The sequence below is a fragment of the Micromonospora sp. NPDC048040 genome (assembly GCF_055587185.1).
Window position 1 is genome coordinate 1 of sequence record NZ_JBVJGT010000056.1, and the last position, 44413, is coordinate 44413.

Here is a 44413-nt window from a genome sequence, read left to right on the forward strand (position 1 = left end):
CGGGCCCTCAGCATGCCGCAGAACAGCGGCAATCACGCGGATCGCGCTTATCGAGAAGTGACTATGAAACCGTACTCAAATGAAAGACCGAGGCTAGCGGGACCGCGTCACCCTTGCCGCCCGGCGGCAGGTAGGAGTAGTTGGCGAGGATGCGGCTCAGCGTCAGCTCGTCAGCGTTCGCCCAGACGGCCTGGCTGTAGTAGCGACGGTTGTCGTTGAGGTGGTCCAGGACGGCCTGCGGCACCTTCCCGCCGCGCAGATGGAAGCCGAGCGCGGCGATGTAGGTCCGGCTGCCGCTGCGGACGGTGGACCCGAGCAGCCCGCAGATCGCGGCGCCGCCGGCGTCCTCGGTCAGGTCCGGCGTGGTCGGGCCGGCGGCCGGGCCGAAGCTGACCACCCCGGTCTGCAACGTCAGGCGCAGCCCGGCGAGGCTGCCCCGGGCGGCCGTGCCGGTCCAATAGTCGATGGACAGCAGCTTCTCACCGGCCTTGAAGTCGTAGGATCCGTGCTGCAGCACGCCCGAGCCTCCGGTGTCGCCGCAGCGGTACGTGTGGCCGGGGATGACGAGCCGAACGCTGCGGATGCCGGCGTTGTCCCACCACACGTCGATCTTGGTAGGCCACCCCGACTCCGGCGGCGGCGGGTCGTCGAACGCGGTGAGCGCCTCACGCGGCGCGGTCAGCAGCCGGTAGAGCACGCCCTTGTCGTTCATCAGCCAGAACTCACCACCACCGGCCGAAACGATCTTGGCTGGGAGCGCTGCGGTCATGGGCGCGGTCCCGATCTTGCCGGGTGTCCATGTCGACGAGCCGGGCTCGACCATCATGATCTTCTTGTCGCCGGTGACGCCCCAGATGACACCGTCCGGCGCCGCGGTCAAGCTCACGATGCCCGGAGCGGGCGCCGGACGCTCGGTCCACGTCGTGCCCGTCCGTTCGAAGGTCTTGCCGTCCTTGCAGTACCAGACTCGCTCGCTGTTGACCACGGCAAGATCATCGACAGTGATGACGGACCTCTGCCAGTCGATCCCGACCTGCTGGTAGATCTCCGAGGCATTCCAATGGATGGTGGTGCCGTCGCTGCCACTGGCGACGCCTAGGCCGGCCGCGCCGTGCGGATCGGTGTGCCACGTCGTTCCGTCGAAAACCATGAGCCGGTTGTCGGGCCGGATACCCCAGACCTTGTCCTTGCCCGGCGCAATCCGCTTGAGGCCACTGGCGGGCAGGCCGGTGGTGGGCAGCGGATTCCACTGCCGCGCGACGGGATCGAAGCGCACCGGAGCCCCGTCGAGCTTCCGAACACCGTAGACGCCCATGGCCGACGCCGCGAGGTCGAGCAGGTCGATCCCTTCGAACAACTGATTGGCCGGCGCCTCCGTCGCGGTGCAACCTTCCAGCTTGCGTACGATCGACTCGAGTGGATTGGCGTCGCGGATCCGGGTGGCCCACTCCTTCGGCGCCACGCTGGCCAGCACCTCCTTGTACCGCTGCAGGTTGTTGTGCGTGAAGGAGAGTTCCTGCAACGGGATGAACAGGCACCGCTCGGCGGTCACCGGCTTCGTCGTCACCTCGTAGACCTGCACGACCTCGTAGTACTGGACCGACAGGGCGTGCATGTGGTTGTAGTTGGTCACCACCCGGGTGGTGACCTGTTCCTTCTCCGATTGCGAGGTCTCCCGGACCACCGTCATGTGCCGGCTGCGAGCCGCCGTCGCCACCTGTTGGGTACGCGCGCTGATCTGCTGTGCGGCGTCCGAGGCGACCGAGCGGATGCCGGTGGACCGTACGACGTTCGTCGCGAAGCCGCTGTTGGACGAGTTGCTCCAGGTGCCGCCGAGATTCAGGCCGAACAGAGCCACCCCGCCGCCGCCGCCCTTGCTCGTCGACGTCGACGCCTGCTGCATCGAGGAGGTGCCGTGCTGCTGTTCCTGGGCGATCGTGTTGGCCACCTCGGAGATCGAGCGGTCCTGGGCGGTCCGGCTGGTGAGCAGGTCCTTCTCACTGGTCGCCTCGGTTCCGGTGCCGCGGGTGCGCCGCTCCCAGTCGACGACGGCGACCCTGGTGCTCTCCCCGGGCGCCAGGGCGAGACTGTGCAGCAGCCGGCCCAGCGTCACGCCCTTCACCGCCCAGCTCTGCTCGGTGGTGACGATCATGCCCTCGGCGGGGCGGTCGTAGAACGGCAGATTCTCCTCGCCGAGGTCGATGGCCCCGGTCAGTTTTCGGGGCGGTTTCGCGCCCGGTATGTCGGTCAGCACCACCGACTGGTAGCGGACGACCTCCACCGGATGATCGCCGCTGGCGGGTAGGAGGTCTGCCGGTGTTGCGCCGTCGAGGGGACCGGTCGCCGGCTGTGTGGGTTGCTGACCGTTCTGTGCTGCGGGCATGGATGAGCCTTTCCACGCGGGATCAACGAAGTCCGAAGCGGACTGTCAGGATCTTGCGAACCGGTATTTGTGCAAGTCGAGAATGCGAACAGCCGGTCCGCCGAAGATTGATATTGAAATCGGAAGTCATGCTGGGCGGCGATTGAGTGGCCGTAAACATCAAGTGGCGCTCAAGTGCTGCGGACTGCCGGGCCCGCACAGCGTGCGGACGTGGTGCGCGATGCCGCGGCGGCGGCGATCAGCCTGCGTCGCAAGGGTCGGACAGGACGCCAGATGGCGGTCAGAAGCACGGGACACCTCTCAGAAGCTGTGGACAGTAAGAGATGGCTGAGGACCACCCGTCGACCAACTGCAAGGAGCACCGACTCGAAGCGTCAGAAACGACGGATCAACGCCATGGTGCGGGAGGGGAGAGGATCGGGCCCGGTCGTTGGCTCGGCGGCGGATCGGCGGGGGTCGGACGCCACCCACAGGTATCGCATTCGAAGGGGTGATGGCGCATCACCCCACCCTGGATGCCCGAGGGGTGAAAAGGCGGATGATGCCCACGTGGTTGAGGGCCCCCTCGGATAGGTGTCGCCGGAGGCAGGAAGGTGCCCGATTGGGCTGTCAGCAAGGCGACAACGCCGGCATCGCAGCAGGCGGTGGTATCCGTTCCGTCCGTGGAGGCCCAACCCCTTGATTGACTGAGGCCACCCCCTTGTCGATACTGTGCGTGACGTATCGGGCACCGATGGTGCACGCCGGAGGCAGGGGGGTGTGTCACCCGGTGCCCGAGAGGCTTCCCACCAACATGGGGCCGGGCTGGCCTGACGCGCGGCCGGCACGTCGACCCGCCGGTGTGGTGGAGGCGCTGATCGCGCCCAAGATCCATGTTCGCGCCGTGCAGCCCGAATGGACAGGCCGCCCCAAGCTGCTTGCCGCACTTGACGATGCCGGTGCGGCGCGGCTGGTGACGTTGATCGCCCCCGCCGGGTACGGCAAGTCCACACTGCTGGCACTGTGGCACGCCCACCCGGGCCGCCGCCGGGCCCTGGCGGTGCTCGCCGTCGACGCGCGCGACAACGACCCCGTGCTGTTGTGGTCGGGCATCCTCGCCGCGCTGACCGCAGCGGCGCCGGGACCGCGGTGGACGACAGTGGCCCGGCTACTGCGCCAGACAAACCCGGACATCGACACCGCAGTGCTGCCCGCGGTGTGCGCGGCGCTCGCCCCGCAGGCCGCCACGACCGGGGTGACTGTGGCCCTCGACGACTGCCATCTGCTCACCGAACCGGCGTGTCACCGCCAGCTCGCCGCGTTCGTCGCGGCGCAACCGCCCAACTGCCAACTTCTGGTCGCCTCCCGCCGCAACCCACCACTGCGCCTGGCCCGGCTTCGAGCCAGCGGGCGCCTGCTGGAGATCGGTCCCACCGAGTTGCGCTTCGACGCTGATGATGCCGCCTGGCTGGCCACCACCGCCACCGCCGGGGTCGACCTGCGCGACGGCACCGCGCAGGCACTGATCGACGCCGGCGAGGGCTGGCCCGTCGCGGTGCACCTGGCCGCCCGCGCGATGCGGCACCACACCGACGCGGCAACGGTGCTCGCCCAGCTGACCGCCAGCCACGGCCACCTCGACGACTACATCACCGAGGAAATCCTCGACGGCCTCAGCCGGCGGCAGGCCATGGCCCTGGCCCGTACCGCAGTCCTGGAGCGACTCACCACCGCCCTGGCCCAAGCGGTGGCCGGCGACGACCTGCCCGCCCTCGACTCGCGCCACCCAAACGGGCTGCTGCTGGTTCCGCTGGACACCACCGGTGAATGGTTCCGCCACCACCACCTGATCCAGCACGCCCTACGGCAGCGGTTGCACCGCGACGAACCGCACATGCTCGCACGCCTGCACCGCCGTGCCGCCGCCTGGCTGCTCGCGCAGGGCCGCACCGAAGACGCGATCGAGCACAGCCTGACCGCCGGCGACACCGCCACCGCCATCACGTCAATCGCCTCCGCCTACATGGCGGCGATCAACACCGGGCGGCGGGTAACCGTACGCGCGTGGCTTGACCGCCTCGGCACCGACACGGTCGCCGCCAACGCCCCGGCGGCCATCGCGGCCGCCTGGGTCGCCGCCGTCAGCGGCGACCGCCCGGCCGTCAAACACTGGCTGCGCATCGCTGAACACCTCGGCCACCCAGGGTCGCTACCGGACGGCACGGCATCGGTCACCTCCGCCGCCGCCCTGGTCCGGGCCGTCTTCGGTTTCGACGGACTCAAACCGATGACCGGAGCCGCGCACACCGCCGTCGAGCAGGAAACCGACCCCACCAGCCCTTGGTACGCCATGGCCCGCACCGCCCTCGGCTGCGCTCACTACCTCGGCGGCAAATCGCACGCAGCCCTCGAACCCCTCAGCCTCGCGGCGGCCAGCCACGCCGCTACCCCCATGGTGCGTACCCTCGCCACCGCGGTGCTCGCGCTCGCGCAACACCACCTGGGCCAGCACGAAAAGGCCGCAGCCACCGCCGCCGCCGCAGAAGAGCTGGCCGAACGCTTCGGCCTGCAACAGGCGCCACAGGCCAACATGGCCTACATCGCCCAAGCCGCCGTCGCTATCCATCAGGGCGAGCACGACCGCGCGCGAACCCTGCTCGAGCCGACCCTCGCACTACGTCGGCGCACTCCCGGGATGAGCCCTTGGCCCACTCTCTGCGGTCTGACCCAATTGGCCGAGCTGTACCTGAACACCGGCGATCACGTCGGCGCCGCCGGCTGCATCACCGAGGCCCGCGCTCTGATCGACGAGTTCCCCGACCCGCACAGCCCGCTGCTCGAACTCCTCGACCGACTCGACCGGCACCCCCGCCCAGCACAGCGAGCCGCCCGCCAACCCACCACACTCACCGCCCAAGAACACGCCCTGCTGCGGCTGCTACCCGCACCGATGACCCTGCGGCAGATCGCGGCGCATCGGCACGTCAGCCTCAACACCATCAAAACCCAGACCCGCGCCATCTACCGCAAACTCGGCGCCGCCCACCGGACCGCCGCCGTCACCACCGCCCGCCGCCACGGACTCATTCCCTGAATCCGCTGCTGAGCGCGACGTCAAGGTTGAACCTCGTGGACTGGCGCGGGACCGCGTGGATTTCCGTGTTTGACCTGGGTGTGGTCAGTTGGACGGGACGTCGATCCCGTCCGGGAAGGACCACGTCATGGCAGACAAGACGACGACTGCTGCTCGGCTTTCCCGGCCGACGCCACACCTACCCGCCGTGGCTGACGATGATCACTGGTGGGCCGGTGATCTTCCTGGCCGGCCGAGCCCGCCTGGAATACCTCGTCTTCGCCCGGGTGTCCGGCCGCCGGATCATCGGGATCACCCTGCTGCTGGCTCTCACCCCACTGCTGTCCCACACCTCACCGCTGGCGGCCGCCAGCCTCTCCGCCCTCGTCCTTTTGCTCGTCGCCGTACTCGACAAACGTCACGCCCGACAGCGGCCCCCCGAACACCCCAATCCGGCCGGCTGAACGACGACGAGCGGCCGGGTTGCTGGCGAAGCGCGTCCGTGCTGCGCCGTGTCTGTCTCAGGCGAGGCGACGAGCCGTCCCGAGTCTTCCTGGCGAACGTCCTGAGCTCAAGGGCGTCGCTGGCGGCTGCGACCGGGCGTGTCACCGGAATCCCGCTTGTTGGTCCTCAGCCTCGGGAGCGACGGACTCTTCCCCAGATGAGCGCAGGCACGAGCGTGACGATTGTGGAGAGCGGGACCTCACCACGCTCATCGGGACCCGGGTCGAGCAGGCGTCTGCGCGGTGGGGTTCTTGCGTGCACCTCACCACTGCAGCCTGGGGAAGCGGCGGACCCGCTGGTGGGCCGCACCGGAGTCGTCACGGTGGCGGGCACACGGGGTCGAGTGGTTTGCCGTAGTTGCCGCTGAGGTGGGAGCGGAGCGTGTCGCCGAACCCGGTGATGTCGCCGGTGCGTAGGGATGCGAGCAGGTGTTGGTGTTCGGCGATGATGGCCTCACACCGTGCGAGTAGGCGTTCCCCGTGGCTGAACAGGAGGAAGCGTTGTCGATCGGCGAGGCGGTCGTTGAGTTCCAGCATGACCTCGTTGCGGCTGGATTCCACGAACGATCGGTGGAACGCGATCGTCAGTTCGATGAAGCGGTCCAGATCGCGTTCCCGGAACGCGCGTTCCTGTTCGACGACCGCTTGGTCAAGACGGTCTGCGAGCATCTCAAGCGCTTGGCTTGAGGCGCGTCGAACGGAGGTGACCTCGAGGATGAGACGGGCGTCGGCCAGGTCTTTGATCGCGCGGTCGCTGAGTCCTTGGACCAGGGCGCCGCGCTTGGGGTAGATCGTGATCCACCCTTCGTCCTGCAATCGGGCCAGGGCGGTGCGGACGGGGGTGCGACTTACGCCGATCTGTGCGGCCAGCGCCGCTTCCCCGAGCATGGTTCCGCTGGGGAACACGCCGCCGAGAATGTCGTCGCGGATCCTGCGGTACGCCTGGTCGGTGGCTGACTCGCCAGCAGCGGACGTCACTCGCGGCCCACCTCCCCCTCGGAACATCTTGTTCCCGATTCAGTACAACTGGCATTCAGCCGGCATAGCATACCGGCCCTGCCGCCCGGTTGGTGGGAACGAGCCTCGGCATCTAGGATACAAGTTGCGTCCTATCGGAATCCAACGCTGTCGGCAGGCGTTGTCCGGGAAGCACCCATCGGACGGGCGCGAGAGGAAGGGAGTGCCCGTGAGGCAGCTCATCATCATCGGCTCAGGGCCGGCCGGCTACACCGCTGCGGTCTACGCGGCCCGCGCGAACCTGCGCCCGCTGGTCGTCGCCTCCTCGGTCGAGGCGGGCGGTGAGTTGATGAACACGACCGAGGTCGAAAACTTCCCCGGGTTCCCCGAGGGGGTCATGGGCCCGGAGTTGATGACGCGGATGCAGGCCCAGGCGCAACGGTTCGGTGCGCAGGTGATCTTGGACGATGTCACGGCGGTGTCGCTGGCCGGCGAGGTCAAGACGGTCGAGCTGAGCTCTGGAGCGGCCCTCAAGGCGCTTGCAGTGATCATCGCCACCGGGTCGGCGTACCGCAGGCTCGGCCTCGCCGATGAGGACCGGCTTGCTGGTCGCGGCGTCTCGTGGTGCGCGACCTGTGACGGTGCGTTCTTCCGTGATCGGGAGATCGCCGTGATCGGCGGCGGCGATTCCGCGATTGAAGAAGCGCTGTTCCTGACCAGGTTCGCGTCGAAGGTTCACGTGGTGCACCGGCGCGACAGTCTTCGGGCGTCGAAGATCATGCAGGAACGAGCGTTCGCGAACGAGAAGATCTCGTTCGTCTGGAACAGCGAGGTCGTCGGCATTGCCGGCGACGCCACCGTGGAGAGGCTGCGACTGCGCGACACCGTATCCGGCCGGGAGGGATCCCTGGCTGTGGCCGGAGTGTTCGTGGCCATCGGCCATGATCCGCGCGTCCACCTCGTCCACGGGCAGCTTCCCTTGACCGAACAGGGCACGATCGCCGTCGAGGGGCGCAGCTCCCGGACCGGGCTGCCCGGGGTCTTCGCCGCCGGGGACGTCATCGACCCGCGCTATCGGCAGGCGATCACGGCCGCCGCTTCCGGCGCGACAGCAGCACTGGACGCCGAACACTTCCTGGCCTCTATGCCCGATGCCGTCCTCTCGCGTGCCGTGCAAGCGCGCGCGGATGCCTCCAGCCGAGCTGAACCGGACCCGACTCGCGAAACCGCGGTCGTCTAGAGGAAGAAGGAACACCCATGTCCGCTGCGCGTCCCGTCACCGACACATCCTTCCAGGCGGATGTCCTCGCCGCCGACAAGCCGGTCCTGGTCCAGTTCTGGGCTGCATGGTGTCCGCCCTGCCGTGCACTGAGCCCGATCGTGGAGCAGATCGCCGATGAGCACGTCGACAAGCTGAGTGTGTTCAAGCTGAATGTCGACGAGAACCCTGCGACCGCCGCGAGGTACGGCATCACCTCGATCCCCGTGTTGAAGGTGTTCTCCGCCGGGATGGTCACCAAGGAGATGGTGGGAGCGGCACCGAAGCGGGTCATCGAATCGCAACTGCTGGGTGACGTTCTCGCCTGATACGGGGCGGTGCGACCACGCGGGCCTGCCCTCCAACCCGTGGCACGCCCGCCACCACGTACGCGCCGCACGGTGTCGGCGTCGGTGCCGCGTTCTCCTCCGAGATCACCGGCGGCATCGACGCCGGCCGAGCATCAGTCGAAAGCTCACACTCTTCAGCCGCTTCCCCACATCGGAAGTGTGCGATCCCTCGTGATCCATCCGGCATCGATCGCCCACTCGCAGCTCACCCGGATCAGCTCCTCGACGCCGGTATCACCCTCGGCCTGATCCGGCTCGGTGTCGGACTCGGGCATGTCCACGACCTGATCGCCGACCTCAACGACGTCGTGCACCGGACCGGCGCCGCGTCTCACCTGCGGGCACCGCATCCAGCTGCTGCCCCGCCCGGAAATCCAGAACGTCACGCAGACAAGGAAGCACGTGCTAGAACCCCAATGCTCGGCCCGCGCCGACAGCGCCTCCCTCACCCGGACGGGTCCGACCATCGACGCCGTCCAACGACGCACGATGACAGTGCTCGTCATCGCGCAGATCATCGGCACCGTCGGCGTCGGCGTCGCACCCTCGATCGGTGTGCTGCTGGCAGGAGAGGTCACCGACAACGAAGCCTGGGCAGGGCTGGCCCGTACCGCCAGCACACTCGGTGCGGCGCTCCTGGGCCTGCCACTGGGGAACCTCGCCGCGCGCCGCGGACGTCGCGTCGCCCTCAGCGGCGGATGGTGGATGGCCGCCGCCGGCGGAGCACTGTTGGTCGCCGCGGCACAGTGGAGCATGGTCGTCCCGCTCTTCATCGGCCTCCTCCTGATCGGCGCAGGCTCCGCGGTGAGCCTCCAATCACGATTCGCTGCGACAGATCTCGCCGAACCCCGACACAAAGCCCGCTCACTCGCCCTGGTCGTCTGGGTGGGAACACTCGGCTCCGTCCTCGGCCCGAACCTCGGCGTGCCCGGCGAGCTCGTCGGTGCCGCCACCGGGCTCACCATCTTCGCCAGCGCGTTCCTCATCGCCGCGATCTGCCTCGCCCTCGCCGGCCTCGTCGTGTTCGTGTGGCTGCGCCCCGACCCTCTCCTCCTGCTCGATCAGCCTGCTCAGACGCCACTGAGCACTCCCGCGGGCAAGCGCCCCGGCCGCATCCGCCAGGTGCTCATCGAGCTCCGCACGAACCGGCGGGCCCGAGTGGCGATGATCGCGATTCTCACCGCCCAGGTGGTGATGGTCTCGGTCATGACCATGACCCCGGTTCACGTCGCCCACCAAGGCGGATCGATCAGCATCATCGGGATCACGATCAGCCTGCACATCGCCGGAATGTATGGCCTCTCCCCGCTCGTGGGCCTGATCGCCGACCGGCGCGGTCACCGGTTCACGATCAGCACCGGCATCGTCATCTTCCTCGCCTCGCTCGTGATCGGCGCCGTGAAACCCGACGACACCGCGTGGATCATCGTGTCGCTGATCCTGCTCGGGGTCGGCTGGTCGTTCGTCAACGTCGCCGGATCGGCACTGTTCAGCACCGCCGTCGCCACCCAGACACGTGCCGCATCCCAAGGAGGCGTCGACGCGCTCTCGAACCTCTGCGGCGCAACCGCAGCATTCGCCGCCGGCCCCCTGCTCGCTCTCACCAGCTTCTCGGCGCTGTCCATCCTCGCGATCATCACGCTCATCCCACTCACCGTCCTCATGGCCACCCGCGCACTCGCCCCGAACGCATTGTGAGCGCGGCGCTCGCGCCCTGCCGCCGGTCACGGGGTGCCAGCCGCCCTTTGGATCCATCTTGTATCCTAGCGGGGTGACCTCTTCGACAAAGGCCTCACTGCAGGTGATGGAGGCGAAGTATCGCCGTTCACGACGGCTCAACCTCGTGCTGGGCGTGATCGCCGCGTTCCTCGGGGTAGTGGTGGCAGCTCAGTCGCTGCCCGGGCAGAGCCCGACCAGCGCATCGGCACCTTCGAAATCGGCGTCATCGGAACGGTCCGAGGAAGCGACAGGCGACCCAGTTTTTGTACGCCGGGACGCCGACGATCCGATGGCGATCGGCGAGGTCGACGCACCGGTCGTGCTCACGCAGTGGACGGACCTGCGATGCCCGTACTGCGCGGTGTTCAGCAGGGACACTCTGCCCACGCTGATCAAGGAGTACGTCGACGCGGGCAAGGTGCGCGTCGAGTTCCACGACGTGGCGTTCTTCGGCGAGCAGTCCGAGGATGCCGCGGTCGCTGCGCGGGCGGCGGCGAAGCAAGGCAAGTTCATGGAGTTCGTGACCACCGTGTACGACGCCGCACCGGAGCGAGGGCACCCGAATCTGCCCAGGGAGACGCTCATCGCGTTCGCCAAGAAGGCGGGTGTGCCCGACATCGACCGGTACACGGCCGATCTCGACGACCCGAAGCTTCGCGCGGCCGCGCAGGAGAGCACCCGATCGGCACAGCAGCTCGGCGTCAACAGCGTGCCGTTCTTCGTCGCCGGGACCACTGCGCTGTCGGGCGCGCAGCCACTCGGCACGTTCCGCGATTTCCTCGACACGGCGCTGACGCAGGCGAAGTAGATCGCCGTGGATCTCGGTCTGCTGGGTGCCTTCCTCGGCGGCGTGCTCACGCTGCTGAGCCCGTGCTCGGCGATGTTGCTACCGGCGTTCTTCTCCTATGCGTTCAGCAGTCCCGCCGCGATTGTCGCCCGCACCGGTGTGTTCTATCTCGGGCTGGTCACCACCCTGGTCCCACTCGGGGTGCTCGCCGGGACCCTCGGCGCGTTCGTGAACCAGCACCGCTTCGTCCTGGTCACCGTCGCCGCGATCGTGGTGATCGTCCTCGGCGCGATCATGCTGCTGAACATCCCGATGCCGTTCCTGCCCGGTCGCAAGGCCACTGAGGGCACGTCGGTCGCCGCCGTGTACGCGCTCGGAACCGTCTACGGCCTGGCCGGGGTGTGCGCCGGGCCGCTGCTGGGCGCTGTGCTGACGTTCGCCGCCGTCGCCGGCAACGCGCTGTCCGGCGGAATCGTCCTGCTGATCTTCGCCGCGGGCATGGCGCTGCCCCTACTTGTGCTCGCCCTGCTGTGGGGGCGACTGCCGTACGTGAAACGCCTCGTCCGCCCGCGCGTGATCACCATCGGCCGGTGGTGGAACACCTGGACCGGCATCATCGGCGGCGCGCTCACGGTCGCCGTCGGAATTCTGTTGCTGGCCACCGGCGGCACCACCGTCCTCGGCGGCATCCTCGACGCAGCCGACCAGGCCCGCCTCGAGGGCGCCGTTCTGCAAGGCGCCAACAGGGTCCCCGACCTCCTCGTCGTCACCATCGTCATCGCCGCCGCACTGACCGCATGGAGCCTCATGCAGGTGCGCCACAAACGCACCAGTACCCGCAACGACGCCACCACCGCGTCCGCTGATCAGAAGCACGAGGCGCAAGAGGCATGACCTGCCCTCCGCACCCAGCACCGAGGTCATGCTGGGCGCTTGGGCTCGGGGGAGACGTCGTTCGTGCGGGTGCCAACGCCGAAGACACCCGAGCAACGGCCAAGGGGCGGCCCTCAGCGTCGTTCGCCGCTCATTTTCCGTGCGACCGTCTTGGCGACGCCCCGGGTCGCGTCGCCGCAGGTAGAGCCCGGCTCAGCCTGCGGCGTCGACCGGGTTCTGCCGTCGGCTGACCGGCTGAGTACTTATCGCGGTCACGAGATCCTCGCGGGCCCGGCCTACCCGGGAGCGGATCGTGCCGACCGGACAACCGCACACCTCCGCCGCCTTGACGTAGGACAGCCCGAGGACCTGTGTGGCGACGAACGCCTCCCGTCGGCCCGCAGGCAGCGCCGCGATCAGGCGCTCCAACACCACCCGCCGATCGAAATCACTCTGCGAGACATCGGGTGTGTCGTAGGAGTCCGACATCGGCACCGTACGGGGCCGGGCCGACGCCGCCCGGACATGGTCGACAGCGACCCGCCGAGCGATACTGAGCAGCCACGTCAACGCAGACGAGCGCGCGGCGAACGACGGCAGCGACCGCATCGCCCGCAGATACGTCTCCTGCGCCAGGTCATCGGCCTCGTCCGGAGAGGCCAGTGCGGCGAGGAAGCGACGTACACGGTGCTGCGTCGCGCCGACGAAGCGGGCAGCGGCGTTCCGATCGCCGCGGCCGGCCGCGAGTGCCCACGCGGTGACGTCCGCATCATCGATCACCCTGACGTCTCCGTGTCCGGAGCCGTCAGTGCCGCCGGTCTGTTGGAACGACGACCAGCACGAGCAGGCTGGAAAATGGTCTTGCCTGCCAACGCGCCGGTGGTGTCGGTCCGACCGCGGCGGGCGGAGGATGCTCGTCGACAAGACCACTCTCGCAAAGCCGATCGAGGTGCACGGCAGTCAGGTGAACGAGGCTGTAAGGTGCAAAATCTGGTGTCTCAACTCCGCGAGGGCCCAGCTCACAGCTTGCCGCAGATTGAACATCGGGCCTGGCATTGCAAGATCGTCGTCTGACTGGTGCCGGCGAGTCGCGAACCACGGCGCGTTGAGGTCCGGGGCTGCTCCGCCCGCTGTCGGATGGCATGCTCGTGTCCCATGATCGATGACGTCGCGAAGGACTACCTGCATGGCCAGCTCAGGTCTACACGTCAGGCGCTGGTCTGGAAGCTCGACGGCCTTTCCGAGTACGACGTCCGGCGTCCTCTGACAGCGACGGGGACAAACCTTCTTGGTCTGGTGAAGCACTTGGCGACCTGGGAGGCCAGGTATCTTGGCGAGATCTTCGACCGCCCGTTCCCGGAACCGCTGCCGCGGTGGCAGGACGCGGACGGCAGCGACCTGTGGGCGACCCCGGGCGAGACCCGCGAGCAGATCATCGACTTCTACCAGCGTGCCTGGGAACATGCAGACGCGACGATCAAAGAGCTTTCCATCGACGCGCCTGGCCACGTGCCGTGGTGGCCGCGCCCCAACGTCAAGCTGTTCAACATCATGATCCACGTCCTTCAGGACACCACCCGGCATGCCGGACACGCCGACATCCTGCGTGAGCAACTCGATGGCCGGACTGGGGTGATGGCTGAGTACGAGGAGCAGATCGACACGGCGGCCCGGGAGGCGTACTGGGCGAAGATCGAGCGGGCTGCGCAGGAAGCGGCCGACTGCTCGCATCATGCCGACCTGTCCGACACGCATTGCCCGGTGGGGACGTCGTGAGACATCCGGATCTCGTGGAGGTTCGCCCGTGAGGGCGGTCATCGTCGCGGCCGCGGTCGCGTTCATCATCTCCCTGTTCGGCACGCCGGTGGCGATTCGCGTCTTCACCGCGCTCAAGGCCGGCCAGCCGATCCGATCCATCGGGCTCGCCAGCAACCAGGGCAAGAAGGGCACGCCCACGATGGGCGGCGTCGTCTTCATCGTGGCGACTGTCTTCGCCTACGTCGCCGGGCATATCGCACTGACCACCCTGCCCGAGCGGCAGCTCGCGCAGGAGGGGCCGACCATGACGGCCCTGGTGCTGCTCGGGCTGTTCGTCTTCTGCGGCGCGGTCGGCTTCTTCGACGACATCCTCAAGGTGCGCCGGCGCAACTCCGACGGACTGTCCGCCAAAGGCAAGCTGCTCGGCCAGGCGATCGTTGGCGGCGGGTTCGCCATCGCCGCGCTCTACGTGCCGAGCACCAACGGCCAGACCGTGGCCAGCGAGCACATCTCGCTTATCCGCGACATCAGCTGGCTGGACGTCGGCAAGGTGGGCGCGGTCATGGTCTTCGTCTTCGTGATCATGGCGATGTCGAACGGCGTGAACCTCACCGACGGCCTCGACGGCTTGGCCACCGGCGCGTCGATCCTGGTGCTCGGCGCGTACGCGCTGATCGGCTTCTGGCAGTACCGGCACTGGTGCGCCGACGACGCGTACGCCCGCGTTAACGACTACTGCTACCAGGTCCGGGATCCCCTGGAGATCGCCATGATCGCGGCGGCGGCGGCCGCTGCCTGCGTGGGCTTCCTGTGGTGGAACACGTCCCCGGCGCGGATCTTCATGGGTGACGTGGGCTCGCTCGGGCTCGGCGGCCTGATCGGCGGGCTCGCGGTGGCAACCCGCACCACGCTGCTTTCGATCATGATCGGCGGGCTCTTCGTCATCATCACGACGACCTGGGTGATCCAGATCGTCTCGTTCCGGACCACCGGTAGACGTGTCTTCCGGATGGTGCCGTTGCACCACCATTTCGAGTTGGCCGGCTGGAGCGAAATCAATATTGTGGTCCGGTTCTGGATCGTGGCTGGCGTCTGCGTGGCGGTCGGCCTGGGCCTGTTCTACTCGGATTACTTGGCGGTCGTTGGATGAAGTCACGCGACAAGCCTGTGTCGTGCCACCGACGCTGACGGCGTCGTGCAGACCGGTGAGCGCGGGGGCGGTGAGCGGGGTTTGAGCACGGCGAGCGCTGATGACCTCGCGTCGATGACGTGTTTGGAATAGGTGAGGCAGCATCGGGCCGATGGTGCGCTCGTGGGCGTCGTAGCGGGCGACCAGGGGGATGCTGCCGGTGTGGTCGCGGAGGCGGGCGATGATTGCGGCGAGGACGCTGGCCAGTTCCGGTGTGACCAGCAGTCGCTCACGGTCAGACTTGGAGGGAACGATCTACAACAGCGCGACGACCTCAGCGGTGTCGGGCAGCTGATAGGAGATGAGCGCCAGGTGATTGATCTCCAGTAGTTCTTCCAGCCGGACGCCAGTGTGGCGCAGCGTCTCGATGACGGCCCAGTCCAGGCAGGGTGGCTTTCCGAGCTGGCTGTCGCCGGCCTTGTGGCGCTGGCCGCAGCGCAACTCGACACCGTGCGGGCAGGTGTGGCCGAACGGGTGACAAACCGAGGATCGGCAGGAGCAGCCGTCCTTCTTGCGGCAGTCCGCGGCGTGGACCTTCACGACTCGGTGGTGGACCTGCGTGACACGTTCCGCTAGCCCGTCAGCCCTCACGATCGCCTACTGAGCCGACAGCATCCGTATCGTCCCGTCAGACTGTTGACGCTAGGGGAGCCGGGCATGAGCAAGGCCTTGACAGGGAAGTCGGCTGCCCTTTCACACCGACGCGGATTGGGTGTGGCTGCGTCGGGACAGCCCCAGGGACATTGCGCAGTCGGATTACTCCTGGTCACCGTGTCGATGAGGTCGTGGGGTCGGCGGTTGGCGCGTCTGGTGGCTGTGGCGAGGTTGGGTTCACCGTTGCTGCGGTGGTATCCGATGGTCCGGTCCAGATCCCGTGCCCAGTCCGCGATCGCGACGGACGTGACTGCGCCAGCCAGCACCGCGCACACCGCCACTGCAAGGGGTAACCTGGGCGCGGGACCCGTCCGAAGGCGATCGGGTCGACCCCGTCAGGTTTCGCTGCCAGGTCTGGTCTTTCCTTCAGGGCCCGGCGCCGGTCGGGCTCGACATCGACTGAGGAGACAGACATGGCGGTAGGAGTGTTTGCGGGCATCCCGGTGCGTGACTATGGCAGCGCCCTGGAGTGGTACAAGCGGCTGCTCGGTGCTGAACCGGCCTTCTATCCGAACGAGATCGAGGCGGTCTGGCGGTTGGCCGAGGATCGGTACGTGTACATCATCCAGGATCCCGACCGGGCCGGTGGAGCTGTTAGCATGATTTGGGTCGACGACCCAGTCGCCGAGGTTGCGAGGATCTCCGGACAGGGCCTGGAGCCGGTCGACGTTGAGAAGCACGACTCGGTCTGGAAGTACGTCTTCCACGACAGCGACGGCAACGAGACCGGAATCGGCGGAGAGGTCTCGACGACCAGATGATCACGGGCCCCGCGCTGCAGGCGTGGTGACCTCAGACCGCCATTCCCCCGTCCCCCCGTCGTTCAATCGAGCGCCAGTGAATTGCCATGCCGTGTGCCGTTGACCCACCCGACGGGGAGCGGGGCGGGACCCGGGTGTCGAGGCGCTGCGCCGACGGTCGCCTCGGAATCCGACACAGCCGGGCCGTGGCAGGCGGTGGCGGACGCGATCGAACGGGCACACCACGACCAGATTCTGGGCTCGGGCTGGACTGGCTTCTTCGAGACCGCCCGGCGACTCGCCGTTGCAGGTGTGCCGTTACAGGCGTCGCCGAGCGCGGTCTGGTGCCTGGTTGCCGCGATGGTGGCGACCAGGTCGGCCGAGGCCGCGCCATGGGCGCGAACGCTCGCCCGGCTGGCCGGGCATGTGCGTTGCCTGGACTGCGGCGTGGTGTGGGCGATCGCCGACGTCATGAGCGATGCGAATGACGCCGAGCCGGTCGACGTCGCCGACGATGCGCAGAGCCAGTACGCGGGCGCGCAGGGTGTGCTGTTCACGGTGGACCGAAACGACGAGGTCGACGAGCCGCAGTCCTGCGGGGGTGTCTCGTCGGCGACGATCGCCGACGGGGTCGCAGGGTTCCCTGCGCCCCCCGATCGGGAACTGCTCAGGACGCAGGTCGCGGTGCGTACGATGTGGCGCTCCGATGCCGGCCCGGTCGATGCGCTGACGCTGGTGGCGGGCCGACCGTCAGTCATCGCGGCGGCTGGCAGCGATGCGGCCAGGTTGTGGGACGTCGTTTCCGGGTCGCCGATCGGGCCGCCGCTCGACGGCCCGGCCGTGGCGGTGGCGTCGGTCGCGTTGCCCGACGGCCGTGCCGTCATAGTCGTAGCTGGCGACGGCGGCACTCTGCGTTGGTGGGATGCCTCGACCGGTCGACCACTGGACGGCCCGGTGGCCGCCGGCACGGCACAGATCGGGTCGCTCGCCCCAATCCTCATGCCGACCGACCCACATCCGGGAACCGTCGACTGGCTGGCAAGACTCCGCGACGGCCGTACCGTGCTCGCCGTCGGCGACACCGACGGCGCGGTCCGGCTGTGGGACCCGGTGACCCGCAACCCGCTGACCGAGCTGTTCCATCGTGCCGGCCGGCCCGTGGCCGCAATGACGGCAGTCGACTTCGTCAATCAGCCGCCGTGGAGCGGCACCGACGTCGTCACCGTGTACGGCGACTGCACCGTCGACGTGTGGGGGTCGACAGCCGTTCACGGCGACCGTTCGACGATGGCACCCGACTCGCGCAAGCTCGTCGCGATCGGCCACCAACGCCTCATCGGCGTTGCCGTGTCACCTGAACGGCTCGGGTATCGCAAGCCGGTCCTGCTGGCCGACCGCAACGGCGCGGTATCGATCTGGGAGACCTTCGGCGTGCGGCTGGGCGACCCTTTGCCGCCCGACCTGGCCCACCGCGACGTGGTCGGCATCGTCGCTCTACCGGCGGCCGGCGACGGCATCGTCGTGGTGACAGCGAGCCGGGCGGACCGCAACCTACGGGTGTGGGAGCCGCTGCGTGGCAGCGTTGCCCTCGTGCCACTCGACATCCGACCGCGCTGCCTGCTCAGCGCTGGTGACGTGCTGATGATCGGGCACGACGACGGACTCCTCGCCCTGTCCCTCGCCAGCGGTCTCATCGAGGGACGGTGACTCTGTTGGCGTGTAGTGGGAGCTGACGGTGGGTTGGCCGGTGTAGTTCGGGCCGGCCGCCGCCGATGCAGGCCTGCTGTCCCGACGCGCGGCCGTAACGCACTGGCAGGCCGTCGACCTGCTCGCCGCCCGACACCCCGGTGTCGACACGGATGCCTCCGTGCTGTACATCGATCACGGTGACGTGTTGACCACGGCCGGGAGGGCGGCGGCGATCGATGCATGCCTGCACCTCGTCCGCAGCAGGCTCGGCGCAGCGGTGGCCAACCGGGTGGCTCGCAATCTCGTGGTGGCCCCGCACCGTGCGGGCGGGCAGGCGCAGTACATCGAGCGGCCCCTACCCCCGCACTCCTCCGACGACCCGATCACCGAAGTGCTGGGGTGGGCTCTGCCGGCACCTGGCGGAACCCCTTACGGTCGAGCGGCTGGCTGGCGTCGCTCACATGAGCCGGCGCGCCTTCATCCGGGCGTTCCAGGCATCTACCGGCGTCACCCCGGCCGTCTGGGTCAAGCGTCAGCGCCTCGACGAGGCCCGTCGACTGCTGGAGTCGACGGAACTGTCGATCGGTCAGGTCGCTGCCGAATGCGGTTTCGGCAGCAGTGTCACGTTGCGGCGGAGCTTCGCCGCGGCCTTCGACACCTCGCCGTCGGAGTACCGCCGACGGTTCGACACCCGTACCGCAGGCAGTCGTGCCGGAGATCCGCGCCGGTAGTGCTCGGACGGAGGCCCGATCGAATCAGTCCCCGGGTCTCTCGCCGGCGGTCCGCGAACTTGGTCAAGGCCCGAAGCGCCTGGGCACGCCCGTCTCTGCCTGGTAGACCGCCGGTCTCAAGGCTCCGCAGCCGGTGAGGATCCGCAACCGGATCGGCCTGTGGTTGAGCGCCGCCTATTGTGCGTGCCAGGTGGCGGCGAGCAGTTTGGTGGCGAGCCGGGGCGGTGTCGCGCGCAGCAGGGTGTCGCGCAGCCACGCGACGGCGCCGGTCTGCGAGGTCATCCGTGATTGTCGGGATGCTGCGGCCATCAGTCGACTGGTACGGGGCCGACGTTCGGCGTCGTAGCGGAGCAGTCGTTCGGGAACATCGGCCGGGTCGGCCTCGGTGAGGTGCCGGGTCAGTGCGGCCGCGTCTTCGAATGCTTGGCTGGCGCCCTGTCCGAGATCGGGGGTCATCGCGTGGGCGGCGTCGCCGAGCAACGCGATTCGGCCGACCGCGAACGACGGCAGGGGCGTGGCTAGGCGTGCGATCGCGTCGACGTAGATCGCGGTGAGCGGCGTAGCCTTGATCAGCGCCGGAACCGCCGGATGCCAGTCGGCCATCAGAGCCAGGACCTGTTGCCGCGCGTCGTGCGCGGAGGGCCGCGCTTCGGGCAGCACGGTGTCGGTGAACCAGTACAGATCGCGCTCACCGACCGGGAACAGTCCGAACATGGCACCGGTCCGGCGGTCGATCATGATGCTGGCCAGCAGTTCGGTGACGTCGAGCCCCGGGGGCGTGTGCAGCATGCCGCGCAGATCCAACCGGCCGATCTGCCGTGCTCCGGGATGGGCGGGAAACAGCTGACGGCGCAGACTGCTGCCGATGCCGTCGGCCACGACCACCGCATCCGCCGTGGTCAGCGGCTGGCCGTCGGCGACGACGACCACTCCGGCCGGATCAGGCTCCAGCCGTTGCACTGGCGCGGCGGTGCGCACCAGGTGGGCGGGCAGTGGTGCACGCAGTGCGCGGTGCAGTTCCGCTCGGCTCACCACGTGCGCGGTCCCGACCGTCCGTTTGGCGTGGACCGCGTCCGTCACCAACAGCGGCCGTCCGCGCCAGTCGCGTAATCCGCCGGTGGTGGCACGCATCGCCTGGCCGCGCACGTAGTCACCCAGACCGAGCGAATCCAGCGCCCGGACTCCGTTGGGCATGAGCACCACCCCGGTGCCCGCCTCGCGAAGCTCGGCGCCGCGCTCGTACAGCGTCACCTCGTGTCCCTGTCGATGCAGCCCGACCGCCACGGACACCCCGCCCAGGCCACCGCCTACCACCACGACTCGCACGAACTCACCTTCACTACGATCGGGCCGACGCCACCACACCGACACGGCAGCCCCGGCGACGCGCGCAAGCCTCGCGGACCGACTGGCGGCCCTGCTGACCGACGCGCTGCTCACCGCAGCCACCACGCATCGGACCCGGTACCGAGCGATCTACGAACTCCAGCTGGAGGCGGTACGCCGGCCGGCCCTCGCCTCGGCTCTCGCCGGTCTGCAGGACAGCTCGATCGGTCTGACGGCCGACCACCACGGCGCCCTCGGCCTGCCCATCCCCGCCGAGGCGATTCCGACGCTGGTCACGCTCTACGGCGGCACGCTGTTCGTCCTGGTCACCACGCCGGTCGACTGCATCAACAGGCAGCTCGTCGAGCCGCTCGCCCGCGCCATCGTGCGCGGTGCGCTGCCCGATGTGGGCGGCTCGACGACCCGGTGAGCTGAGGACAGCCTGCTGAGCCGGCCCAGAGTCGCTGCTCAGGGCAGCAAGCCGGTGGGGCGATCCCCTTCCACGCGGAGTGCTCAGTGGCGCCAACGGACGTCGAGCGCCGTCCAAGTGACCTGGTGGGAGGGTGTGAACATGTCGGGGCAGTAACGACCCCTCCTCGTGGGCGTTCCTTCGCATGGCGTTGGTGCGGCCCCATTGCTACGTCGTCGACGTCGAGCAGCACCTCGTCGGTGCGTTGCCTGTTCCAGACCTGTCGCTTGGTGAGCCGACCCCCGAAGGACGTCCCGGGCGCCTCGTGGCGGGCAGCAGGTCGAGTGCGGGTAATCCCGCCCGAGGGTTCCCCGCACTCGACCCGAGCAAGCGGTCAGACTCTGGCCTCTTCCCCGACCCTGGCCGGTGAAGCCGAGGCCGTCTTCGGTGTCCGGCGTCCGGGCATCCACCAGTTGGCCTTGCCGCATAGTTCCATCACCGCGGGGACGAGGATCAGCCGGACGATGGTGGCGTCGATGAGCACGGCGACGGCCATGCCGAGGCCTCCCTGCTTGACCGCGATGTCGGGTCCGAGCAGGGAGGTGGTGAAGACGGCGATCATGATGGCGGCCGCGGCCGTGATGACCTTGGCGGTCCGCGCCAGCCCTTGGGCGACGGCGGTACGGGTGTCGCCGGTTCGCTCGTACTCCTCACGGACCCGTGAGGAGAGGAAGACCTGGTAGTCCATGGACAGGCCGAACAGGACCGGGAACATCATCATCGGGACCCAGGTCGTGACCGGCATGGCGGCGGGGAACCCGAAGGCCGGGCCGAGCCATCCCCACTGTACGACCGCGACGATCACGCCGTAGGCGGCGCCGATCGACAGCAGGTTCATCACGGCGGCCTGCAGGGCGATCGTGACCGACCGGACCAGCGCGATCAGCAGCACCATGGAGATCGCGATGACGACCGCGATCATCAGGGGCAGGCGCGAGCCGGACTCCTCGGCGAGGTCGATGGTGCTGGCGTTCGGTCCGCCGACGTGGACCCGTTGGCCGCCGGGTGCGGTGGGCAGCACGTTGTCGCGGAGCTCGTGCACCAGGTCTGCGGTTGCCTCCTCCTGGTACCCGGTCGTGGGGAAGGCAGTGAAGGTGACGGCCTGCCCGTCGTTGCTGACTCGAGGTGGCGTGGCGTAGGCGATGCCCTCGGCCTTGCTGACCGCCGCGACCACGGGACGCAGGTCGGCGTCCTTGGAGTCGACCTGGGTGGCGAAGATCAGGGGTGCTCCGTAGCCGGGACCGAAGCCCTCGGAGAGGATCTCGTACGAGATGTAGCTGCTCCGGTCGCGGGGCTGGACGCTGGCATCGGGCTGGCTCAGCCGCATCGACAGCGTCGGGGCAGCCAGCACCAGCAGGCTCACGCCGGCGAGGAGTGCGGCGACCAGTGGCCTGCGCTGCACCACGCCGGCCCAACGCTCGGCGAGCGTACGGCGCTCCTGGGAATTGGCACTGACGGGCCGGGTCCGGCGGGACGCGCGACGAGGCAGGCGCAGCGAGTTGATCCTGTATCCGGTGAAGCCCAGGAACGCGGGTAGCAGCGTCACCGCGGCGATCATCGTCACCAGCACGATCACCGATGTGGCGACGGCCACTCCGGTCATCAGCCGCTGTCCCATGACGACCAGGCCGAGCAACGCGATCACGACGGTCGTGCCGGCGAACAGTACCGCGCGACCGGCGGTGGTGACGGCCTTGACCGTGGCGCGCTCGGGTTCATCGCCGTCCCGGAGGCTGTCCTTGTAGCGGGTCACGATGAACAGCGCGTAGTCGATGCCGACGCCAAGGCCGATCATCGCGCCGAAGGCCAGAGTGAAATCCGGTGCGGGGACCAAGTGCCCTACCACCTTTGTCAGCGCGAGGCCGCTCACAATTGCCAGGAGGGCGGTCACGATCGGCAAGCCCATTGCCACCAGTGAACCGAAGGCGATGAACAAGATCACTGCTGCCGCCAGGATGCCCACGCTCTCGGCCGGGCCCTGCGGAGGTGTCTCGGCCTTTTCCGCCATGTATCCGCCCAGCCCGAGCATGACGCTGTTGTCGGAGGCGTCCTTGACCATGTCCACCAAGGGCTTGACCTCGGTCTTGGTCACGTCCTTGTCGCTCAGCGGGATGGTCGTACGGGCGATACGGCGGTCCTCCGTCACCAGGTTCTCGCCCTGGTAGGGGGAGGTCACCGGTCCGGTGATGGGTGAGGCGTCCAGATCGGCGATGACCTTCTCGATCTTCTGTCGGGCGGCGGGGTCGTCGATTCCCTTCCCTGCCTTGATCGCGAGGGTCAGCCTGTCCCCTTGCTGCTCGGGGAAGTGCTTCTCGATCAGAGCCTGCGCCTTGGCGGATTCGGAGTCTCCGCCGGTGAAGTTGTTGTCGGGCGCGGCGCCGTACCCGAAGCCGACGATCGCCACGGCGATCACGCCGACGATCCAGGTCAAGAGGACCAGGCGACGGCGCCGGTAACAGAACCGGGCCAGTCCCGCCAGAGCTCCATCCGTACGGGGAGCCTCGGATGTCATCATCTTCTCCTCAAATGGTCGAGCGTTGCGCTCGATCGTGCGGCCGGTGTCTTCCCCACCGTTCGCCGCGAACCGTCAATTTCCGTTCCGAGCTCATCGGTGTTCATTTCGGCGCCACGACGACAATGCGCGTCAGCAGTGGCGCCTTGCCTCCTGGTGCGTTTCTTCGGGGACGAGAACCGCCGACTCGGCGAGGTCTTCCAGCACGCCGTTGATGAGGGCCAGGTCGGCGGGGGAGAGGGACGGGGCTCGACGGGGCCAGCCGATGCAGCTCGGCGTCGATGATGGCCCGGGTGTGCCGATGGACCAGGGCAAGGAGGTTCGACGTGAGATCGTCCGCGCGGACTGGCGGGCGGGCCGGGCCAGATCAGTGGCCATGGCCCGCGCTTCCGCCATGCGCACCGGCGAAGGGCGTGGTGACGCCGTCGTAGTGGAGTCGCAGCATCATGCCCTGATGCGCGTGGGGCAGGTTGTGGCAATGGTTCATCCAGATTCCGGGATTCGTGGCGCGGAAGGCGACCTCCCACGTCTCGCCTGGCCGGACGTCGAAGGTATCCACCCACAGCGGACTGCCCGTCGACCGCGTCCCGTCCCTGGACAGGACCAGCACGGGATGGCCGTGCAGGTGCCAGGGGTGCGTTTCCAGGCTTCGGTTGACGACGGTGAACCGGACGAGGTCGCCGTCGACGACCAACTGGTCGGGGATGGAGGGGTGGCCTCGGCCGTTCACGGTGTGCGCATACGTCGGTTGGCCGTCGACCAGGGCCACTCCTTGGTCGAGGACCATGGTGAAGTGCCGATCGGCGTCGCGGATGTCGAAGGGTACGGCGGCTGGAACTCCGTACCGCAGCAGGTCGAGCTCCGGCAAGTCGGACGTGTCCTCAATGTGCGCGTCACCGGGAACATCACCATGCGGGCGTAGGCGCAGTCCACCATTGCGGTCGTCGTCGACAACGAGTGCCACGGGCGTGTCCGGCATGAGGAACACCAGGTCGTATCGCCCGCCTGCGGGCAGGTGCAGCCCGACATTGCTGACCTCGCCGGGCTGGTTGAGGTCCCGGCCGTCGACGGCCGCCACCCGGAACGGGGTTCCGGCGAGGACGATCCGGTGTGGATCCGAGTCGGTGTTGATCAGTCGTAGCCGCGTGGGCGTGCCGGGTGGTGTGGGGTGTGCGGTTTGGCCGTCCCTGCCGGCGATCGTGACGGTGCCGTTGAAGGTGTGCACGGGCAGGGTCAGATCCAGATGCTCCGCCGCGGCGTGCTCGTCGGGTCGCCGTGCGTCGCGCGGTCTTACGACGAGGGTTCCGTAGAGTCCCTTGTGTACGCCGAGGTGGGACGCGTGATGGGTGTGGTACCAGTAGGTGCCCACCTGGTCGGCGCGGAATCGGTAGACGAAGTCCGCACCGGGCCGCACGGTCATCTGGGTGACACCCGGCGCACCGTCCTCCCCGCACGGCACGTCGTAGCCGTGCCAGTGCAGGGTCACGCCGTCGGAGATGTCGGCGTTGCGCAGCCGCACTTCGATCAGGTCACCCTGGTTCGCCGTGATTGCCGGGCCCGGGACCTCGCCGTTGTAGGTCCACGCGTCGATCTCTCGTCCGGACGGTAGCCGTACGGTGGCCTTCTTCGCGGTCAGCACGTGCCGCCGCACGGTGCCACCCGGTGCTGGTGAGCTGGCGCCCCGTAGGTCCGCCACCGACAGGGCCGCGCGGGAGGAGCGGCCGCGGCCCCCTCCCAAGGTCACCGATTCGGCGGCGGGGAGGAACGACAGCCCGGTGCCGGCACCGGTCGCGGTCACCACGAACGCGCCACCGGTCCAGGCGATGAGCCGGCGGCGCGAGATGGCGCGTCGGGCCTTCGGCGCCTGTACGAGGTCCGCATCAGCGGTTTTTCGAGCGGGAGCCGTGACCGCTCGCGCGGTCAGCAACGCGCCGGCGCACACGAGCGAGATCGTGATCAAGGCCGTGCTCGGGGTGAGCGGGTACCCGACCAGGAAGGTCACCACAAGACCGGCCAGTGCCGCATAGCCCGCGGTGAGCACCGAGACCACGGCGCCTGCCGACCTACCGTCGCCTCGCCCCCGCCTCGCCGCGAGCAGTCGTGGGCCGGCAAGCAGCACGGCGGCGGCCGCGGCGGCCCCCAGCATCGGCAGCCCGAGCAGCACCTTTTCCTGTACGAACCACCAGCCCCGGCCGGCCAGCATCGCCACCGAGACCACCCGGACCAACGTCACGAGCACCGCCGCGACGAGGGCGGCGAGTGCCAGCCGGGTGCGCCGGAGCGCCAGGGTGGCGCCGGCCGCGAACCACGTGGCGATGCTCAGCAGCGCGACGAGGTGGTCCAGGATGATCCACAGCCCGGTGGTCATGGCGCCTGTGGCGTCGGTGCGGCCGGCCGCGACAGCTGCCTCGCCTGGCGGCCGATCATCCCGGTCACCGCCAGGATGGCGAGACCGTTGATCGCGTGCAGACCGAAGACCAGCTCGCCGGCGGTCGTGTTGCCGCCGGTGCCGTCGAACGCCGCGGCGATCCCCTTGATCACGAACTGGACGACCGCGAGCCCGGCGACCAGGCCGCTCAACCCGATAAGCCGCCCGGGCATCCGGGCGATCGCGGCGACGACGGTCAACAGGACCGCGATCAGGACGATTCCGCCGCCCAGCGCGCGGTGCGGCTGGAAGGACTCATCGTTGGGTGCCGTGTCGAAGGCGCCGCTGGCAGCCAGGAAGAACTGTGCGACAACGGCCAGCATCAGCAGGGCCGCCAGGCCGGCGAAAGCTCTACGCACGGCGCGCTCCTCGAGGTCGGTGACGGTGATCGTTCATGGCCGAGATCGTCGCGCCGGTGCGGCGGTCCCGGCATCCGACAGCGGACGGCTCCGTCTACGCAATTGGGCGTAGCCGGCTACTGTCTCGCTACTCCGGTCGGCGTAGTAGGTCGCGCGTCTGCGCGGAACGCTTCTCGCCATGAGAACCGTAGGATCGCGGCATGGAACATCGCGCGATGCCGTTTCGCCTGCCTGTGCTGGCGCAGGACGTGGTGCTCGCGCTCTTCATCACCGTGATGCAGGTGCAGGGCACGGTCGTTCTCGCCGCCGCCAGGGGGACAGAACAGCGGTCGCTCGCCGACTCCGGATACCTCGGATTCGCACTGCTGGTGGTGGGTGGCCTGGTCGTGTCGGTCCGCCGCTTGTGGCCGGTTCCGGTGTTCGTCACCGCCGCGCTTGCCAGCTTGGTGTATTACGTTCTCGAGTTCCCGGACGGGTACGGCTGGCTCGGGCTCTTCGTCGCCCTGTACACCCTCACCGCCTACGGTGACGGGCGCCGGTCATTGGTGATCGCCGGTGCGGGTATCGCGGTGCTCGCCGTCGGGTGGCTGGTCGCCGCGGCCGACATCGAGCCCCGCGCCGCCATCGGCTGGGTGTTCTTCCGGATCGGTGCGTCGGTCATGAGCGCAGCCCTCGGCGAGTCCGTCCGATCTCGACGGGTCATCGCAGCCGAGGCTCAGGTGCGTGCTGAACTGGCCGAACGGACTCGCGAGGAGGAAGCGCGAGCGCGGGTCGACGCAGAACGACTCCGGATCGCGCGCGAGGTTCACGACACCGTTGCGCACGCCATAGCAATCATCAACGTTCAATCCGGGGTCACCGCGCACGTGCTGGACAAGAGGCCGGAAGTGGCACGGGAGGCGCTGCAAACCATCGAGCAGACCAGCTCCCGGGCGCTGCGAGAGATGCGAACCATCCTCGGGGTGCTCCGTGACGACAACAACGGACGCGTGCCGTATCCCGGGCTTGAGCAGATCGACGAACTCACCGCCAAGGCACGCGACGCCGGACTCGACATCAAACTCGAGCAGTCCATGCCTGCGGCACCGCTGCCGAGCGCAGTGGGGATTGCCGCCTACCGAATCCTGCAGGAGTCGCTCACCAACGTGATTCGCCACGTCGGCCCGACTCGGGTGACGGTAGCGCTAAACCAAGGGATCGACGTCTTGGAGATCCGCGTGACGGACGAGGGCCGCTGTGCCGCCCCAGGTGACGCCCCCATGGACCCTCACCCTCCGGCCCAGCATCATCGGCCCAGCACCGGCAGCTCGGCCAGGCCCGGCCACGGGATCCTCGGAATGCGCGAGCGCTGTCAGCTGCTGGGCGGAGACCTCGACGCCAGACCGACCCCGACCGGAGGGTTTGAAGTGACGGCACGGCTGCCCCTCGTACCGACAGGGTCGCGCCCATGAACGCCGCGGCTGAGTCACCGTTGACCAACGCTCCCGTCAAGGTGCTGCTCGCCGACGATGAGGGTCTCGTACGATCCGGGTTCAAGGTCCTGCTCGACATCGAGGACGACATCACGGTCGTGGGAGAAGCCACCAACGGCACCGAAGCCGTCGAGCGGGCCCGTGCCACCCGCCCCGACGTCGTCCTCATGGACATCCGAATGCCAAAGCTGGACGGGATCCAAGCCACCGCCCAGATCGCCGGGATGCAGGGGTTGGAGCAGGTCCGCGTCCTCATCCTCACCACCTACGACACCGACGAGTACGTCTTCGAGGCATTACAAGCCGGTGCCAGCGGCTTCCTGCTCAAAGACGCCGGACCGGCCGAACTCCTGCATGCCATCCGGGTGGTCGCCGCCGGAGACGCGCTGCTCGCGCCGCGGATCACCCGACGCCTTATCGGCCAGTTCACCGCGCAACGAGCCGCCACCCAGGCTGCGGAGGACCGGCTGGCGGTGCTGACCCAGCGCGAGCGCGACGTGCTATCCCTGGTGGGGCGGGGCCTGAGCAACAACGAGATCGGTACCGAGTTGTTTCTCAGCCCAGCCACGGCGCGCACCCATGTCAGCCACGCGATGGCGAAACTGGGTGCGCGCGACCGCGCGCAACTGGTTGTCATCGCGTACCAAACAGGGCTGGTCAGCCCAAATATGCGCTCCTGACTAAATCATGTTGGGCGTGTCCTCGGGACGTGGAGGACCGTTCTGTCCGAACGTGAGGAGGGGTGAACAGCCGCCGTGGGGCGTCTCGGACGAACCCTGGGTCGAGATCGCACCGCTGCTGCCACCCCGTCCGCCCCGGCGGCATCGGTTCCTGGGCCGCAAGCCTCTCGATGACCGCAGGGTGCTGTGCGGGATCCTGCTCGTGCTCGACACCGCGATCCCCCCTGGGGGCGACGGCGGCTGTCTGCTGGTCGACGTGCGTCCCGGCGGGCATGGCAGGGTGGGTGAGTTCTATCCCGAGGTGGGCACCGGCTTCGACGGTTGGCCCGCGTCGATCGCGGAGCTCTTGGAGGGTGTGGCGCGGTCGTTGGAGACTGGCGATCCCTACATGCAGCATTACCGCCCGGTCGTCAATGCCGGCGGCCGCCTGGACTGGACGATCGAGATGCCGTAATGGCCCGGCCGACTCGCAGGGTGTGGTGATGAGCGCGTCGCGGACCTGGGCGGCGCTGTGGCCGGCGGGCACGGCCACCCCAAGTCGTCGGACCCGGCCTGGACCTGCTCGGCATCACCTGCCCGACTTCGGTGGGATCCTGACCGGCGGATCGGCGCGGAGCACGTCGACGGCGAGGGCTCGTACCGCGGCTTCGTCCACGTCAACGCCCAGGCCGGGGCCGGTGGGTACTGCGGCCTCCCCGTCGCGTACCTCGACCGTGTGCCCGCCGACGTAGGCGGACTCGATGAACTGCCGGCCGTTGAGGTCGACGGGCGTGTCGATGCCGAACGCCGAGAACAGGTGTAGCGAGGCGGCGAAGCCGAGGTCGGAGTCGGTGAGGCCGGAGCCCATCAGGCGTACCCCGCTGTCCTCGGCGAGGGCGCACATCCGCCGGGACAGGGTGAGGCCGCCGCTGCGCTGCACCTTGGCGATCGCGACATCGACCGCGTTCAGGCGTACGAAGGTGGCGAGGTCGCTGGGGTGGCGCAGACTCTCGTCGAGCGCGACCGGCACGGGGGAGTGGTCCCGCAGCCGTTGTAGCCCGGCGATCTGGTTGGCCGGCAGCGGCTGCTCGAACGCGGCGACGTCGAGTTCGGCGAGCCGGCGGGCCACCTGTAGTGCCTGGTCGACCTGGTACGCCTGGTTGGCGTCCACCCAGATCGCCGCCTTCGGCGCCGCTCGCCGTACCGCCTCGACGAACGCGAGGTCCTGGTCGATATCGGCCAGCCCGATCTTGACTTTGAAGGCCGTGTACCCGAGGGCGTGGCCCTCCGTGACGCTGTCGGCGACCGCCTCGGGGGTCTTGGCGGAGATGATCCAGCCGAGTGGGATCCGTCCGACGCGACGTTGCCCCCAGAGCACTCCGAGCGGGACGCCGACCGCCCGTCCGACGAGGTCGTGCAGCGCGATGTCGATCGCGGACTTCGCGATCGGCGCACCGATCGTGAAGCCGCGGTTGATGACCCGGTCGAAGGTTGCCGTGACCGCGTCGAGGTTCCACGCCGGTGCGCCGAGGACCGCGGGCGTGAGGTAGCGGTCAATGGTGGTGACGATGCTCTCGGTGGTTTCGTAGGTCCAGGACGGCGTCGGGGTGGCTTCGCCCCAGCCGACGACTCCGCCCGCGGTCACCTTCACCAGCACCCGCCGGCTGGGCTGCCCGACGGTCGCGACGGTCCCTCCGGCGATCTCGAACGAACGGATCGTCGGGAGTTCGACCACGAAGGTCTCCACCCGCTCCACGACGAGACCGTTCAGTGCCCCGGTGCGCTCGGGCCCAAGAGTCGGCATGCCGTACCCACCTTCCGTGGCATCTATTTGGGAATGAATTCATTCCCTCTAGTCGATGGCAATCCGGAGCATACCTGTCCGGCGAGCTGCGTAAAGCAGGGAAAATTCTTGCCGGGAGGGATTGACGGAGGTGTGTCTGCTGCTCAAGAATCCTCAGCCATGACCGGCATTGATGGTTTGGATTCATTCCCTCATGGGACGAAATTCCGAGCCCTGGCGGCCTACCTCCGGCAACAGATCGCCGAAGGTCGGTGGTCGGTCGACGCACGCCTGCCCACCGAGCAGGAGTTCGCCCACACCCACGAGGTGGGGATCAACACGGTCCGCCGCGCGATCAACCTGCTGGTGGACGAGGGGCTGGTACGTCGTCGCCAGGGCTCCGGCACCTACGTGGTGGCGATACCGGCGCAGGTCGGGCGTAGCGCCCGCTTCGTCGGGGTGCTCGTACCGTCCACCTCGTACTTCTACCCACGGGTGATCGAGGGCATCGAGCGGGTGATGACCACCGCCGGCGTCCGGATCATCCTTTCCAGCTCCGAGTACGACCCGGATCTGGAGGCGCAGCAGATCAACCAACTGCTCGCCGCAGACGTCGACGGCCTGCTGCTCGTGCCCAACCTGCACCTGATCGAGAAGCCCCAGCAGTACGTCGACCAACTGCACCGGCTACCGGTCCCGTACGTGCTCGTGGAACGGCGGCCGCCGGCTCCCGCGCCGGACGACGCGACGCCGTACGTCTGCACCAACCATCTCGGCGGGGGCTACGCCGCGGTACGGCACTTCGTCGAGCTGGGGCACAAGCGGATCGGCCACCTCGGCCGGATCCGGACCGCAACCGCCGACATGGTGGCGGAGGGCTTCGACCGCGCGGTCGCAGACTTCGGCCTGCCTCGTCTCCCGGCAGCCGCGGTCCGACGTGAGGAATGGACGTCCGACCAGCTCGCGGCGTACGCACAGATCTGCAGGGACAACGAGATCACCGCGGTGTTCTGCCTCGGCGACCGGGACGCCGCGGGACTGCTGCCCCACGCGCGCCGGCTCGGGCTGACCGTGCCGGACCGGATGGCGGTGATCGCCTACGACGACGAGGTCGCCGACCTCGGCGAGGTGCCGCTCACCGCCATCTCCCCTCCGAAGACCGAGGTGGGCAAGCTCGCCGCCGAGGTCCTGCTGCGACGCATCGAGCAGGGCGCCTCGGCCCCCGTGCACCAGACCCAACTGCAACCACGCCTGGCGATCCGGGCCTCGTGCGGCGCCGCCCGCGACCGGTAGTCCGTGACCGGCCGAGGGCCAGGCGCACCGTCGAGGCGGTGACCCGAGACCGCTGCCCGCCGGGCGACCAACACAAGGAGATCCACGATGAGGATGCAACGCTTCTCGCCAGGCCGGCGTCTCGTCGCCCTGGCCGGCGTCGCGGCGCTCGCCGCGACAATGATCGGCTGCGGCGCGAGCGACGAGGAGAGCGGCGGCCGGGTGACGATCAGGCTGGGCTACTACGCGGAAGCGGGCGGCCCGGCCGACAAGACGATGCGCTCGCTCGCCGACGAGTTCATGAAGGCGAACTCCGGCGTCAAGCTGGAGCTGGAATCGGCGCCGTACACGGACTTCTTCAAGCGGCTGCGCACCCAACTCGCCGGCGGCAAGGGGCCTGACGTGTGGCTCTCCGACGGGGTGCTGGTGCAGGAGTACGCCGGCCGCAACAGCCTGCGTGACCTCAGCGACTTCGTGAAGACCGTCAACACCGACGACTACTACGGCGTGGACCTCAACCGCGACTCCGACGGCCACATCTACGGCTTCCCGCAGGGCGCGCAGACCCCGGTGCTCTTCTACAACAAGAAAATGTTCGCCGACGGGGGCGTCGCCGAGCCGACCGGAGACTGGACGTACGACGACCTCACCGCGGCCGCGAAGAAGCTGACCCGGGACACCAACGGTGACGGCAAGCCCGACGTGTGGGGGATGCGCGTCTACTCGCCCGGCTTCACCGAGAGCTGGTGGCCGATGGTCAAGGCGTTCGGTGGGGACGTCGTCGCCGACGGGGGGCGGAAGGTCGTCGTCGACAGCCCGCAGAGCCGCGCGGCGCTGGACTGGATGCTGAACGCGATGTACACCGAGAAGGCCGGCCCCGACGTGGTCACGACCAAGGCGCTGGGCAGCCCGCACACGATGTTCGCCAGCAACCGGGTGGCGATGCAGTTCGGCATCTACGCCCGCACCATCCCGGCGAACGCGGCGAAGATCGACCTCGGCGTGGCACCGATGCCGAAGGGCCCGGCGGGCCGCGGCCACGTGGCGATCGCGAACTCCTGGGTGATCAACAAGGCCGCGAACCAGCGGAAGGCCGAGGCCGCCTGGAAGTGGATCACGTACTTTGCCTCCGAGAAACCACAGACCACCTGGGCCGGGATCGGCGAGGCGATCCCGATCAACAAGAAGGTGGCCGCGTCCGACGTGTTCCTGAAGCCGGGTACCCCGCCGGCCGACCGGCAGGCATTCCTCGACGCCCTCGCCGACGCCGACGACCTCGGCCTCAACCCGGTGTGGACCGAGTACACCACGGCCGTGGCGAACCAGGTCGACCGGGCGCTCGCCAAGGAGAGGCCCGTCGGTGACGCGCTGACCGAGGCGCAACGGGAGGCGCAACAGATCATCGACCGCTTCTACGCGAAGAAATGAGTCAGCCCCGCCAGACGGAGGGAGGAGGTGGCGCTGTGACGACCATCGAGGACCGGGTGGAACAGGGGCGTCGCCCCTCCCCCCGGGACGGAAGGAGAACCGGGGATGAACGGCCGGGCTTCGGTCAGCGGGCATGGGCGACCGTGTTCGCCTTCCCGTACCTGGCACACCTGGTGGTACTGACCGCGTGGCCCGTACTCGCCCTGCTCTACTTCAGCCTCACCGACTACGACACGCTCTCCCCACCGAGGTGGGTCGGGCTGGACAACTTCCGCCGTCTGCTCGGTGACGAGGCGTTCTGGCGGAGCCTGCTCAACACCGCCTACTTCGCGGTGCTGTTCGTACCCACCCAGACGATCCTCGCGCTGCTGCTCGCGGTCGCGCTGAACCAACGCCTGCGATGGATCTCGCTACTGCGCAGTGCGTACTTCGTGCCGGTCATCTCGTCGTGGGTCGTCGTGGCGTACGTCGCCGACGCGGTCTTCAACCCGCAGTTCGGGATGGCCAACACCGTACTGGGGTGGCTCGGCCTGCCCCAGGCGACCTGGCTGCAGAGTCCGGTGCTCGTCATCCCGACGCTCGCCCTGGTCGCGGTCTGGAAGGGCGTCGGCTACATGATGGTGCTCTTCCTCGCCGGGCTGCAGAACATCCCGGAGGAGCTGTACGAGGCCGCCAAGATCGACGGCGCATCGGCCTGGCAACGGTTCCGCCGCGTCACCCTCCCCGGGATATCGGGAACGACGTTCCTCGTCCTGGTCCTCTCGACGATCACCACCCTGCAGGCCTTCGAGCAGGTCTACGTGATGACCGGACCGATGCGGGGCCAACCGGCCGGCCAGCCGAACGGGGCGAGCGAGATGACCGTGCTCTTCATGTACCAGCAGGGCTTCGAGTTCTTCAACATGGGCTACGCGTCGGCAGTCGCGTGGGTGCTGTTCGCGCTGATCTTCCTCCTGACGCTGGTCCAGCTCCGCCTGCAGAAGAAGTGGGTGCACTATGCCTGAGACCGGTCGGCGCGGCCGGGTCCGGCGCCGCCGAGACCGACGTGGACACCCGGCCGCGTACCTGTTCGTCGGCCTCGGTGCGGCGATCATGGTCGTTCCGTTCGTCGCCTCCGTGGCCAACTCGCTGAAGAGCTTCGCGCAGTACGTCGCGGTGCCGCCGATCTGGATCCCGGACCCGCCGGAGTGGTCCAACTACACGCAGGTGTGGGAACGCGCCCCCTTCGGCCTGTACGCCTGGAACAGCTTCCTCATCGCGAGCCTTTCCGTGGTCGGCAACGTGGTCACCAGCGCGATGGTGGGCCACGCGCTGGCCCGGATGAAGCTGCCGGGCAAGGATGTGCTGCTCGCCGCGGCTCTCGGCACCCTGATGCTGCCCACCGTCGTGACGATCATCCCCAACTTCATCCTGTACAAGCACCTCGGTTGGCTCGACACCATGCTGCCGCTGGTGGTGCCGTACTGGCTGGCGACGCCGTTCGGGATCTTCCTGATGCGCCAGACGTTCCTCGCGATCCCCCGCGACTTCGAGGAGGCGGCGGCGCTCGACGGAGCCAACCCGTGGCAGGTGTTCTGGCGGGTCCACATGCCGCTCGCCAAGCCGGCACTCGCGACACTCGGCGTCTTCACCTTCATGGCGTCCTGGGGCGCCGTGCTTGAGCCCACGATCTACCTCACCTCGCCGGAGAACTACACCCTGCCCATCGGGGTGATGAGCCTGCAGGGCCAGTTCATGGGCAACGACCAGCTCGTCACCGCCGCCGCGCTGATGTCGCTCCTGCCCATGCTGCTGTTGTTCCTGCTCGCCCAGCGCTACTTCGTTCGCGGCGCGATGGCCAGCGGTCTCAAGGGCTGATCAACGCTCGCCTGCCGCCCCGCCACCACGAGCGTGGGGCGGGGCCGCCCCCGAGCGCCCCTGACCACCCTCGCCCTACCGACACACCTGTCCTGATCGAAAGGAACGTGCAGTGACCGAAACATGGGGGAATCGACCATTCCGCGTCGGCGTGATCGGGGCGGGCAGCGTCGCCGCCCTGCACCTCGACGCGGCCGCCGGCCTGCCCGAGGTCGAGGTCGCCGCGGTCTGCGACGTACGGCTGCCGGCCGCCGAGCAGCTCGCGGCCCGGTTCGGCGCCCGCGCGTATGCCGACCACGCCGTGATGTTCGCCGCCGGCGAGCTGGACGGAGTGCTGATCACCGCGCCGCACACGCTGCACGCGCCGATCACCGTGGACGCCGCCGCGGCCGGACTGCACGTCCTGGTGGAGAAGCCGATGGCCACCAGCGTCGAGGACACCCAGCGGATGATCGACGCCTGCGCGACCCACGGGGTACGCCTTGCCGTGGGCCACGTGCTGCACTTCCTGCCGACGGTCCGCGAGGCGTGGCGGACCCTGCGGTCGGGAAGCCTCGGCCGGCCCGTGGTGATCACCGAGCGGCGTACCGCGCGGTACGAGCGGGGTTCCCGGCCGGACTGGTTCTTCGACCCGACGCTCGCCGGCGGCGGCATCGTGATGAACGTCGGCACACACAGTATCGACAAAGCCCACTGGCTCGGCGACGCGCCAGCCGTCAGCGTGCACGGGTACGTCTGGCACCAGCCGGGCGTCGAGGTCGAGACCGAGTCGGTCGGCCTGCTGGAACTGGCGAACGGGGTACGGGTCATGCTCTCGGTCACCGGGACCGGCCTGCCGTTCCACGACGAGACCGAGGTGGTGTGCGAGCACGGCGCGCTGCGGTTGTCCCGACGCGATGGGCTGTGGACGTACCAGGGGGACGACGCGGTGCAGGTGGTCACGCCCGAGCAGGACGACATCGTGGCGGCGTTCCGGGAGCAGTTGGCGGACTTCGTCGCGAGCTGCCGCGACGGGCGGGTGCCGGCGGTCGACGCGGCGTACGGGCAGTCGGTCGTGGCCACCGCGCTCGCGCTGTACGAGTCGGCCGAGCGTGCCGACACGGTGCGGATCCCCGGTCTGACCGTGGAGGTGGCGGCGTGAGCGAGCGGAGCGAGCGAACCATTCGGCTCAGCGTGGCGCCTCGCGCCGCCGCGGAGCGGAGCGAGGTGGCGGCGTGAGCGGCGTCGACACGGTACCGGCGTGGGCAGCGGGCCGACTCGCGTTCAGCACCCTCGGCTGCTCGACCGAGCCGGTCGAATCGGTGCTGGAGCTGGCCCGGCGTACCGGCTGCCACGGCGTGGAGCTTCGCTGCGCCGAGGGTGAGCCGGTCGCGCCCGACACCCCGGCCGGCACGCTGCGCGAGACCGGGAAGCGGTTCGCGGACGCGGGTGTCGAGCCGATCTGCGTCGCCTCGTACGTGCGTATCGCAGCACCGGACGGTGACCCGGTCACCGACCTGCTGCACCACGTCGAGATCGCCGAGCACCTGGGCGCCCGCTACGTGCGGGTCTTCGGCGGCCGGGACGGCCAGGCCGACCCGCATCCGGTGGCGGTGCAGCGGCTCGGCGAGGTGGCCCGGAGGATCGAGAGTGGGCCGGTGACGATCCTGCTGGAGACCCACGACGTGTTCTGCTCGGCACGCGCCGTCGCGGCGGTGCTCGCCGAGGTCGATTCGCCCGTGGTGGCCGCCCTGTGGGACGCGGTGAACCCGTGGCGGGTGGGGGAGAGCGCCCGCGAGGCGGCCGACGCGCTGGCGCCGTGGCTGCGACACGTACAGCTCAAGGACGTCCGGGCGACCGACGACCTGGCTCCGGTGCTGCCGGGGCACGGCGCGGTCCCGCTGGGCCAGATCCTCAGCGAGCTGGAACGCCTCGACTACCGGGCCTGGCTGTCCCTGGAGTGGGAACGGGCCTGGTTCCCCGAGGCGCCGCCGCTGGCCGACGCGCTCGGCGCGTTCCGGGCGGTACTCGCCGCGCACCGGGCGGCGTGATGACCTCGTTGATCCCGTATCCCGCGGCGATTCGCCGGCACTCCGGTGCGCTGTATGTCACCGGGCCGGTGCCGGTCGTGGCCGTGCCCGAGGCCGAGGGGGTCGCCGACTGGCTCGCGGAGGTGCCCGGGTTCACCCGCGCCGTGCTGTCCGACGCCCCGGTGCGCCTGGCCCTCGACGATCGCCTGGCACCGGAGGGCTACCGGCTCACCGTCGACGAGCGCGGTGTGGAGATCACCGGAGGCGCGCCTGCCGGGGTGTTCTACGGCGCCCAGACGCTGCGCCAGCTGCTGCCGGACGGCGCGTCCGGCCGCACCGTCAGCCTTCCTTACCTCGAGGTGGCCGACGCCCCCCGGTTCGGCTGGCGCGGCGTGATGCTCGACGTGGCGCGGCACTTCATGCCCAAGGAGTTCGTGCTGCGCTTCATCGACCTGCTCGCGCTGCACAAGCTCAACGTGCTGCACCTGCACCTCACCGACGACCAGGGCTGGCGGCTGGAGATCCCGCGCTACCCGCGGTTGACCGAGATCGGGGCGTGGCGCGCCGAGACCCTGGTCGGACACGCCCGCCACACCCCCCGCCGGTACGACGGGGTGCGGCACGGCGGCTACTACACGCGGCAGGACATCCGGGAGATCGTGACGTACGCCGCGACACGGTTCGTCACCGTCGTGCCCGAGATCGACAGCCCTGGCCACTCACAGGCGGCGATAGCGGCGTACCCGCAGCTCGGCAACACCGGCCGGCAGCTCGACGTCTGGACCGACTGGGGGATCAGCGAGCACGTGCTCGACGTCTCCGAGACGACGCTCGGGTTCTACCGCGACGTGCTCGATGAAGTGATGGCGCTCTTCCCCGGGAAGTACCTGCACCTCGGCGGCGACGAGTGCCCCACCGGGCAGTGGCGGGCCAACCCGGCCGTCACGGCACGCCTGGCCGAGCTGGGACTGCCCGACGAGCGAGCACTGCTCGGCTGGTACGTGGGAGAGCTCGCCAGCTTCGTCGCGGACCGCGGCCGCCGCCCCGTCTTCTGGTACGACACCGAAACCGCGCTGCGGGTGCCGAACGCGATCGCGATGCCGTGGCGGGGCGACGGCGCGGCCATGGCGGCCCACCAGGACGGCCACGACGTGGTGCTCGCCTCACACGAGCACCTCTACCTCGACTACTACCAGAGCCAGGACCGGGAGATCGAACCGCTCGCGATCGGCGGGCACACGCCGCTGGAGCGGGTGTACGAGTTCGACGCCGACCAGCCCGTCGGGGCGCTCGGCGCCCAGTGCCAACTGTGGACCGAGTACATGCCGCGGCCGGAGGACGTGGAGCGCATGGCGTTTCCCCGCCTCTGCGCGTTCAGCGAGACCGTCTGGTCGACCGCGCCCCGGCACTCCTTCGCCAGCTTCCGCGACCGGGTCACGGCGCACCTGCCCCGCCTCGCCGCGGCGGGCGCGACGTACCGGCCGCTCGATGCCATCCCGTCGCCCCGCACCGAGCCACAGCCATCCCTCAAGGAGGCGCCGACCGATGCCCATTCACGTGGCTGACGCCCCGCCGCGCAGCCTGGCCGCCCTCCGGGAGGTCCTATCGACACCCAGCCAGGAGGTGGTGGAGAGCCTGGCACGGATGGACGGCGACCTGATGCTCCTCGGCGTCGCCGGAAAGCTGGGACCCGAGCTGGCCCTGATGGCGCGACGCGCCCTGGACCGGGCCGGCCGGCAGGCCCGGATCATCGGGGTGGCCCGCAATCCCGGGCCTGAGCTGGTGGAGCGGTTGCGTGGCGGGGGCGTGGAGCTGCTCCGTGCCGACCTGCTCGACGACGCGGCGCTCGCCGGCCTGCCGGACGTGGCGAACATCGTGTACCTGGCCGGCCGGAAGTTCGGCACCGACGGCGCCGAGCACCAAACGGAGCGGGAGGGGCGTTTCTGATGTCGGCAGCACTACCGTTGGATGTCGGCGCCGCGCTGCGCGAGGGCGTCGTGATCCCGGCTCACCCGCTCGCGCTCGACGTCACCGGGCGGCTCGACGAGCGCCGACAGCGTGCACTGAGCCGGTACTACCTGGACGCCGGGGCGGGCGGCCTGGCGGTCGGGGTGCACACCACCCAGTTCGCGATCCGGGATGCCGGGCTGCTCGAACCGGTGCTACGGATCGCCGTCGACACCGTGCGGGAGGCGCCGCGCGACCGGCCGGTGGTGCTGGTCGCCGGAGTCTCCGGCACCACCGACCAGGCGGTCGCCGAGGCCAAGCTCGCCGCGGACCTCGGCTACCACCTCGCCATGGTGATCCTGCGCGGGTTGGCGGAGCTGACGGACGACGAGCTCATCGCGCACATCGCGGCGGTCGGCGAGGTGCTCCCGGTGTTCGGCTTCTACCTCCAGCCCGCGGTCGGCGGTCGGACGCTCGGGTTCGACTTCTGGGCCCGGCTCGCCGAACTGCCCTGCCTGGCGGCGATCAAGATCGCGCCGTTCGACCGGTACCGCACCCTCGACGTGGTCCGGGCGGTCTGCGAGTCCTCACGGGCGGCGGAGATCGCGCTCTACACCGGAAACGACGACAACATCATCGTCGACCTGCTCACCACGTACCGCTTCCCGGTGAGCGGCGGCCAGGTCAGCAAGCGGATCGTGGGTGGGCTGCTCGGCCAGTACGCCGTGTGGACCCGCCGCGCCGTGGAACTGTTCGAACGGGCCCGTGAGGCGGCACGGACCGGACAGCTCGACGAGGAGCTGCTCACGACGGCCGCGAGGTTGACCGACGCCAACGCGGCCGTCTTCGACGTCGCCAACGGCTTCGCCGGCTGCGTCGCCGGAATCCACGAGGTGCTGCGGCGCCAGGGCTTGCTGGACAACGTACGGCTGCTCGACGAGCAGGAGCGGCTCTCGCCCGGGCAGGCGGCGGAGCTCGACCGGGTGATCCGGGCGTACCCCGACCTGCAGGACGACGCGTTCGTCGCCGCGCACCTGGACCGCTGGCTCGACACATAGCAGGAGGAGCCATGAACGTTCCCCACGCCGTCCTGGCCGCCGCGCTGGCGGTGGCGTCGGTCCCGCTGGCGGTGACACCGTCCACGGTGCACGCGCCGGCGCGCACCGCCGCGGCGCCCCAGGAGTTCTTCGACGATTTCAGCTACGCCGGTCCCGCGGATCCGGCGTTCGCCGGGTTCGGTTGGACGGTGCGCACCGGCGGTGGCGGGCCCGGGGTGTCGGGTGCCACCTGGAGCGCCGACAACGTCTCCATGGCGGGATCCGGCGCCGACCGGGTGATGCGGCTCGCCGCCACCAGCCAGGGCACCGGCCAGACGACCACTCAGGCGTCGGTCTCCCAGGGGCAACGGTTCTTCGAGGGCACCTACGCGACCCGGATCCGGTTCACCGACGCACCGGAGAGCGGGCCGGACGGCGATCAGGTGGTCCAGACCTTCTACACCATCTCGCAGCTCAACCACCCCCTCGACCCGAACTACAGCGAACTGGACTACGAATACGTCCCCAACGGGGGCCTCGGGTCGGCCGGCACCGCGTTGCAGGTGGTGACCTGGGAGACGTATCAGGACAGCCCCTGGGATCCCCGCGCGCTGGAAACCGTCCTGTCCCGCAGCCACGACGGATGGCACCTGCTCAAACTCGACGTGACCGGCGGCGAGGTGCGGTACTACGTCGACGGCGTGCTGGTCGCCAGTCACGGCGGTGACCACGTCCCCGAGGCGTTCATGTTCCTGAAGTACGCCGTGTGGTTCGCCAACGGTGGCCTGGTCTCCTCGTCGACGTCCCGCAGGTACGTCCTCGACGTCGACTGGGTCTACCACGCCCGGGACGCCTCCCTCACCACCACCGAGGTGGAGTCCGCCATCGCCGGGTTCCGCGCGGGCGGCATCCCGCGCCGGGACACCCTGGTGCCGCGGACCGTGGTCGCCGCCGACGCACACGTGCGCAGCGGCACGTACAGCGACACGAATTTCGGGTCGACGACCCGGCTGGAGGTCAAGGACGCTCCCAACGCCGCAGACCCGAACGTGGATCGGCTGACCTACCTGAAGGCCAACCTTCCCGACACACAGGCCAGTTCCGCCCGGCTCTGGCTGCACGTCAGTTCGGTCCACCCGGGGACCGGTCCGGTCCCGATCGCCGTCCGCGTGCTCACCGCCGACAGCTGGTCGGAGTCGACGATCACGTGGAACAACCGGCCTACCGCGGGAGCGACCCTGCTGGGCACCCTGCAGGTGACGACACCCGGGTGGTACGCGATCGACGTCACCAGTGCCGTGAACAGCAATCTCAACGACGGCCAGATCACCTTCCGACTCGCCGACGAATCGGTCGCCGACCGGCTGGTGGTCATCGATTCCCGCGAGTACGGCGCGGGCACCGAGCCGTACCTCCTCATCTCCTGAACCCCCCGAGAGGAGCACCCCCGTGTCCCTGATCCGAAGCATGTCCTGGCGCTCGCGGCTGACGCTGTCTGCCGCCGTGCTGGCCGCTCTGCTGCTGCCGCCCGGGCAGCCCGCCTCCGCCGCCGCGCCCTCGGTCACCATCGATTCGCACACCAGCGGTGACGCGGTGCCGGCCGGGACCGTCCGCCTGTCGGGCGGCTACACCGACGCGTACGAACTGACCGTCGTGCTCGACGGCCGCAGCACTCCCCGCGTACACACCGTGGACCCGGACGGCGACGACACCGGCACCTGGTACTACGACCTGGACACGACCGGCGTGGACGGTGAGATCGAGGTCGCGGTGCGCGCCAAGCGAACCGACAACCGTTACGGTGTCTGGTCCCCGTTCGTCACCCTGCGGGTGGACAACCCGGCTGCCAACGTCCCGGTCGTGACGGTGACCAGTCCCGATGACGGCGGTACGGTGCGGCAGCCGACACCGGTCCGCGTCTCGGTCGCCGCGCACAACACCGTGCGTGAGGTGTCGGTACGCGTCAACGGCGGAGCCTGGCTGCGGGCGCTCGGGGAGAAGGGCACCTACACCCATCTGTGGGATCCCCGCGAACTCGGTGACGCCATGGTGAGCATCGAGGCCAGAGCGGTCGACGCGTACGGCAACACCGGGTACAGCCCGACCGTCTACGTCGCGGTCGGCGCGGGCGCTGCCGAGCCGGTACGGGTCGGCTCGCAGGACCGGGCGATGTGGATCTGGGAGCGGGCGTCGTACGGTCTGATCCTCAACCCCGGATCCCGCCGACTGCTCGCGACGACGGCACGCGACGCCGACACCTTCGGCTCGCGGCCGATCACCACGCTCTATGTCGGCGTGGACCGGTACGGCGACCTGGACATGCTCTACGACAAGCGCGCCGAGGTGCGGGACTTCGTGAGCTGGGCACACGCGCAGGGCTTCACGGTGTACGCCACGATCGCCGGTGGCACCCAACCGCCGTTCCTCGGCGGGCTGGAGCGCTACCACCCCCGCGCGGTCCGGGAGATGGAGAAGATCCTCAACTACAACCTCGCCTCACGGCCGGCGGAGCGGTTCGACGGGGTCAACGTGGACATCGAACCCTACATCTATCCCGGGTTCGCGGCTGAGAAGCCGGCGCTGCAACTGCAGTGGCTCGAGATTCTGGAGAAGCTGATCCAGCGCAGGAACGCGGCGGGTTCGCCACTGGCGTTCGGCCCGGCGATCCCGCGCTGGCTGGACGTCAACGCGTGCTGCACCGGCATCACCTGGAAGGGCGCCACCAAACCGCTCAGCGAACACATCCAGGACATGAGCGACTACATCTCGATCATGGACTACCGGGACACCGCGGAGGGGTCGGTCGGCATCATCGCCCAGGCCCAGTCCGAGATCGCGTACGCCGAGGCGATCGGCAAGCCGAACTCGGTGGTGATCGGGGTGGAAACGCTGGACATCGCCTGGAGCGGCGACCCGGAGACCATCACCTTCCGCGAGGAGGGGCGCGCCGTCGCCGAGCGCGAACTGCGGAAGGTGTACGACGCTTTCGCCGGAAGTCCGGCATTCGGCGGCATCGCGATGCACCACTACGACTCCATCCGCTGGCTCCCGTCGGTGTGGGGACCCAACGCCGTGTACGCGCCGCTGCCGGCCGACACCGGCCCGCCCGGCGTGGTGAGCTCGCCGCCGACGGCGAACGCCTTCGACCACCAGAGCATCGAACTCGTCTACGGCCGGGCCTTCGACGACACCGAGGTGGAGCACTACAACATCTACCGGTCCACCGATCCGGGCTTCACGCCCGACCCGAAGAACCTCGCCGGGCAGTCGCGCGGCCTGACCTTCACCGACTCCGGCCTGCTGCCGGACACCACCCACCACTACCGGGTCGCCGCCGTGGACGTACACGGCAACGTCGGGCCGGCCTCGCCGGCTGTCTCCGCCACCACCGCCGGCACCCACCTGCGGCCACTGATCGTCTCCGAGCTGACGGTGACCGCCGCGGGCGGTCCGGCGACCGTGCGGCTCCGGGTGACCGATCTGGTCACCGGGGAGCCGGTGGCGGCGGCCGTACACGGCCGGTTCACCAAGATGGCGGGCCGGTACCTGACGATGAACGCGAACTCGGACGGCCAGGCGTCGGGCGTCTCGGAGACGATCGGCTTCCGGGCCGGTGAGGTGGGCTTCCAACCACTGCGGATCACCGCACCCGGCTACTACTGGGCATCTGCTCACGACCGGGCCCGGAACGTGGAGACCAGGTGGCAGACCACGACGCCGGTGGTCGCCGACGCCTTCGTACGCGCCGGTGCGTACGCGGACACCGCCTACGGCTCAGCGAGCGAGTTGGAGATCGCCGACGTCCCCGACACGCAGAGTCCGGACGGCGACCGGATGGCCTACCTGAAGGCCGGACTCGGCGGCTATCCGGGCACGGCGACTGTCTCCGCCCGGCTGTACTTCCATGTCAGTTCGGTGTCGCCGGGCGTTGGCGCCGTACCGGTGACGGTGCGGGCGCTGGCCGACGACTCATGGTCGGAGAGCGGCGTGAGCTGGAACAGCCGCCCGTCCAGCGCGGGCGGAAGCGTGCTCGGGACCGTCCGGGTGGATCGCCCCGGCTGGTACTCGGTTGACGTCACCGGCGCGGTCAACACCAACCTGGCCGACGGAGCCCTGACGCTTCGACTCTCCGACGACACGACCGCTGGGCGACTGGCCGCCATCGACAGTCGGGAGAGCGACCGGCAGCCGTACCTGATCATCTACTGACACCGGTGGCTCTGACGCCCATCCTTCCGATGGGCGTCAGAGCCCGGCCATCGCCGTCCTGCTGGCGAGGAAGCAGGACCACCATCGCTGATGCCGGGCACGATGGTTACCACTCGCCGAATACGTGAGTCAGACGTCCTCTAATTTTGTGCCACCGCGCGGCAGTCGTGCACCTACGCTTCTGGCCAGTCAGCCACGATGACCAAAGGGACTGAGTCCGGCGACCGGTAGTCGTCACCAGGAAAGTACTCGATGTGCAGATGCCGGTGGACTGCCCGGTCATCGGCGGTCTCGGCTTGCTCAGCCACACCATCGAGCGCGTCCCAGATGATGCCGAGATACTCACGCCCGCCGGAGAAATGCAGCGTGGTCCCGCCTTGCAGACCGACAAGCAGCGGGCCTGCGGTCGCCTCCTGACCGACGACCCCGCCGGCGACCGCCATCTCAACGGGCTCAGAATGTTGGCGTAGCAGCCGGCTGAGGGCGCGGAGCGCAGCCGGCGGACCGGCAAGCTCCAGCTCGTCGTCGCTGACGGAGAGACGGCAGCGTCGGTGATTATCCATCGGCGCATTGTCCCTCACTGTGCGCCCTCTTGCGTCGCCCAGCGTGAAGGCCTCCGCGAGCGCCTTGAGGATCATGTCGGGCATCAGGTGAGACGCGAGTGGGCGGGTTCAAGGGGTGTGCGCAAGGAGCTCGGCGAGCTTCTCGGATGGTGTCATGTTGCCGAGGGTCTTGCGGGGCGGGTGTTGAGGCTACGGGCGAAGTCGGTGTGTCAATTCCCTGGAATCGTGGAGGGCGTCGTTATGCGGCCCGGGCCTCCGGTGCGTGGGTGTCTGATCGCTCGTAGTCGATGGGTGACCGCCAGTCGCAGACGGAGTGCCGGCGGCGCTGGTTGTAGAAGTCGGTGATCTAGTGCCGCATCAGGCAACGTTTGCCCCGTGACGACGCGCCGCGCGGGGTGCTGGTCCGGGCGGCGTGGTGTCGTCAGGCTGTCCGGGTGGTG

At 69.0% G+C, this 44413-nt stretch carries 38 protein-coding genes; 27 read left to right on the plus strand and 11 right to left on the minus strand.

Annotated elements, in window-relative coordinates; genetic code table 11:
- Positions 1 to 61: 61 nt before the first annotated feature.
- Positions 62 to 2383 carry a hypothetical protein gene (locus tag ACZ6O2_RS30770; RefSeq protein ID WP_466025345.1) on the minus strand — a complete coding sequence of 774 codons (2322 nt, stop codon included), beginning with the start codon at positions 2381 to 2383 and terminating at the stop codon, positions 62 to 64.
- A gap of 952 nt (positions 2384 to 3335) precedes the next feature.
- On the opposite strand from ACZ6O2_RS30770, the gene ACZ6O2_RS30775 reads away from it, so the two are divergent.
- A complete protein-coding gene (locus tag ACZ6O2_RS30775) occupies positions 3336 to 5456 on the plus strand; it encodes a helix-turn-helix transcriptional regulator (protein WP_466025346.1) in 2121 nt (706 codons plus the stop codon).
- Positions 5457 to 5653: 197 nt separating this feature from the next.
- Positions 5654 to 5899 carry a hypothetical protein gene (locus ACZ6O2_RS30780; protein WP_466025347.1) on the plus strand — a complete coding sequence of 82 codons (246 nt, stop codon included), beginning with the start codon at positions 5654 to 5656 and terminating at the stop codon, positions 5897 to 5899.
- A gap of 357 nt (positions 5900 to 6256) precedes the next feature.
- On the opposite strand, the gene ACZ6O2_RS30785 is transcribed toward ACZ6O2_RS30780, so the two are convergent.
- Positions 6257 to 6916: a GntR family transcriptional regulator gene (locus ACZ6O2_RS30785; RefSeq protein WP_350705183.1), complete on the minus strand. Its 660-nt coding sequence runs from the start codon at positions 6914 to 6916 to the stop codon at positions 6257 to 6259.
- Between the two features lie 202 nt (positions 6917 to 7118).
- Between ACZ6O2_RS30785 and trxB the strand changes: the two genes are divergently transcribed.
- Together trxB and trxA are read left to right on the plus strand one after the other, a co-directional pair.
- Positions 7119 to 8135 (plus strand): thioredoxin-disulfide reductase, encoded by a 1017-nt coding sequence (trxB, locus tag ACZ6O2_RS30790; protein WP_466025348.1) that lies wholly within the window; start codon positions 7119 to 7121, stop codon positions 8133 to 8135.
- 17 nt (positions 8136 to 8152) lie between these two features.
- Positions 8153 to 8482 (plus strand): thioredoxin, encoded by a 330-nt coding sequence (gene trxA, locus ACZ6O2_RS30795; protein WP_466025349.1) that lies wholly within the window; start codon positions 8153 to 8155, stop codon positions 8480 to 8482.
- A gap of 155 nt (positions 8483 to 8637) precedes the next feature.
- Here the strand turns inward: trxA and ACZ6O2_RS30800 are convergent, their stop codons facing one another.
- Positions 8638 to 9009, minus strand: a complete 372-nt coding sequence (locus ACZ6O2_RS30800) for a hypothetical protein (protein WP_466025350.1) — start codon at positions 9007 to 9009, stop codon at positions 8638 to 8640.
- On the opposite strand from ACZ6O2_RS30800, the gene ACZ6O2_RS30805 reads away from it, so the two are divergent.
- The 3 genes from ACZ6O2_RS30805 to ACZ6O2_RS30815 all read left to right on the plus strand — a co-directional run bounded on the left by ACZ6O2_RS30805 (position 8999) and on the right by ACZ6O2_RS30815 (position 11903).
- The gene (locus ACZ6O2_RS30805; RefSeq protein ID WP_466025351.1) at positions 8999 to 10201 is read left to right on the plus strand and encodes an MFS transporter; all 1203 of its coding nucleotides are present in this window, start codon (positions 8999 to 9001) and stop codon (positions 10199 to 10201) included. The two genes, ACZ6O2_RS30800 and ACZ6O2_RS30805, sit on opposite strands and share 11 nt — an antisense overlap.
- A gap of 73 nt (positions 10202 to 10274) precedes the next feature.
- Positions 10275 to 11030, plus strand: a complete 756-nt coding sequence (locus ACZ6O2_RS30810) for a DsbA family protein (protein WP_466025352.1) — start codon at positions 10275 to 10277, stop codon at positions 11028 to 11030.
- A gap of 6 nt (positions 11031 to 11036) precedes the next feature.
- On the plus strand, positions 11037 to 11903 hold the full coding sequence (locus ACZ6O2_RS30815; protein ID WP_466025353.1) for a cytochrome c biogenesis CcdA family protein: 867 nt from the start codon (positions 11037 to 11039) through the stop codon (positions 11901 to 11903).
- 192 nt (positions 11904 to 12095) lie between these two features.
- On the opposite strand, the gene ACZ6O2_RS30820 is transcribed toward ACZ6O2_RS30815, so the two are convergent.
- Positions 12096 to 12662 (minus strand): sigma-70 family RNA polymerase sigma factor, encoded by a 567-nt coding sequence (locus tag ACZ6O2_RS30820; protein ID WP_466025354.1) that lies wholly within the window; start codon positions 12660 to 12662, stop codon positions 12096 to 12098.
- A 375-nt stretch (positions 12663 to 13037) separates the two neighbouring features.
- Between ACZ6O2_RS30820 and ACZ6O2_RS30825 the strand changes: the two genes are divergently transcribed.
- Positions 13038 to 13658 (plus strand): DinB family protein, encoded by a 621-nt coding sequence (locus tag ACZ6O2_RS30825; protein ID WP_466025355.1) that lies wholly within the window; start codon positions 13038 to 13040, stop codon positions 13656 to 13658.
- Between the two features lie 28 nt (positions 13659 to 13686).
- Positions 13687 to 14790: a phospho-N-acetylmuramoyl-pentapeptide-transferase gene (mraY, locus tag ACZ6O2_RS30830; RefSeq protein ID WP_466025378.1), complete on the plus strand. Its 1104-nt coding sequence runs from the start codon at positions 13687 to 13689 to the stop codon at positions 14788 to 14790.
- 294 nt (positions 14791 to 15084) lie between these two features.
- On the opposite strand, the gene ACZ6O2_RS30835 is transcribed toward mraY, so the two are convergent.
- Entirely contained in the window at positions 15085 to 15369 is a 285-nt protein-coding gene (locus tag ACZ6O2_RS30835; protein WP_466025356.1) for a hypothetical protein, read from the minus strand.
- A 527-nt stretch (positions 15370 to 15896) separates the two neighbouring features.
- Between ACZ6O2_RS30835 and ACZ6O2_RS30840 the strand changes: the two genes are divergently transcribed.
- The 3 genes from ACZ6O2_RS30840 to ACZ6O2_RS30850 all read left to right on the plus strand — a co-directional run bounded on the left by ACZ6O2_RS30840 (position 15897) and on the right by ACZ6O2_RS30850 (position 18643).
- Positions 15897 to 16244 carry a VOC family protein gene (locus tag ACZ6O2_RS30840; RefSeq protein ID WP_466025357.1) on the plus strand — a complete coding sequence of 116 codons (348 nt, stop codon included), beginning with the start codon at positions 15897 to 15899 and terminating at the stop codon, positions 16242 to 16244.
- Positions 16245 to 16439: 195 nt separating this feature from the next.
- Positions 16440 to 17930 (plus strand): WD40 repeat domain-containing protein, encoded by a 1491-nt coding sequence (locus ACZ6O2_RS30845; protein ID WP_466025358.1) that lies wholly within the window; start codon positions 16440 to 16442, stop codon positions 17928 to 17930.
- Between the two features lie 218 nt (positions 17931 to 18148).
- A complete protein-coding gene (locus ACZ6O2_RS30850; RefSeq protein ID WP_466025359.1) occupies positions 18149 to 18643 on the plus strand; it encodes a helix-turn-helix domain-containing protein in 495 nt (164 codons plus the stop codon).
- Positions 18644 to 18817: 174 nt separating this feature from the next.
- On the opposite strand, the gene ACZ6O2_RS30855 is transcribed toward ACZ6O2_RS30850, so the two are convergent.
- The gene (locus tag ACZ6O2_RS30855; RefSeq protein WP_466025360.1) at positions 18818 to 19969 is read right to left on the minus strand and encodes an FAD-dependent monooxygenase; all 1152 of its coding nucleotides are present in this window, start codon (positions 19967 to 19969) and stop codon (positions 18818 to 18820) included.
- Between ACZ6O2_RS30855 and ACZ6O2_RS30860 the strand changes: the two genes are divergently transcribed.
- Positions 19851 to 20399: a hypothetical protein gene (locus ACZ6O2_RS30860; RefSeq protein ID WP_466025361.1), complete on the plus strand. Its 549-nt coding sequence runs from the start codon at positions 19851 to 19853 to the stop codon at positions 20397 to 20399. The genes ACZ6O2_RS30855 and ACZ6O2_RS30860 overlap by 119 nt on opposite strands.
- Positions 20400 to 20772: 373 nt before the next feature.
- Here ACZ6O2_RS30860 and ACZ6O2_RS30865 read toward each other — a convergent pair whose 3' ends face one another.
- The 3 genes from ACZ6O2_RS30865 to ACZ6O2_RS30875 all read right to left on the minus strand — a co-directional run bounded on the left by ACZ6O2_RS30865 (position 20773) and on the right by ACZ6O2_RS30875 (position 25737).
- Positions 20773 to 22869 (minus strand): MMPL family transporter, encoded by a 2097-nt coding sequence (locus ACZ6O2_RS30865; RefSeq protein WP_466025362.1) that lies wholly within the window; start codon positions 22867 to 22869, stop codon positions 20773 to 20775.
- Between the two features lie 448 nt (positions 22870 to 23317).
- Positions 23318 to 25153, minus strand: a complete 1836-nt coding sequence (locus tag ACZ6O2_RS30870) for a multicopper oxidase family protein (protein WP_466025379.1) — start codon at positions 25151 to 25153, stop codon at positions 23318 to 23320.
- Between the two features lie 161 nt (positions 25154 to 25314).
- Positions 25315 to 25737: a DUF6220 domain-containing protein gene (locus ACZ6O2_RS30875; protein ID WP_466025363.1), complete on the minus strand. Its 423-nt coding sequence runs from the start codon at positions 25735 to 25737 to the stop codon at positions 25315 to 25317.
- A gap of 200 nt (positions 25738 to 25937) precedes the next feature.
- Between ACZ6O2_RS30875 and ACZ6O2_RS30880 the strand changes: the two genes are divergently transcribed.
- Genes ACZ6O2_RS30880 through ACZ6O2_RS30890 form a run of 3 tightly spaced genes read left to right on the plus strand, consistent with a single transcriptional unit; the run spans position 25938 to position 28343 of the window.
- Entirely contained in the window at positions 25938 to 27188 is a 1251-nt protein-coding gene (locus tag ACZ6O2_RS30880; RefSeq protein WP_466025364.1) for a sensor histidine kinase, read from the plus strand.
- A complete protein-coding gene (locus ACZ6O2_RS30885) occupies positions 27185 to 27889 on the plus strand; it encodes a response regulator transcription factor (RefSeq protein WP_466025365.1) in 705 nt (234 codons plus the stop codon). Before ACZ6O2_RS30880 ends, ACZ6O2_RS30885 begins: the two co-directional genes overlap by 4 nt.
- Before the next feature lie 52 nt (positions 27890 to 27941).
- On the plus strand, positions 27942 to 28343 hold the full coding sequence (locus tag ACZ6O2_RS30890; protein ID WP_466025366.1) for a hypothetical protein: 402 nt from the start codon (positions 27942 to 27944) through the stop codon (positions 28341 to 28343).
- A gap of 114 nt (positions 28344 to 28457) precedes the next feature.
- On the opposite strand, the gene ACZ6O2_RS30895 is transcribed toward ACZ6O2_RS30890, so the two are convergent.
- Entirely contained in the window at positions 28458 to 29672 is a 1215-nt protein-coding gene (locus ACZ6O2_RS30895) for a mandelate racemase/muconate lactonizing enzyme family protein (RefSeq protein WP_466025367.1), read from the minus strand.
- A gap of 159 nt (positions 29673 to 29831) precedes the next feature.
- Here ACZ6O2_RS30895 and ACZ6O2_RS30900 point away from each other — a divergent pair, with 159 nt between their 5' ends.
- From ACZ6O2_RS30900 to ACZ6O2_RS30950, 11 genes are all read left to right on the plus strand, one after another.
- Positions 29832 to 30944 carry a GntR family transcriptional regulator gene (locus ACZ6O2_RS30900; protein ID WP_350705217.1) on the plus strand — a complete coding sequence of 371 codons (1113 nt, stop codon included), beginning with the start codon at positions 29832 to 29834 and terminating at the stop codon, positions 30942 to 30944.
- Between the two features lie 87 nt (positions 30945 to 31031).
- Entirely contained in the window at positions 31032 to 32351 is a 1320-nt protein-coding gene (locus ACZ6O2_RS30905) for an ABC transporter substrate-binding protein (protein ID WP_466025368.1), read from the plus strand.
- A gap of 35 nt (positions 32352 to 32386) precedes the next feature.
- Positions 32387 to 33355 carry a carbohydrate ABC transporter permease gene (locus tag ACZ6O2_RS30910; RefSeq protein ID WP_350705220.1) on the plus strand — a complete coding sequence of 323 codons (969 nt, stop codon included), beginning with the start codon at positions 32387 to 32389 and terminating at the stop codon, positions 33353 to 33355.
- Positions 33348 to 34208 carry a carbohydrate ABC transporter permease gene (locus ACZ6O2_RS30915; protein ID WP_466025369.1) on the plus strand — a complete coding sequence of 287 codons (861 nt, stop codon included), beginning with the start codon at positions 33348 to 33350 and terminating at the stop codon, positions 34206 to 34208. Before ACZ6O2_RS30910 ends, ACZ6O2_RS30915 begins: the two co-directional genes overlap by 8 nt.
- A 112-nt stretch (positions 34209 to 34320) precedes the next feature.
- Positions 34321 to 35349, plus strand: a complete 1029-nt coding sequence (locus ACZ6O2_RS30920) for a Gfo/Idh/MocA family protein (RefSeq protein ID WP_466025370.1) — start codon at positions 34321 to 34323, stop codon at positions 35347 to 35349.
- Between the two features lie 73 nt (positions 35350 to 35422).
- On the plus strand, positions 35423 to 36238 hold the full coding sequence (locus ACZ6O2_RS30925; RefSeq protein ID WP_466025371.1) for a sugar phosphate isomerase/epimerase family protein: 816 nt from the start codon (positions 35423 to 35425) through the stop codon (positions 36236 to 36238).
- The gene (locus ACZ6O2_RS30930) at positions 36238 to 37782 is read left to right on the plus strand and encodes a beta-N-acetylhexosaminidase (RefSeq protein ID WP_466025372.1); all 1545 of its coding nucleotides are present in this window, start codon (positions 36238 to 36240) and stop codon (positions 37780 to 37782) included. Before ACZ6O2_RS30925 ends, ACZ6O2_RS30930 begins: the two co-directional genes overlap by 1 nt.
- Positions 37763 to 38164 carry a hypothetical protein gene (locus tag ACZ6O2_RS30935; protein ID WP_466025373.1) on the plus strand — a complete coding sequence of 134 codons (402 nt, stop codon included), beginning with the start codon at positions 37763 to 37765 and terminating at the stop codon, positions 38162 to 38164. Before ACZ6O2_RS30930 ends, ACZ6O2_RS30935 begins: the two co-directional genes overlap by 20 nt.
- Positions 38164 to 39222, plus strand: coding sequence for a dihydrodipicolinate synthase family protein (locus tag ACZ6O2_RS30940; RefSeq protein ID WP_466025374.1), 1059 nt, complete (start codon positions 38164 to 38166; stop codon positions 39220 to 39222). Before ACZ6O2_RS30935 ends, ACZ6O2_RS30940 begins: the two co-directional genes overlap by 1 nt.
- Before the next feature lie 11 nt (positions 39223 to 39233).
- Positions 39234 to 40628, plus strand: a complete 1395-nt coding sequence (locus ACZ6O2_RS30945; protein WP_466025375.1) for a CBM96 family carbohydrate-binding protein — start codon at positions 39234 to 39236, stop codon at positions 40626 to 40628.
- Positions 40629 to 40650: 22 nt separating this feature from the next.
- Complete coding sequence (locus ACZ6O2_RS30950; protein ID WP_466025376.1) at positions 40651 to 43410, plus strand: CBM96 family carbohydrate-binding protein; 2760 nt, start codon at positions 40651 to 40653, stop codon at positions 43408 to 43410.
- 173 nt (positions 43411 to 43583) lie between these two features.
- On the opposite strand, the gene ACZ6O2_RS30955 is transcribed toward ACZ6O2_RS30950, so the two are convergent.
- Complete coding sequence (locus ACZ6O2_RS30955; protein ID WP_466025377.1) at positions 43584 to 44057, minus strand: Imm32 family immunity protein; 474 nt, start codon at positions 44055 to 44057, stop codon at positions 43584 to 43586.
- Between the last annotated feature and the right edge of the window lie 356 nt (positions 44058 to 44413).

Bases quoted from the DNA above. Each gene is read 5' to 3' on its own strand.
- ACZ6O2_RS30770 (WP_466025345.1), bottom strand. From the start codon at position 2,383: ATGCCCGCAGCACAGAACGGTCAGCAACCCACACAGCCGGCGACCGGT.
- ACZ6O2_RS30780 (WP_466025347.1), top strand. From the start codon at position 5,654: ATGATCACTGGTGGGCCGGTGATCTTCCTGGCCGGCCGAGCCCGCCTG.
- trxA (WP_466025349.1), top strand. From the start codon at position 8,153: ATGTCCGCTGCGCGTCCCGTCACCGACACATCCTTCCAGGCGGATGTC.
- ACZ6O2_RS30800 (WP_466025350.1), bottom strand. From the start codon at position 9,009: ATGACGAGCACTGTCATCGTGCGTCGTTGGACGGCGTCGATGGTCGGA.
- ACZ6O2_RS30825 (WP_466025355.1), top strand. From the start codon at position 13,038: ATGATCGATGACGTCGCGAAGGACTACCTGCATGGCCAGCTCAGGTCT.
- ACZ6O2_RS30840 (WP_466025357.1), top strand. From the start codon at position 15,897: ATGGCGGTAGGAGTGTTTGCGGGCATCCCGGTGCGTGACTATGGCAGC.
- ACZ6O2_RS30850 (WP_466025359.1), top strand. From the start codon at position 18,149: ATGCATGCCTGCACCTCGTCCGCAGCAGGCTCGGCGCAGCGGTGGCCA.
- ACZ6O2_RS30870 (WP_466025379.1), bottom strand. From the start codon at position 25,153: ATGCTGGCCGGCCGGGGCTGGTGGTTCGTACAGGAAAAGGTGCTGCTC.
- ACZ6O2_RS30880 (WP_466025364.1), top strand. From the start codon at position 25,938: ATGGAACATCGCGCGATGCCGTTTCGCCTGCCTGTGCTGGCGCAGGAC.
- ACZ6O2_RS30885 (WP_466025365.1), top strand. From the start codon at position 27,185: ATGAACGCCGCGGCTGAGTCACCGTTGACCAACGCTCCCGTCAAGGTG.
- ACZ6O2_RS30895 (WP_466025367.1), bottom strand. From the start codon at position 29,672: ATGCCGACTCTTGGGCCCGAGCGCACCGGGGCACTGAACGGTCTCGTC.
- ACZ6O2_RS30900 (WP_350705217.1), top strand. From the start codon at position 29,832: ATGACCGGCATTGATGGTTTGGATTCATTCCCTCATGGGACGAAATTC.
- ACZ6O2_RS30905 (WP_466025368.1), top strand. From the start codon at position 31,032: ATGAGGATGCAACGCTTCTCGCCAGGCCGGCGTCTCGTCGCCCTGGCC.
- ACZ6O2_RS30915 (WP_466025369.1), top strand. From the start codon at position 33,348: ATGCCTGAGACCGGTCGGCGCGGCCGGGTCCGGCGCCGCCGAGACCGA.
- ACZ6O2_RS30930 (WP_466025372.1), top strand. From the start codon at position 36,238: ATGACCTCGTTGATCCCGTATCCCGCGGCGATTCGCCGGCACTCCGGT.
- ACZ6O2_RS30935 (WP_466025373.1), top strand. From the start codon at position 37,763: ATGCCCATTCACGTGGCTGACGCCCCGCCGCGCAGCCTGGCCGCCCTC.
- ACZ6O2_RS30940 (WP_466025374.1), top strand. From the start codon at position 38,164: ATGTCGGCAGCACTACCGTTGGATGTCGGCGCCGCGCTGCGCGAGGGC.
- ACZ6O2_RS30945 (WP_466025375.1), top strand. From the start codon at position 39,234: ATGAACGTTCCCCACGCCGTCCTGGCCGCCGCGCTGGCGGTGGCGTCG.
- ACZ6O2_RS30955 (WP_466025377.1), bottom strand. From the start codon at position 44,057: ATGCCCGACATGATCCTCAAGGCGCTCGCGGAGGCCTTCACGCTGGGC.